We start from the raw sequence: 57,671 nt of genomic DNA, 5'->3' as shown, positions 1-57,671 counted from the left end.
TAAGGTTATTGAGAGCACTGGTTCAGTGATTAAGTGGTTCATGAGCAATTACATGCCTTACGTAACCATATTAAAGCACCTTATAATTAAGGATTCCTATGATGAAATCTCGTCAACTATTAAGGGTGAGTTAGGTGAATCAAACATAGTTATCATTACAGGTGGGACTGGGCCAAGTGGAATAGATTACGTTCACGATGTATTAACTTCACTGAAGCCAAGGTACTACATTAGGGGTATTAAAATGAGGCCGGGTAGACCATCTACAGTGGCGGTATTTGATGATTGCCATGTAGTGTTCGGCGTGAGTGGGCACCCAATAAGCGCGTTAAACGCCTTAACCCTCTTAATAGAACCATTCATAAGGCGTATGCTTGGCATAGTCAGCACAGTACCATTACCTAAAGCCTACGGTAGGCTCGTTGAGAAAACTGAACCAGGTAGGGGGCTTTGGAGACAGGTTAGGGCTGTTATCGAAACCAGTGGTGAAGGGTACTTGGTTAAGCCATTGAAGGTTACAGGTAGTTCATTTACATCAACATTAGCTGAGGCGGATGCATTAGTTAATATACCACCATGGGTAAATGAAGTAAAGGATGGCTTAATAGTAGAATTACTGATGCTTAGAAGTAGGAGTAGAATGAATTCTAATTAATTCACTCATCCTCTAAATACTAAGATTCCTTTTAAGCATTTCCTTAGCAGTATAGTATCTTCTGCAATCTGGGCATAAGTAAAGCCACTCTGGGTCACCTTTAATGCCCATTCTAGCCTTAACCATTTGAATATGCCTCCTGGTATCAAAGGGTTTACCACATATCTTGCACTTAACAACCTCATCCTTAACCTTAATAATCCACTCATCGTTTAATGAAGATACCGTTAACTTAATTGCCTTTTCAGGGCAACTATCCACACATAATCCACATCCCAAGCACTTAATAGCATTAAACTTAAGCACTGTGACACCTTGGGCACTATCTACGTCGAAAGCCTTACCAGGGCATTTAGCAAAGCAGACACCACAGAAGGAGCACTTATCCTCGCTAATGTTAATATCAAATATTTTTAAGCCATAGGCCAATTCACCCGTGGATAATGCCTTAAGCCTCCTAAGCGCACTGGAGTAGTCACTCCTCCTTATTCCTACGTAGGTTAAGTAATCACTATACCCCTTAGGTCTCTTAACCATTAGCCCACTTACCTCAACTTTAATAGCCTTAGTTAAATTACTGAGTAATTCCTTAACCTTAGCTACGCCATTTAATTTACAGGATTCATTAGGGCATGTGAAGGAGACCTCGTCAAATGATGCTAAGGCCATAGTCAGCCACTCAGGACCTACTGATGCAATGCATGGTAGTTTATACGTGTATTCATCATCGCTGTCCTGTGAATTATCGTAAATACACGTGAATCTTAGTCTTCTGAAACCGGCTCTTGATGCTTCATTAATAGCTACAACATACTCATTATCGTCTGCACCAGCCATGGCTAATGAACCTGTGGGGCACGCCGCAACACAGGAACCACACTCAATGCATTTACCCGCATCTATCATTACCACCTTATTATTGATTGATATTGCACCACTTGGGCATGCATCAACACACTGAGTGCAGCCATACCTTGCCATGCAGGAGCCATTAAAGACTACTGGGGCATTAACAAGCCTCGTCTTAGTTAATTTACCTGTTATGAAATCCCTTCTCGTTAAATTACCTTTTTCATCAATAGTAGTTAAGCTAATTCTACGGGCTCTTAGTTGCGCTAATAGGACCCTTAATCTTCGGTTATCACTTTTCTTCACAACATATACGTTAATTGGATGAACATTAGGTAACTTAGGCGATTGTCCATGTTGATTATCACTCAATATTATCGTAGGGCTATTGGTAATAGTGCTTAAGTCCTCATTATCACTAACAACCTTAACCTCATTACTCACGATAAGTCACCTAAACTAGTAATAACCTCCTTATCCCTTTGTATGAAGTACCTAGTGAACCTAAGAATACCCTTAACGTAACTTGTCTTAAGCTTAAGATTAAGCGCCCTAATTACGAATATTGGGATCCATACTGCTAAGTGGTTAATTAGGAAATTGATCTCAGCATCAGTGTATTTCTCATAGTGTTCAAAATCCTCGTAGCTTTTATACGCTAGGTAACTCATGAAAGACAGCTCAATAACAATATGATCACCCCTAAGGTCTCTGAAGCCCTTATTCACGCTCATTCCAAACTCTGCGTAGATTGCGTTAACCATTGATTCAACACCAACATCAAAGTAACCCCTATGTACGTAGCCTTCATATGGTGGAACACCATAGTCTACCCTAGTTAGGTCAGCTTCAATTTGAGTTAATGAGTCATAGTCATTAACCTTTTCAGCATAACGCATAACTTCATTAAGATCCTTAAAATCATATATGTTGGTTAAGCTCATTGAAGCGCTCTTAACAACATTTATCTTGCTTTTAACGAAATTATTAAAGTCATTAAGGTTTCGTGGGTATAAATACAGCGATGAGAGGAAATCATAAAGTATTGATCTTGAAATAGCTAGTGTCCTTTTAAAATTAACTACCTCAACGTTACTCATGTCCCATACCCTTTAGAGTTACCTACACTCTCAACTTTACAATGCCCACCAGATGGCTTAACGCCCTTCAGCTTACTTAATACCGTGGGTAAATCAGCCGCGCCAGTTCTTACGGCATACTCATTGGGCTCGCTCATAATTTGCTGGGCTGCTTCACGCCCTGACTCATTAGTTGGTACACCAGGCATCACGTAAAGACTGGGTGGATTAGTACCGTACTCAGCACCCATTGGTACAGCGCCTTTTCTAACCGCTGTCCTGTATATTATACTATTGGGATCATCCATGTCACCGAATATCCTAGCGCCAGCTGGGCAGTTCCTAACGCATGGTGGAATCCTCTCATAGAGTGGAAGGGAGTCATCGTAAATTCTATCAATGGCTAAGACACACTTCTTACTAACTCCCTCCACTGGATCAAAGATTATGTTTCCGTAGGGGCATGCGTTCTCACAGTACCTGCACCCTATGCATACATCATAGTTAATAACAACAACGCCATCCTCCTTCCTCTTATATATAGCACCAGTTGGGCATACCGTGGTGCAGGCTGGATTCCTGCAGTGGAAGCAGCTTATTGGTACGCTGAAGGTCTTAGTGTTGGGGAATTCCCCAACCTCAACCTGCAGTACCCTCATGAAGAAGACTGACCATGGAGCCTTGCCTGGGTCAGGTCCCCATGGGTCAAGGTCAGTCATTGGGCCATAACATCCACTTGAGTGCCATTCCTTACAGGCATGCATACAGGCAGCGCAGCCAAAGCATTTACTTAAGTCAGTGAGTATTGCTAGCTGGACCATTTAAATCACCTCCCACCCCTCTTACCCCCATTACGGGGGTCTTGTCCATTATTTGAATTTGAAGGTGGAGTTACGGCACTTGAGAAGGAGTAACCCATTGAGTGCCTTATTGATTCCTGGAACTGCAACCAAGATGAGTTAACCTCATACCAGCTTATCCCCATGTCGATGGGTTGAGTATAAGCATTGTAGTTGAATACCTTAATTTTCCACGCCTCACTACCCACTATCAGCTTTGGCGGTGTCTTAACTATTGGATCTGCGTTACCCCACGCTGAGTACGGTTTATCATTAGCTATCCTAACCACCTTAACCCTTAAATCACCCCAAGCAGTCTTACCGCTGAATATATCAAACTGCAGTGTTGGATATTGGCCGCTCTTCACAGCATTTATCAAGCCCTCCACTGTGTAGTTGGAGTTAGCTACACCACCTTGACTCTGGGCCCTTGTGTAGACGTATATGTCGTTAAACATGAAGCCTTTCTGAACCTCCACTGCATTGGGTGGGAGAGCCATCATACCTGCCCTAGCGTTTCTAGACTTCCAGTAACCAACCACGCCTGGGGCTATGGCCTCCGTTAACTTAACCTGCCCCCTAGCTATTTCACCACCTCTACTGGTTAACTCAACCCAGTCACCATCCTTAATACCATACTGAGCAGCGGTCTTTGGATTTAACCAGATTTGGGAGTATGGTATCATCTGCCTAAGCCATGGGTGGTGATTCTCCCAAGTGTGGTAGAACCATGGTGTTGTCTTCCTATTAATGGTGGCTAATGGGTACTCGTTTGGTGGTGAGCCATCTGACGCTATCCAGTCCAGTGGTTCATACCAGACAGCAATTGGATGGTAGAATTGCTTAATTATCTGGGCTACGTGGCTACCCCACCAATCACTTGGTGGTGACGCATTCTTCTCAGCTAACTGTAGGTACGTTGAATCACCAGTCTTCTGATACATGTAGTAGAAGTACGCGTTCTTACCCTTCCATAATCCGTAAGCCGCCAATATGAACTTCATTATTATTTCAGAATATATGGGTATTATTGTTGGCTTAGCATAAGGCATCATACTGACACTCACAGCCCACTCCAAGTAACCCTTATTCACATGCCTATAGTACCTAATCTCCAGCGGCAACTCATAGTAAGCGAAGGCATGGCCAACAGTCTGCGTACCTGGTGAAACACCTGGTGGGTAAATGCCATTATTTACTGGTACCTTTTGCGGTGCTGGGTATGTTTCCTGGTTACTATAGGCTGCCGCATTTATGAAGCCTGGGTACACGTACATCTTAATCTGATCGGGATTAGGATCACCCTTGCAGCACGATGTCCCATCCTTACCCCTAGCCATGTATAATGCACCAATACCTGGTGCGTACTGCCACTTCCAGAGCCAATCATACATTAAGTTGGGGTACATGGGTTCACCAGTATCAGTAACAAAACCCGGTAACCCTAGTTTCGTACCCAGCATTATCTCGCCATCACTCCATGGCCTAACCTCACTAAATAATGGCGGCAATATAGGCCACTCAATGTTATCAGCGGGCCCATGAACGGACGATACTGGCCTATCCAGTAAACTATGTTCACCATATCTTTCAAAGAATGTTGTATCAGGTATTACTAAGTCCACACAGGGTATTGAACCACCATAGAATGTATCAACCTGAGCAACGAATGGTATCCTATACCTACCATCAGTATCCCTCATCCTAAGTAAGCCAAGATCCTTATCAATATCGTAGGCGTTGTCCCAGTAGGGGTTAGTTATGTGCCAAAGCAGGAACTCAATCCTATAGGGCCACTCAAGGCCAGCATCAATATTAACAGCAGTATAATTCCTATGCACAGATAATGGGAATTCCCAACTGAAGCCCCTGTCAATTAATAATGGATGCCCATTCTCATCAATGACTAGGTTATCAGGCGTATAGACAATTGGTTTCGTGGTTATCTGCAATGCCTTAGAATACGGAACCTTTTCAACACTTAATATCTGAACTGTGCCATCATTGAGTATCCTCTCTTGAATCATGGCGCCACCAATAACACCTATTAGTTTTTCACCATTCGGCCCAGTGTAGAGTGATGGGTTAGAGTTATAGTCCTCCTGCGTAATGTTCATTCTTGGATGAGCTGGAGCCACATAGGCCGGCCAATAATCACCATCTGGCACTGGCCATGGTGCAGGTGGCTTATAGGTGAAGCCTCCAGGTGTGTCTATTGCACCAATTAGTGCAAATAATAGTGCGAATGCCCTGGCTGTTACAAAGCCGTTACTGTGGGCTGATATACCCCTCATTATGTATGCTGAGAATGGCGTACCTATGTAGTAGTCATGTTGCCTACCTAGGTAGTCAGTCCACTTAGCCTTAATTACAACTCTACCATTATTAAGCAGGTTAACAATCTTCTGGGCTAATTCCCTAATCTTATAGGCTGGTGGTGTCTTCCAAGTGGCTTCCACATTCTCTGGACTCCACTTATCCTGAAGCGCTATTTCCTTTAGTATACTAAAGGCTGTCCTAACATTGAGTGTAATGGTTTGGTTAGAATCCGAGGCTACCGGTATTGTTATTGAACCGCTCCACTCAAGTACTGGTTCAACACCATTCTGCCAAGGTACATCAGTGAATGGGTATAGGTTACCATCACTGCCCATTACTATTGGTACCCAGTCACCATTCTTGTTCTTCATCCTAGCGAATAAGCCAACATTAGATGCTTGCGGTGGTATTATTGAACCATCTGAGTTAGTGATGACAAGCCAAGGTGCATTAGTGTACCACTTCAAGTAGTCCTCATCTATTGAGTGTACTCCCTGTTCCCTCATCTTAAATAATTCATGTATAATTGACCAAACAACCATACCATCAGTGCCCGGTATTACTGGTATCCACTCATTAGCCACCTCACCGAAGTTGCCGATTCTCTCAGGTGACATGTATATTACTTCACCACCATTATTAATCACCTTAATGACCTCACGTCTAGTTATCGTTGGGAAGTGGTCCTGTGTCATGCCAGCTATTATAAGTAGCTTAGTGTATTCACTGTCCCAACCACCATACTCCCACCATGTTCCACCCATGGCGTAGGAACCACCTGAGGCAACCGCAACTGCGCAGAATCCTCCGTGAGCTGCCTGATTTGGTGTACCAAACATTGCAGCGAACCAGGTGTTCTCCGTTGGATTATATTGATCCCTCCCCGTGAAGTACACGAATTTGTATGGGCAGCATTCCCTAATCTGCTTAAGGCCTAGGAAGCCGTACGTCCATCCCCTCTCCTTTAGGAACGATGCATTATCGCCATTAACAAGAATATCAAGAAGGTCATCATAGGTTATCTCAATGAAGTAGCCTTCACATCTCTCACTGGATGGAACTCTAAGTAATGGTGACCTTAATCTAGCTGGACTAAGGTAATGGAGCATTGTGGTTGCACCAATATCGCATGTAGCCCCCTGGTTTCTGGTGAATATTGAACCAGCAATGTACCTAGGTAGCTTTGTTTGGCCGCTTATAATAACCTCAACGTTGCATCTACCTAAGCAACCATAGCATGTTGTGAAGGCTACTACATCACTAGGTATACCACTTCCCGAAGTATTACTTTGTTCAAAAACCTGGCTAAATAGGAACATTTCCTTCCTAGCTGCTAGGTAAACCCCAGTAACAGCTGCTGTGGCTCCAACAAGCTTTAGGAAGTCCCTTCTACTCAGGGTTACTGCCGCCATTATCCCTCACCCCCACCATGGTCCCCATTGTGGTTCTGCATTGATTAATGGGGTGAATGGAGCGTAATAGTAGGCTACTGCTATTACAATGTACCTAAGCATGTAACCCCCTACTATCACTGCAATGAATATTACTGGGACAGCCCACTTGGCGAAGTTACCCATTGGGTCAACTCTAAGTAAGGCTATCTCAAGTAGAAGTGGTATTGCTATACCTAGGGTTACCACGAAACCCCAGAAGTATGGTGCATAAGTTTGTAGAAGGAGTTCAGTAAGCGGTATCCTGGCTTCATAATGATTAGTGTAGGCCACAGTTAGGAATAATGTCCATGCGAAGCCCTCGAAAATCACTGCAAGTAAGTCTACCCAGCTTAATTCATGAAGCAGATGCCTAACATCAAATGAACCACCATCAGTCTTAATATTAGGCATGTAGAAGAACCTGGCCACTAGAAGTGAGAAGGCTGCTCCATATCCTAGACCCGATGATAACCATAGTATTGGTAGTGCACCGTTCCACCAATATGATTTACCTCCAGCTGCCGCAAATAGGAAGGCAGTGTATATTGTGGCTGCTATGCCAGTTATCATTACTAGGTAATCCAACACTATCCTGGTTATCCTCAGATTCCTTCCAAGTATTGAGGAGGCTAAGGATGGTAGGTAAAGCATGATTAAGTATATTATACCCCATATGACCATTCCTCCAAGGAACATGACACCCCAATCCATCCATGATTGAGCTAACCTACCATGAGTATAACCATAGAATATTATGTTACCGGCTCTTGTTGGCTGGCCAAGGTCTATTATGAAGAAGGCTAAGGCAGCAAGTATGAATATCCAACCAGCAGTTATGTTTATCTTAGTCATTCTACCACCCTTATCCCTAATATCGTAGAAGGCAGCCAACAACATGCTCATACTACCTAGTGCTGTTAGGAATACTGCAGCAGCGATACGCCAACCCCATATCATGTGGAATCCCGGAGGCATGTAGGGACCCCAACCGCTTAAACTCACGTAGCTTATTGCCTGCATAAGGTTTCGCTTAAATGATAGCTAAGAACTCATTAAACCTTGCTTTCTAACCTGTGAAGAATAGGTACATCATTTATTTTTAGGTTCAGGGGATTTCCTTTCAAGACTTAGAAATATTTAAATGGCTACTAAGCATCATTCCTATTAAGTTACTGGCCACAGGGCATTCGCCTAAAGTGTACCCATGCATTCTGCACTTCAATGCAAGCACCCTATACCTAATACCACGGTTCTGCTGCCCCCATATTGCTATTGCTGCCTCGCAACCATCGTTTAACGTAATTGTGGGGAAGAACTCCAGGAGAGCCTTAGCGATCACCCTCTCTGATGCCTTAACTAACTGCATATCATTAATGAAGTCACCTATTGCATCAATCATTGGCTTCTTCTTAAGTTTGTCAGGCAATATTATTACTACTGTACGTGAGAATGAATCTGTACAAACATTAACAAGGCTTATGCGTCTTCTTTCAGCTCCTTTGATTAGTAATTTAACGTAGTTTAAAACCTCCTCATCATTAAACTCCTCAAGATACCAAGCTTGCTTAAGCTTTCTTAAACTTGCCATGGCTAATTCATCATCAACAAGACCACTCTTAGATAAATATAGGGAAAGAATAATGAAGTATGCCTTAGTGGTTGCAATGTAATTACCCCTATTAACCCTTATTAAGAGACCATAATTAAGAAGCTCCAGTGCCCTCCTATATAATGTTGCTATGCTCTGATTCTCCATTAATGATATCTTATACAGCGATACATCAGAATTCAAATGATTACCTCTAGGCCCCAATATTAAATACCTGAGTATAAGTATATGTACTGGGTCAAGCATCATACCAACAATATGATTAACCACACTGGTCACTTATATGCAGTAAGCGGTATATTTTTAACCTATTAAGTCAAAAATATGACATTAATATTATTTTTCATATCAATACTTATTAATTATATCTTTTCTCTTCGCATTACCTTTCTCTATATTATTGTTATTATTATGCTTATTATGTATAATGTTGCCATTACTATTCCTATCATGTACCCAATACCAGCCTATTAATGATTATGAGAGGGGGCTTTTTGAGGAGGGGGCTAGGAGGAAGGCTGTTAGGGATGAGGAGATTAGGAGGTTGAGGGGGTCGATGATTGTTAAGTGATTATCTTAACGCCGCTTGGCTTAGGCATTCTCCTAACAAGCTCCGGGATGCTTAGGGCCTCGCCTCCATTAGCCTTAATCTTACTAATGGCTGTTTTAGAGAAGGCCCAAGCAGCCACCGTTACCCTTTTACTTAATTCACCATCCCCAAGAACCTTACCTGGAACAACAGCCACATCACCATCATTAAGAAGCCTATTCAACTCACCAACATTAACAACAACCCTACCCCTCCTAGGCCTACTAAGCAAAACAGCCACAGTAGCCCAGAGCCCCACATTATACCGCCTATGCGCCACCTCAAGAAACCTAACAGTCATCCTAAGATACCTATTACTAGACCCAAACACCACAAGAAAAATCCAATAAACCATACTCTTAAAAACCTAACCCCAAGAAGCAAAAGAAAACATGACACCATACCCCATAATGTTTCATACATAACACCAATACAATTCAATGAAATCAGGTTATTGATTTGACATGCTTAAAAATATAAGTCTAGCTATTGGACATCAATATTGAATGCCTAAGATTGAACTGAGAAAGTTATCTAAAGTATTTAGGAGTAATAAGGGTCAAGTAATCGCCTTAGATAACGTTAACTTAGTAATAAACCATGGTGAATTCTTCTCATTATTTGGCCCAAGTGGTAGTGGTAAAACAACCCTTCTAAGGATTATAGCCGGTTTAGAGAAGCCTACAAGTGGAGAAGTTTGGATAGATAATGAGCTCGTGACTTCTTCCGAGAAGGGTGTGATTGTTCCCCCTGCTGAGAGGAGGGTAGGGGTGGTTTTCCAGAATTGGGGTCTTTATCCACATATGACAATCTTCGATAACATAGCTCTCCCCCTAAAGATTAAGCACGTTCCTAAAAACGAAATACGTAATGCCGTTAGGCATATTGCTGAAGTGCTTGAGATCAACGATATACTCAATAGGTACCCTAACCAATTGTCGAGTGGCCAGCAGCAGAGGGTTGCGTTAGCTAGAGCCCTTATAAGTAATCCTTACATATTGCTCATTGATGAACCCTTCACAAACCTTGACATTAAGCTTAGGACAATAGCAAGGATTTTGGTTAAAAACATTCAGAGGCAATTCAATATAACCACTGTATTAGTGAGCCATGATCCAGATGATGTACTTAATCTAGCGGATAGGACAGCCATGTTAATTAAAGGCAGGATTATTCAAGTGGATGAACCAGCTAAGGTATATGATGAACCACAATCAATAGATGTAGCTAATGCAATAGGTAACTTAAACATAATTAAGGCAACAATACTCAATTACTGTAACCACGAGAGTACTACAGTGTACCTAGGCATTAGACCCAGGGACATAATCCTAAGTAGTAGTCACCATGTTGATGAAAACTATGTTAAGATAGGAATAGGGGTTGTTAAGGCTATTGAAATCCAAGACAATGAACCATTAATGGTCATTGATATTAATGGATACTATATTAAAGCTGCGTTTAATCAATTATACCGTGTAGGAGATGGGGTAGTAGTATTAGCTAAGAAGAATAAAGTATTGGTATTTAAATTAAATAATGGGGAATTAGATAAAAGTCATGATAACTGTGGTTTCGCAGTAGTTAACATTTAAGGACCACTAATAGCAGCCATGTGGGCTACATTACCCTTTAGGTCAAGACTCTGCAAGTAATTTAATATGGCTCCTACCCCTGCATTCCTTAGAATACTTATGCTTGCGTTTAAGTCCATGCGATTAATTAGCCAGCATTTTGAGCAATTTGAACGCTTTATTATTTAAGTGCTATGTCACTAACAATGTAACCATACCTTGCCACATCCTTGAAGTGTATGCCTTTAGGAGCTTACCCTTAGTTCCAAAGAATTCCCTGATATACAGCATTTAGAGGCGCTTCTTCCTAACTTCAAGGCTAGTTGCCCTAAGTCATCTCTCTTAAGCCTATGGTGAGCATTAATGTGCCTTAAAGTTTTCAATCTAACTCATTCCTCATCCCAAAGGAACGGAGTTTTTAAGTGCACATGTAAACTACCGTTATTTTTCATGCATTTGAAAATTCTTTCAATAAAATAAGAGCAAAATTAAAAAGTAATTTTCAAATATATGAAAATTTTTTAATCAAATAAGAGCAAATCTAATAAGTGTAGTACCATTTCTAAATACCTATGAAACTAACAGTAATCGTGATCCTTCTTTTGATAATACTTGGATTAAGTATTGGAATTTATAGCATACTCAATCATGCTAAATCACAAGGTCAAGCTAGGTTACCAGTAATATGCGCATCCCTTTACGCAGAATTATTTAATGAATCCGGCACTGAAGCTGGTATTCCAGTTGCAGTTACTGGAATGGGGTCTGTTCAGGCAGCTAGGCAAGTACTACTGAATCCAAGTTACTACGCTATATACGCTTCCATTGATCCATACATCCTAACCTCAATACTGTATCCAGCTCATGATGCCAGTTGGTACATTGCGATTGCAGGAGATGAAATGGTTATAGCCTATTCACCTAAACTTCCCAGGCCACTGTTGTATGAAGTCAGAAACCTAACCATTGAGGAGGAGAAGGCGCTTAACGAGAGCAATTACTCATTGGCCATAAACATAACTATGAAGTTCATTAAACTAATGTTCTCTAATAAGGTAATAAACCTAGCTGAGAGCCAAGGCGCTTACTTAATTGGAACATCGAACCCCAATACTGACCCAGAGGGGTATAGAGCATTAATGGTTTTCCAACTTATAGGGATGTACTCAGGCAATGGTAAGTACTACTATATTGATTTACTCAATGAGCTTAATAAGAGTAATAAAGTATATGAGGTGTTAGCAGGAAGTCAGTTAATAGGTTTGCTGCAGCTTGGTGATGTTTGGTTTGATATTGCAATATATAAATCCTCAGCCGAGACTGCTAATCTACCTTACTTCCCATTACCTCCTTTGGTTAATCTGGGGGATCCAAGGTACAGTAACGTGTATTCAAATGCATCAGTAACAATTACCGTTAATGGTAAACCTTACTTAATTAAGGGAGCGCCCATACAATTAGCGTTAACGATCCCATCCAAGTATCCGCATAAGGATGAGGCGGCGAAGCTTATACTTTTTCTAATCTCTCATAGAGGCCGTGAACTAATGAAGATGCTTAGTATAACACCATTAAAGCCGGCTATACTTTATGGTAATTTAACGCAGGTTCCTAAGGAATTGAGGCTATTGCTTAATTCAAGTGAGGTGGTTTACGGTGGATAAGGATAATGCACCATTTCATGCCGTAATAGCGACCATGCTTATCGTGCTACTGACCCCAGTATTCGCATTGCTCTATGTGGGCCTCATGGATCCAATCAACATAGTGTCATTATTTACTAGACCTCAGTTTACTCAAAGCCTAACATTAACGTTTACAGGCGCTATGATTGCCGCTGCATTAGGCCTACTTATTGGTGCACCTACAGCCTACGCATTAGCTAGAGGCATGATCCCAAGTTGGGCTAGTAGGATTGTTTCCGCACTATTATCATCACCAATGACAATACCGCATACCGTTATTGGCCTGGCAATACTCCTAATGGTTTCCCCACTTTCACCAATACCGTTAATTAAACGCTTACCGGTTATTAACTCAATTCTAGGACTAGTGATGGCTTACTTCATGGTGTCCTCACCAATAATAACAGGTTCACTGGTGCAGGTTTTTGAACGAATAGACCCAGTGTACGAGGATGTGGGTCTTATTGCAGGCATAAGTAAGTTTGGTGTCTTCATTAGGCTAATAGTACCAATGACGCTAAGCGAACTAATTGAATCATACCTACTTGCTTGGGCTAGGGCAATTAGTGAATTTGGTTCAGTAGTATTGGTAGCGTATTATGTTATTGCACCACCTCTGTTTAACTACGTTTATCCAGCATCAGTTCTAGTTTGGTACTACTATGAGACTTATGGACTAGAACCTGCACTGGGTTATGCAGCAGCAACATTATTAATGTCAATAATTGCGTTAACCATAATAGAGATATTAAGACATGTGTTGGGTAAACATAAATGGGTAAGCTAATGACTTAAAGATGCAACTCTTAATTCACTAATTAAGTTAAGGAAGACTCAATTAGCATTATTTACTCAGTGAGGAAGTTAAGAGGTAATTGTTAAACTGCTTCTAAGGTATATTAGTAAACTATTGAAATTGAAATGGAGAGGGGGCCTAGTTAAGTTAATTGAAGTTATCAAGCACATGAAAGTAAGGTTTATTAACTAGATAACATTATTTAGTGTTGATAGGTATGATTGGGAGCATTTGGGACTGGGTCATAGTAATAGCGGTGGTGCTTATACTCTTCGGTGGATACAATAAGGTACCTGAGTTATTTAGGGCTTTGGGTAGGGCTGTGGGGGAGTTTAAGAAGGGCCAGGTTGAAGTTGAGAGGGAGCTTAGGCAACTAACAACAGAACCCCAGTCACCACCCCAGGTTAACCAGAATACCCAAGCCGTGGTTCAACAGAATGCTCAAACTAATAATGGGCAGTCCAGCAAGGATAAGGAGGTTGAGGAGTTAAGAAAGCAAATAGAACAATTAAAGAAGGAGATTGAGTCAATGCGTAGTAAGGGTTCTCAATGAGTTAATGCTCGTTAATTATCCTTAAAACCGCATTAACCAATTGATCCATGCTACTAATACAGCCGTTAATGTTACATCCGCAGAAGCCACAGTATACTAGCATGGGTGGTTTAACGCCATTAGCCAGCTCACTTAATTCATCAATACTCCTAAGCGTGATTATTTTAATAACATCACTCCTATCCTTAATCTTATTCTTAAAGCCCTCTAGTATCACATACCTTGGTTTAACCACATTTAACGTTAGTTGAATAACCTCATTAAGCTCAATGGGTGAGTTAACTAGTATGTGAGTCTTGTCTGGGGCTAGACCAACAACGGCATAGGCGCCTTCCCTTGAGAAAATCCACGTATCCTTATTCCTTGAGTCGAATTCCTGCCCATAATCATGAATATCCTTAATAATGACCACCTTATCCCCCAGTGAATGTAAGAGTTCCCTAATTATGGTTGTTTTACCAGACTTCCTGAAACCAATAACCGCAATAATTGAAACCATTAACATCACCTAGTGAGGGTTCCTGAGAAGTTAATTAATTATAGCTTTTTAACCTAAGCAAGGTTCAGTATAGTGATCATTGCACATACCCAACGTTCACTTAGATTGTGGTTTAATTAAGCCTAGGGTCTTCCCGCCACTGAGGTTACGCTTAATGAACCTTGAGTTCAAGGCCTTTAAATATATTTAATGTACTGAAATATAAACTATATTTATAGCAATAGTTTTAAAAACCGTAAATTGCCTATGTAATGATGGTTAATTGTTCAGTAAGACTCATGTTAGGTAATCATGCGGTTGCGCATGCAGCTTTAGAAGCAGGCATTGCAGTTGCAGCTGGCTACCCTGGCACACCTAGTAGTGAGATAATTGAGTACATAATTGATCACGCTAAGGAGACTGGAACTTATGTTGAATGGTCAAGCAACGAGAAGGTAGCGTATGAGGTGGCTTATGGGGCAGCGTTAGCTGGTGCTAAGGCATTGGTCAGCATGAAGCATGTTGGCTTAAACGTGGCAATGGATCCGCTCATGTCTAGCGCCTACACGGGTGTTAGGAATAGCCTACTAGTTATTACGGCTGATGATCCTGGAATGTGGTCAAGTCAAAATGAACAGGATAACAGATGGGTGGGTTTGCATGCTTATATTCCGGTAGTTGAACCATATAGCCCACAGAATGCGGCTGACCTTGTTAAGTTATCAATGAATATGAGCCAACGCTTTAACCACCCCATCTTAATGAGGCTTGTTACTAGGGTTTCCCACGTTAGGGAGCCTGTTAAGGTATGCGAGTTTGGTAAGCCAAGTTACGTTCAGGGTTACTTAAAGGATCCACTACACCATGCTTTAGTTCCATCAAACGTTAGGCAACTTAAAGAGGAGTTGATTAAACGTTGGGAAAATATTCAGTATGCTGTTGAGAACCTGCCCCATGAGTACGTTAATGATGGTAAGGTCCTAGTTGTTACAAGTGGCGTTGCATATAAGTACGTTAAGGAGGCTTTAAGGGATCTTGAAGTTCACGTCAGTACACTTAACGTAGTCACCCCAGTGCCCTTACCTAGGAAGCTTATAGCTAATGCAGTAGCTAATTCTGATAAGGTTGTGGTTGTTGAGGAGGGTGATCCAGTGGTTGAGTTTCAGATTAAGGATGTGCTCTATGATGAGGGCATTAGGGTTCCAGTTTACGGTAAGTCTGAGGGCTTCTTCACTAGGGTTGGTGAATTAACGTTATTGAATGTTGAGGAAGGCTTAGCTAAGGCACTTGGAGTTGAGTTAAAGAGAATAAGTAATGATCCTCAACACATTGAAGCACCACCAAGGCCACCGGTCTTCTGCCCAGGTTGCCCTCATGCAGCCTCATTCTATGAGTTAAAGATAACTACCGCTAAGGCTAGGGTTAAGCCAATATTCAGCGGCGACATAGGCTGCTATTCACTTGGCATAAACCCACCATTTAATGAGCAAGACTTGCTAACCAACATGGGTAGTTCAATAGGCTTAGGCATGGGTATACTCAGAGGCACTGGTGGAAATCAATTCATTATAGCCATTATAGGTGACTCCACGTTCTTCCACACTGGCCTACCAGCCTTAGTTAACGCTGTCTATAATAAGGCGCCAATGCTCGTCATCGTAATGGATAACAGGTTTACGGCAATGACCGGTGGTCAACCAAGCCCAACGCAAGCTATTGACATTGGCAGTGTGGCTAAGGCAATTGGGGTTAAGTACGTGTACACTGTTGACCCATTCAAGGTTAAGGATGCTGAGGCCACGTTGAGTGAGGCATTGGGGAAGGTTAAGGATGGGGAATTAGCAGTAGTGGTTATGAAGAGGGCGTGCGCCCTAGAAGCCTCAAGGGGGCGCGGTTCACTCATTGTTAAGTTCACAGTGGATTACGACGCATGTAAGGCGTGTGGAATATGCTATAATTTGATAGCGTGCCCAGCCATAATTAGGCTTAGTAATGGTAAGGCATCAATAGACCCAGCCTCATGCTTAGGCTGCTCAGTATGCGCTCAAGTTTGCCCATATAATGCAATAAAGCCCCTTGGCAACGCTGAAGAATGGGTAAGTAAGTGGGGTGAACTCTAATGAGGCTTAACGTGTACTTAACCGGTGTGGGTGGTCAAGGCTTAATTACATTCGCATCAGTTCTTGGTCAGGCAGCAGTGGACTCTGGGCTTAGGGCATTGGTGGCTGAAACCCATGGTCTAAGCCAAAGAGGTGGAGCTGTTGATGTGCATGTTAGGATAGGTGACGTTGACTCACCACTAATACCTAAGGGTGGGGCTGATATTGTTGTTGCCTTTGAGTTAATTGAGGCGCTTAGGTCATTACCCTTCACTAATAGGACCACTGTGTTAATAGCTAACAAGAGGTTAATACCGCCCCCAATACTTAAGGTTAAGTTACCTAAGCCTGAGTTAATAGAGGCTGAGGTTAAGGGAAGGGTTGCTAGGGCTTATTTTATAAACGCATACGACTATGCAGTGAAGATTGGAAACCCGGTTTTTGAAAACATGGTTATGTTGGGTGCGTTGCATGCGTTAAGCAGGGTAAGTGAGGTAATTAGTGTTGAGTCCATTGAGGGAGCTATTGTTAAGGTTATTGGTAAGGCTGTTTCAGAGAACCTTAAAGCCTTTAGGCTTGGACGCAGTATAGCTTCTTCAGTTTCATAAAAACTAACCCCTGTTAACGCCTTTTGTCGAGTGAAAACAACACAAACCATTATAAATGGGTTAGCGCCTATACAATTATGGAGTCTGCGGGCAGTAAAGGCATTGAGAACATTAGGAGCCTGTACCTTAAGCTTAACGGCATGTTTTACAAGTATAGTAATGAGGTTACTGGCATATTAATGTCAACCCTAGCTAGGGAGAATTACCTACTTATAGGGCCCCCCGGCACTGCTAAGACGACCCTAGTCTACGTATTGTCTAAGCTACTTAACGCCAGGTGGTTTTACAGGCAGTTAACTAAGTTCACTGACCTTGAGGAGATACTTGGACCCATTGATGTGGCTAAGCTACTGGAGGGTAAGGTTGAGAGGATTTACGTTAATTCAATAGTTGAGAGCGACTTCGCACTACTTGATGAGATATTCAACGCGTCAAGCGCAATACTGAACACTCTTCTTTCACTCTTAAACGAGAGGGTGGTTTACGATGGTGACAAGGTGATTCCCGTTAAGACTTGGACTGTTTTCGGTAGTAGCAATAGGATTCCTGAGGAGGAGGAGCTTCAGGCCCTTTACGATAGATTCCCATTGAGGATATTCACTGAGTACGCTGCACCTGAGGACACTGAGGCATTGCTCACTAAGGGTTGGTATCTTCGTAGGGAGACTGAGAACTTAAGCCCTGTGGCAACCATGGAGTTGATTCGCGACACGTACAATGAACTAATTAGGCACCTTTACGTTAACATTAGTGACGTTGCTAAGGTTACTTCACCAATAATAGCTGACTTCGTTGAGCACGTTCCCATAAGCAATAGGACTAGGATAAAGGTTCCATTATATGCCTTAGCCTACTTAATGATTCAAGGCTTCCCACTCAGTCAAGTTAATGCAACAATGCTTAAGGTCGCAGTCATGAAGGTTTCCCGCTACTTAGTTCATGATAAGGAGCAGTTGAGTGAGTATGATGCCTTCTTAACCGCTCACTTGCCCGATGAATTACTTAAGGTCAGTGACCTGGTTAGTGAGGCTAAGGCACTCCTCAACAATAACATGATTAATGAGGCGGCTCAGAAGATTAAGGAGGCTGAGGAAACTTTGAATAGGCTTAAGGCTAGGTGGGATAAGTCCCTCCTGAGCCTATACATGAGTGAAATAGAGGAGACGGAGTACTTGATTCAGAGGTTAAGGGGTGCTATATATGGGTCAGAGCAGTGAGGAGGATTACGGTATACTGCTTAACGTTGATTACGATGAGGAGTTAACCCGGTATAGGCTTAGGGAGGTTTTCCTGCTGGCTAAACGCCACATGATACCGAACCTGGATAAATTAAGGAACTACATACTGGCTGACTCATTCTACATACACTACAGGCAGCCAATACTTAGGAGTGGTAGTGATAGTAATAATTATAGGGCATTATGGAGAATGATCGTTAGCAACTATATTAATAGTGAACAATACGCTGAGGTCTCTAGGTTAACTAAATTAAATGGTAGGTTATCCAGGATAATGGCGGTTAAGTTACTTAGAATATACGTTAACATGCTTAATAGGATTGAACGCAATGAGAGACTTGCGAATGCCTTGAGGGATGCATCTAATAAGTCATCACAATCATCTAAGGAGAGCAGGAACATGCTTGATAGGGAGATTAGATCATTGATTTCATTCTACATGGGTAACATGAAGAAGGTTAATGACACTATTAATAAGGCTCGTTCAATTCTAGGACCCGCAATAGGTCATGAGGTTGCTGAACTCATACTGGACACCGACATAGACCCATATAGGGCTAGGTTAGTTAACATGCTTAACTCACTGCTTAAGCTCGTAACCGAGTCAAGCCGCATGTATGATGAGGGTATACTTAATGAAATGCTTGATAAGGGTGTCATGACCGGTATTAAGAGGATGGATAAGGTTAATGAGGTTAAGGACCTAACCCCAACCAATAGGGCCCTGGCTAAGTTCGCTAAGCCAATATACGCCTATAAGTTGGCTACTGGAAGCTTAACGGTTAAGGAAAGGAAAATGATGAGGAAGCCTAAGATATATTTAGTTATAGATAAGAGTGGAAGCATGTTCTACACAGTTATGAATAACATATTCGAGTACAGTAGTGTAAGTAAGATAACTTGGGCGGCCGCATTAGCCATAGTAATGGTTATGAAGGGGCATGAGGTTGTGGCAAGGTTCTTCGACCAGCAGATATACCAATTAATGACGAATAAGAAGGATATAATAAAGACTCTCCTATCCCTAGTCCCACTCGGTGGGACTAACATAACATCAGCCATTAGGGTAGCATACGATGATGTACGTAGAAACCCAGCATTAAGGAATTATAAACTAGTGCTAATAACGGATGGGGAGGATGATGAACTTGACTTAGCGTTGATTAAACAGGGCTTATCAAGCTTCAGTGACTATAGGATAATACTCATAGGGAATGAACACTCAGCCCTAGAGATGCTTGGACCCAGGGTAACCAAGATATATAACCTTAACGCAAGATCACTAATAAGTGTACTGAGGAAGATATGAACTCTTCTCAATATCTGATTCTCGCATGTGAATTAACCCGCAATACAATCATTAAACAATCATTTAAACCATTCTTAAGGTTAATTACGTAACGGATGCTAAAGCTCACAATACTGATAATTCCCTCAGCAACTCGGCAATCCTCTCTACGCCTTCACGAAGCCTATCTGTTGATTCCCTCGTGAAGTTGATCCTAATGTGTAATGCGCCTCCATCACCAAATGCTGAACCTGGCACAACACCAACATGCTTCTCCCTCAGTAATCGCAGGGAGAAGTCTAGGTCATTCATGTTGATTTTGCTTAAATACCTTGATAAGTCAGGGAACATGAATAAGCCAGCCTTAGGCTTGAGTACCTTAGCATCAGGTAACATGGACCTAATACTATTGTAAACTACATCTCTCCTCTCCTTGAATAATGGTATAGTCTCCTTAATGAAATCCTCCTTATACTTACGAAGATACAGGAGTCCAATGAACTGTGCTGGGGTTGGCGGATTAATATTAATGTACTGCTTAACCCTATTGAAGACGTTGAGTATGCTTTCATCAGCAACCGCAAATCCAAGTCTCCAACCTGGTAAAGCCGGATCCTTCGAGAACGTGTTTAATGCAACAACATTACTCATGTTGTATCTTAAAGCATATACATGCTCACCCTCGTAGTAAAGGTGCCTGTATGCCTCATCATAGATTAATAATGAATCATTATCAACAGCTAAGTCAACAGCCGTCTTAACCACCTCACTCTTAAGGGTTGAACCAGTTGGGTTATCGGGATTAACCAACACTATTAACTTAGTACCCTTATCAACAGCCCTCTTTAATTCCTCAGGGTCAGGGTTGAAATCATTACTTATATTAACCTTAACTTCCGTAACCTTAGCGTTGAAGTACTGCATGATGGGCTTATACAGTAGGTAAGTTGGGTTAAGTAAAACAACCTTATCACCCGGGTTTAGGAATGCCATGGCTAACGTTATTATGGCCTCTGAGGATCCTGTGGTCACTGAAATATTGGATGATGATACTTTAACGCCTGAATACCTGTAGTAGTCATCAGCAATAGCCTCCCTCAACTCCAGGATTCCAGGGGTTGAGGAGTAGGCGCTTAACTCAAAGGGCTTCTCCCTGAGTAGATCCGTGAATTCGCTTATTAATTCACTTGAAGGTGGTACTCCAGGTTGTCCAATATGCATTTTGATCACATCCACCCCATTACCCTCAAGTTCATCAACCAGTGTATTAACCTCCCTAATCATTGACCCCTTCAAGTATTCTGACCCCTTAGCCGGCTTAGGCACTTGATTCACCTTGGTTTAGGCTTAGGTATAATCTATTTAAGCTATGCCTAGTCAATTAACTGGTGCTGGTTAGAAGCGAATGGGACAAGCTAAGCGAAGTCATGGTTCATAGGCCGGGTGTGGAAATGTTCTACGGATTACTTTACCCTAGAGCCTTCCTCTACGAGGGGGTGTTCAGCATGGATGAGGCACTCTATGAGCATCAAAACATGGAGCACGTAATGATGAGCGAAGGAGTCACTGTACATAGGCTTAAAAGCATTGTGATTCAAAGAATGAGGCACAGTAGTGAGTTCAGGGAGACGGTAGTGTCCATTGTTAAGTCATCAATAATGTATAAGGGGGATTTAAGTGATGATGCGTACACAGACTTCCTAAGGAACCTAGCCTCATATGACCCTGAAGCATTATTCAATATACTCATACTAAGACCATTGATAATTATTAAGAGAACTAAGACTAATACTATAGCTAGGATTATTAATAGAAACCCAATGGCTAACCTATACTACACTAGGGATCAGCAATTAGTGGTTAAGACGGGTGTAGTAATTGGGAGGATGCGAATGCCTCAAAGGAGACTTGAGCCAACCATCACTGAGCTATTCTTCAAGGCCTTAAATACACCAATAGTATACAAGCTGATTAAGCCTGGCTTCCTGGAGGGGGGAGACTTCATGCCCATGGGTGACTTCGCAATCGTTGGGTACGGTTGGAGGAGCAGCTTCAATGGTGTTAAGCAGATAATGGGTCTCCTGGATTTCGATGAGTTGGTAGTGGCTAAGTTACCTAAGCACCCGTGGGGTGACGATATGCTTGTCATGCACCTAGACACATACTTTAACGTTGCTGGTGATGGTTTAGTAATAGGGAACGAGGAATTAATGAAGAATACTCATGTTATTGTCTACGCGAGGGCTCAGGATGGGTTAGAGAAGTTGGGTGAATCCACTCTACTTGATTACATTAAGCAGAGGGGCTTCAACATAATTAACTTATCAGTAATTGAGCAGGCAGCCTTCGCTTCTAATTTCCTGACGCTTAAGGATAGGAGAATACTAGTGCCTAATATTGAGATGAATATTAAGAAAATGATTAAAAGACTACGGAGTAGTGATGACCCAGTTAGGCAAGCTACACTACAGTACGTGGAGTCTGGTTATGAGAAGATGAAGAGTGAGGGGCATATTTTCCCATATAGGCCGGATGTGCTTAATGAGGGTGTGGATTTCATAACAATAGACGTCAGTGAACTAGTGGGTGGTTATGGTGGTGTACACTGCGCCACAGCCACTATACGGAGATCTTAACGATAACTTAACCTAAGTGAAGCTAAGCTTAATAATTATACCCCATTACCCCACTAATGTTAGTATGGTTCGACGCATTAACGGCTAAACAAGCAAGAATAGCCTCTGTGTTGGCGCTAGAAGGCGAGGGGAGGGGTTATAGGTTCATAGTGACTTGTAGGAAGTACGACTACGTCATTAATGTGCTAAAGATGTATGGTGTAAATGGGTATTGCGAAGGCGAGCATGGTGAGGATGTTAGGAGTAAGCTGGTTAATGGACTTAGCAGGAGCCTTAAACTAATTAATGTGGTAGATGACTTCAATGTTCATATATCATTAACATCACCGGACGCGTTCAGGGTTGCCTTCGGTTTAGGTAAGCCATCAATAGCGTTAACAGACACTGCCCATGCCTTCCACGTTAATAAACTAACCTTACCCCTAGCTGATAGGGTTATTGCACCAATCGCCATACCTAAGAGGAAGCTAATGGCCTATATTCCACATGGTGAGGAAGGTAAGGTTAAGTTCTTTAATGGCGTCTTCGAAGTCATGTGGGTCTATAGGTTTAAGCCGAATTGGAGTGAGGTTGAGCAATTGGGTTTGAGAAATGGTGACAAGTATGTTGTCTTCAGGTTTGAGGAGAGTAAGGCAGCCTATTACAAATACAGTGAACAATCTAGGATTGCCGTTAAGGCTATTAGATTCCTCCTAAAGCAGGGTTTCAAGGTAATCGTGTTCCCTAGGTATGATGACCAGAGGGAATTAGTGGCAAGTAGGTTTAACCGTGAATTAAGTAATGGCAATGTAATAATACCAAGTAAGCCAGTTGATGGTCTTCAATTAGCGTACTTCTCAAGCCTAGTCATAACTGGTGGATCAACCTTCGCTGTGGAGGCTGCATTACTGGGGGTCCCATCAATATCGTACTTTCCCTCAACCTACTATACTGATAAGTATGTTATTAAGGCTGGTGCACCCTTAATTAGGGTTAAGCCAAGTAGGCTAATATCCAGTATACGTAAAGCAATGGAGATAGGTAAGGTGGGTTTAATAAAGGACCTTGAGGACCCCACTGGGTTAATACTCAATGAAGCCGATGTACTGGCTAATGAACATAGGGGGTAATACTTACTCTTAATTGCTTAACTATTATATATAATTCGTATTCACTATAGTGTATATGCATTATTATCTTCATTATTAAGCTTTAGTGCAATTTTACTGAGGCTCAATGGAGAAAGGTTTATTAATATGAAAGGTTGAAGGCAGCCTAAGAACCATTTATGGATTGCATCTTCAAGGCGATTTCCGACTTAGATAAAGACCTCAGGTTCAGGAATAGTGAAGTATGCTTAACCAATGATAACAGAATAATAGTGAGCAGTGATGGTAAAGAGGAATCCTATCAACTAAGTGACATACAGAGGGTGTACGTTGAGGATGGAATCGGTATAGGTAAGCTTATCCTTGTTACTAAAAAAGGCGAGGAAATTGAAGCCGCATACTTCACTAAGAAGCCCATTGAGGAGTTTAGGAAGTTTGCAATAATTGTTAATGGACGCATAAACGGTAATGGGCATTATGAAGGTATTACATTAGCTGGACAAAGTAGAAAATCTAACGTTAGGAGCACATTACTCTGGCTGCTTAACTTCATGAGACCTTACTGGCATAAGATGCTTATAGGGGTTATATTATCTATAGCCATAGCGATGCTTAACCTAGTTCCACCCTACCTGCTTAAGATACTGATTGATAACGTCTTCTTAACTAAGACTCACTCAATGAGGCTCTTCTATAATTTAACTTTAACATTAATAGGATCGTATGTAGCCGTTACGGCTTTATCAATAGCTCAGAACTACATACTTAACACTGTTGGGCAGAGGGTTGTGAATGATATTAGGTCTAAGGTGTTTGCACATGTCATGAAGCTTTCAGCATCCTTCATAGATAGAATGTCAACTGGTAGGATACTCTCAAGGCTAACTAATGATGCCGGTAACACTCAATGGTTAATGGTTTGGGGCTTACCAACGCTCATAGTTAATGTGCTAACCCTAATAGGTATAGGCGTAATACTGTTCACAATGGATGTTAAACTAGCGCTATTCGTACTATTACCAACCCCAGTAATAGCCTACATGATATATAGGTATCGTAAGAAGTCACATAGGGTTTACCATAGGAATTGGAGGAGGAGCGCTGATGTGACCAGCGCCCTATCAGACGCTATACCCAACTACATGGTTATAAAGTCCTTCGCCAAGGAGGATTATGAGTCAGGTAGGTTAAATGAACTCCTTAATAGGCTTTATGAGTCACAGGTTAAGGTAACTAAAATGAACGTCAGTTATTGGCCATTCCTCGGTTTACTAACATCACTGTCAACAGTCATGATGTGGTGGTTCGGTGGTGAACAGGTTATTGCTGGTACTATCCAGTTAGGTACCTTAACGGCATTCGTGTCCTACATGGCTCAGTTCTATGGACCGATAAACAACTTGAGTAACATAATACCATTCATACAGCAAGCAGTGACATCAGGGGATAGGCTTAGGGAGATAATGGAGGCTGAGCCCGACGTTAAGGAGCCTGAGAAACCTAAGAAGCCTGACCTAAAGGGTGACATATTGTTCAGTAATGTTTGGTTTAGTTACGATAAGTATACGCCTGTCTTAAAGAACATAAACCTGAGGATAAGGGTTGGTGAGAAGGTTGCCGTGGTTGGTAAGAGTGGTTCAGGGAAGAGTACGCTATCTAAGCTACTCCTTAGGATGTATGATGTGGATTCAGGGGAAATAAGGATAAACGGTGTTAATATTAAGGAAATTGACCTGCAGTACCTTAGGGATAGGATTGCCTACGTTCCACAGGAGGTGGCCTTGTTCGATAGTACAGTAGCCTACAATGTAGCCTATGGTAGTGGAAGAAGTGTTGAACCTTGGGAGATAATAGCTGCCTGTAAGGCTGCTAGGATTCATGATGAAATAATGCAGTTACCACTAGCCTACGACACTAACTTAGGTGAAAGGGGTTCATCATTATCCGGCGGCCAGAGGCAGAGGATTTCGATTGCTAGGGCAATTATTAAGCAGCCGGATATCGTTATCCTTGATGAGGCAACATCGAACCTTGATGTTATTAATGAGGCTGAGGTTTATAGAGCCATCATGAATTTAGCTAAGGGTAGGACAGCAATCTTCGTAACCCACAGTTTCGTTGAGGTTATGAGCGCTGATAGGGTAATAGTAATGTCTAATGGGGAAATTATTGAGGAGGGTAAGCCTAATGAATTATTAGCTAAGAGGGGGTACTTCTACAATATGTTTAAGGATCAGCTTGAATTATTCACAGGTGAGTTAAAGCTTCTTAAGAATGATGATAATAATGGAAATGCCTTAACGCTCAGGGATTACGTTAAGGATATTATGCTTGAACCAAGTAGCGTTAAGGTTAAGCCAGGAAGTAGAAGGAGTCTAGTCACACTGGTCGTTAATGGGGAAGTTTATAAGGATCTTAAACCTAGGTTACCGTTCCCAATATCTCAACCTGAATACGTCGCGTTCTATGATAAGGATGGTAGGGAGCGGTTCATTTTAAGTAACTATAAGGTTCTTGATGCTGAGTCAGTTAAGCTACTTGAGACTGCAATAGCTCTAAACAACTTCAAGCCTATTACGGTCAGTGTTAAGGCAATTAATGTTAAGGGTGATGAGCTGGAGTGGCACTTAGTGACTAACTATGGTGAAGTAGTAGTTAACACTAGGGGTAGGAGGAACGTAATGCTCATGGACAGTAAGCTAACGTTAGTTGACATTCATGATAATGTATATGAAATTGACTTAAAGAGACTTGATAAGGATAGCATTAAGCTAATAGCCGACACTGTGTGATTTCAATAACGTATTTTAAGGATTAATCACATCCTACTGTTATGCGTTATAAATAGTATTGGATTAAGTGGGCTTTATTATGAACCTAGCATCTACAGCGTATGAACCCTTCCCATTCTCAAGCATTATTACTGGGTTCAAGTCAGCCTCAGATATCTGCGGATTCTCAATCATTAGTCTAGAGAATTTGACAATCACATCTACGAGTGAGTAAATATCCCTCCTCGGCATACCCCTGTAGCCTATCATTAATTGGTAAGCCTTAGTTTCCTTAATCATGCTTAACGCATCATCCTCAGTAATTGGTGCAATCCTCATTGAAGTATCCTTATACAGCTCAGTTAAGATTCCTCCAATACCGAATAGAATCACTGTACCGAATATCCTATCCCTTAATCCCCCTACAATTACCTCAAGGCCTCCCTGAACCATGTGTTGAATTAGGAAACCGGAAACCCTGGCGTATGGAGCTAGGCGTTTAATGCTGCTGTTCATTTCTTCGCATGCCCTCTTAACCTCATCATCACTATTAACGTTAAGTATTACGCCACCAACATCAGTCTTATGCATTATATCAGGGGAAATCACCTTTATTGCAACTGGGTAGCCGACCTCATTAGCCGCCTTAATGGCTTCCTCATAGTTTGATGCAACCCTATACCCTGGTGTTGGTATCCCATAGGCTTCAAGTAGTTCATATGCCTCATAGTCAAGTAACTTAAACCTACCCTCGGAGAGGGCCTTAGCAACAATATCATGAACCATACTACTCCACCTCCTCCCTAAGCATCTTCTTAATCATACTGTACTCCACTAGGGCCCATAGGGCCCTGGCACCCCTATCCGGTGTTGCGTATACTGGTATTCCATTATTTTCTAGTGCTTCATTGAACTTCTCCATCATTGCGCTACCTCCAAAGGAAACCACCACCATGGGTTTCCCGTATCTTTTAGCATCAATAATATAGTTAACTAGGTTTGGGGTTAAGCCAGGTATCTGCATTAACGCAACTATGAGGGCCATGTCAACGTAACTAGTGGGTAGGATTGAATCAAGAACTATCTTATAGTATTCATCAGTTGCGCTTCCGGTTACATCAACAGGATTCCTAACTATGGCTAAGGGTGGTAGGAACTTCCTAAGCATTGATTGAATAGTTTCAGGTAGTTCAGGGACCTCAAGACCTAGGGTTGATAATGTGTCCACTGCCTGAATCCCCATTCCCCCACTATCCGTAAGTACAAGTACCCTCCTGCCTCTTGGTAAGGGTTGTGTGGCTAAGGCTTTCGCTAAGTCGAACATTTCCCTAACACTATTAGCCTCTATTAAGCCCGCCTGCCTAAAGGCACCCCTGTAGATTTCGTAGTCACCAGCTAATGCTGCCGTATGGCTCGCCACGGCACCTGCTGATGCCTTAGTCCTGCCTGCCTTGTAGACTATTACAGGTTTCATTTGGGTTACTTTCCTTGCAGTTTCAAGGAACCTTAATCCCTCACCAGGGTACTTTAACCCCTCCATGTATATTGTGATTACCTTAACGTTCCTATTATTGGCTAGGTACTCTAGGAGCTCAGACTCATTAACATCAAGCTTATTACCGTAGTTCACGGCTAAACCTATGCCTAGTCTTCTCCTTGATGCCCAGTCAAGTATTGCCGCCGCAACAGCTCCTGATTGACTTATTAGGGCTATTGGACCATTAGGTGGCCTACCCATCCTATCCTCAGGTAGAAAGAATGTGTCAAAGCCGTTATCCGCATTGTAAACGCCTATGCAGTTTGGGCCAAGTACCCTAACGGGGGTATTCTTCACAATCGCCCTAACCTCATCCTCAAGCTTCCTCCCTTCCTCACCAACCTCACTGAAGCCTCCACTAATTATAATCAATGCCTTAACACCCTTCTTAACTGCATCAGCCGTAACCTGGGGAACCACTGGGGCTGGTACTGCCACTACGGCTAAGTCAACCTCATCATTCACCTCAGTTATACTTTTATAGCACTTCACTCCATTTATTGAATCATACCTTGGGTTAACTAAAATGACCTTACCCTTAAACTTACTAAGTAGGTTACTCATTATGACGTAGCCGACGTGACCTGGCTTAGGTGTTGCTCCAATTACGGCTACTGACGATGGGTAAAACAAAACATCAATGCCCTTCCCCCCAGTACCAGTTGCCTCACTGGCTTCTTCAATAACCATATAGTACTAAATAGTTACTAGTGGTTTAAATATATTCCCACTTCACCTAGCCTATAGGCTTTTCATCTGCGAAGGGTTTATTTAAGGAGCAATCACTGTAGCGGTAATGAACCAGCACGGTGAAGTGTTAGGTAATGTTAATTACATTGAGTTCTACAGAGATGAGTTAACGGACTACTATGTTTATAGCGCCCTTGCTAGGGTTGAAAGGAATCAGGATAGGAAGAGGGCTTTAGAGGAGATAGCCTCAACAGAGCTTAGGCATGCGAAGTATTGGGAATTAAAGGCAAAGGAGGCGGGTCAAAGTGTTGGTGAATTTAAGGCCCCATTACTTAAGATCATGTTTTACCTAGTCCTAAGAATACTCTTCGGTCTTGCGGTTGTTATTAGGCTTAGGGAGAGGGAGGAGGATGAGGCTATTATAAGGTACGTTAACGCTAGGGATTTCGTAAAGGATTCCACGCTTGATGAAATAATTAGGGATGAGGTAGTACATGAGGATTACTTCATAGAGGAAGCAACTAAAATGAGTGAACGCTTCAGTAACATTAGGGATTTCATATATGGTATGAGCGATGGCTTGGTTGAGGTAATGGCGGCCTTAGCAGGATTAGTACCGGTTGTAACTAACCCGCTGTTAATAGCCATGGCTGGTTTAATAGTGGGGGTCGCCGGCACAATCTCAATGAGCATAGGAGCCTACATGTCGGTTAAGGCCCAATCAGAATTAATGAACTATAGGGTGAGTAAGGTGAGGACAGCTCTTAGGATACTGCCCATTAGTACCGTTAGCGATAAGGTGCTTGGTATCTTAAAAAGTAGCGGTGTACCTGAGGAGAAGGCTAGGAGTATTGCTAAGGAATTAAGTGAGTATAAGGATGCTGTATCGGATATGGTTATAACGAGGGAATTAGGCTACGTGGAATCAACCGAGGACGCTACTAAATCAGCAATAAGCACAGGAGTCTCCTACATGATTGGCGCTGCCTTAGTTATATTGCCATTCCCAACCATTGGGTTAATAAGTAAATACGCAGCATTGTTAGCGTCAATAATATTAATGATTATAGCAACGTCAATAGCCGGCTTATTTACTGCTGTTTCAAGTAACGCTAAGATTCGTAATGCAATCACCAGAAATGTAGGGTTAAGCCTGCTAGCATTAATGATAACATACCTAGTGGGTTCATTAGCCCATGCACTTGGGGCTACTGTGACATAGCTCATTGACAATGCCTTAGAGTTCCACATCAGGCCAATACCTCTTAACAACATCCATATCTAAGTCAACGCCTAATCCAGGTTCATCAGTAAGCCTAATGTAGCCTTTCTCAATTACCCTCCTCTTAGGTTTAACGACCTCACCCCAGAAGGGTACATCATGACCATGGAATTCAAGGACACCAAACGTATTCGCCACTGAGGCTACGTGGGCATGGGCCATTGTGCCTATTGGTGACGATATATTATGAGGCGAGTACTCTATATCATACATTGAGGCTAATTCAGCGATCCTAACGCCCTCACTTACACCGCCGGCCTTAACAATATCGGGTGCCCAAACCCTAACTCCAGTATTGAGGAGGTCCTTGAACTGGTATACGGTGTACAGGTTCTCACCAGTCTCAATAGGTATGGTGCAGTTCTGCGTAATTAACCTTAATTCATCAAGGTTACTAATCGTTATTTGAGCTGGGGTTGGATCCTCTATCCACCTTGGCCTATACTGCTCAATAGCCTTACATATCCTCACCGCAGTGTTAACACTATACCTCCAATGCAGGTCAAACATTATATCCACACCATCACCCACAGCCTCCCTAACAGCCCTAACTATTGAAGCTAAGTAGTCAATATCCTTAAGACTCAGTTCACCACTCATGATTAACCTTGGGTCAGTATAGGGTGTTGGAACATCTAAGTCAAACTTAATGGCAGTATAACCCTCAGCCACCATCCTCCTAGCCCTATCAGCATAGGACTCTGGGCTATAGTCACTATTCCACTTCTCAATCGATAATCTACCGTGTATTGGATTATTCTCAGTAACTAATCTACCTGACTCAACCTCAGTACTAGTGAGCCATGGTAATTTTTCCGGAAGCAGTAGTGAATTCATTGCCTCAAGCCCCTTACCACCATGCGCATCAACGTACACCCTAACCTCATCCCTATACCCACCTAATATTCTCCAGACAGGTACATTAAGGTACTTACCCACTAGATCGTAAAGGGCTATGTTTATCGCTGAAGCTAAGTGGTATGTACTTGTACCAGCGTATAATGTAGCCCACCTAATCTTTTGCTCAATCCTCCTAATCTTAAGCGCATCCTCACCAAGCAGCAGCCTCCTGAAATGCTGACTCATACCCCTTAACCCAGGTGCTGGACCAGCCTCACCAGTACCGTATAAGTCACCTGCATAAACCCTGACAAATGTCCACTCGAAGTTAGCTTGAACAGTTGCAACTTTTAAGTCGGTTATTCTTAATTCACGCATAGTCAACAGTTACATATGTTGACTTAATAAGTATTAATTAATGATCATTAATGCATAAGCCGTACGTACTGTTAAAACTACTGTTCCTAAGTAACCATTGTTTTAAGGAAAGCCGGCTTAATGCTTATGCTATAGAGTATAAGGCAACATCCCCCTCCTTAATAACTTTAAGCATCCCCCTCCTCCTATAGTACCTTAGGACCGCATCAGCGGTTATTAGGGCTTGTGGATAAAGGCTCCTCTTAACCCCATATTCATGTATTAGATTCGTCGCGAACTCGCATATTGTCATTGGCCTTTCCTCAAGTAGGGACTTAGCAATGTTAAGTATCCTATTAACAGACTCCACTGACGCATCAATAAACCCCCTAATTTCATCCCCCTCCAATACTCTCTTGGCGAAGGGTAAGTAATTGTGCCCTGGAACAAGCATGTTAACCTTAATGCTTCTTAATGAACTTAAGGTCTGTAGATAATCATCTATAGACGTTAGCTGAGGTATTGAATCCGTGGTTTCTGAACCCCTTATACCAGAACCCTGTACTGCATCCGAGGTGAACATTACACCATCAGCAATACACACCACTGTACCTGAAGTGTGGCCGAAGGCCTCAATGCACTTAACACCATCAATACTTAACATACCTCTGAAGGACTCGTGAACCATCGGTGAACCAACCTTACTCCTAAAGTCCCTTATGAAGGACTCACTGAACTCTGGCGTGAAGCATCTTCTATACTTTAGTGGGAAGAATGAGTCAACGTTTATTACGTTATTGTACAGGAAGCCTCTGGCAACCTCATGGGCGATTACCCTAACACCCCTGCTTGCTAAGTACCCGCTTCCACCGGCATGATCCTCATGTGGATGAGCAATTATCGCTACCTTAGGTAACCCTATTACCTTAACCACATCCTCTATTATGCCTGATGTTGATGTGTCAAGCAGTACCCCACTATCCTTAACGTAAACCATGTTTAACTCAACATCACCATAATACGTACCTACTAGGCTAACCCTACTTGTTAAATCTCTAACAGTAACCTCAACCATACTCTGACCTCAAGCCCTATAATTTAAAGTATTTCACCATATAAAATGCTTAACTTTAACTTGAAGGAGCATGGTGGATAAGCAGTGAATTATTCTTAATGACCGTTACTGTAGGGCTAATGTTGAGTTAAGTTACGTCTCTTAAGTATTTTAACTACGGCTGAGAAGTCGTCATCGCTTAATCCACTTGTCTCAGCCATCCTATATAATTGAAGTGATAATGCTGCCATTGGTATTGGTACTCCCAATCTGCTTGCCTCCTTATTAACCAAGTCAAGGTCTTTCCTCATGTGTTTTGTAGCGAACTGAGGACTAAAGTCATTATTAATCATCTTAGGTACCTTAAGCTCTGAGGTTGGTGACCTAGCGCTTGAGAGCTTAGTCAACACATCCATTATTACGCCACTGCTTAATCCCATAGCTTCACCCAGGTTAACAACCTCAGCTAAAGCTGCCACATAGGAGCCAAGCAACGCATTATTGATTAACTTAGCGTAAAGCCCATACCCATTAGGCCCAATGTGAATTATGTAACGGGCGAAGTGCCTAACCACCTCGTAAGCCCTCTCATACGCTTCCTTCTCACCACCAATTAGTACTACGGCCTCGCGTTTCTCAATAAGTACTGAGGTACCTATTATTGGTGCATCAACCATTAATCCACCCTTCTCCTTAACCTTACTGGCCAATTCAATTGATGTTGATGGAGATATCGTTGACATTTCAATTATCAAGGAGCCTTGCTTAATCCCATTAATGACCCCTCCCTCACCCAGCATAATGGATTTGACTGCATCATCATCCGACACTATTGATACTACTACATCAACATTACTGGCTAATTCAGCAGGATTATTGAACACATGAACCTTAAACTCTTCTGCAAACCTCAGGGCCTTACTCATAGTTCTATTAAACACTCCTACAAGTAATCCATCATCCCTAAGGTTCTTAGCAATCCTCCAACCCATCGTGCCCAAGCCTATTAAGCCTACCCTAACCATAGGTTGTGCTTACCTTAATTAAAATTAAACTTATCGCTCATGCTAATTAAGATTCAATAAACAACTCTTGTTAAATTCACCTTTAAATTGAACTTAAACCGAAGACAACGTTAACCTTAAAATAATAATGGAGGACCCAGTTAAAAACAAGTATTGCCCTCATGGAGACTTAGATTACTAAGACCGTAGATGTAGTACTCATAGCGCTTGAATTGATTTTAAGCCTTATACTTCTTTTCATCTTATCTTACGTAACGAGGAGCATATACATTAGGAGAGCGGGACTGGGTTAATTGCTTGGACAACCAGCGTAATGGCATATCTATAGTATTAGGTTTAAGGCTTTAAATAATGATTCTAATTCATTTACTTGAATGAGGAGCTGTATTTAATTTAAGGATGAAGTTAAGATTAAGCTAAACTATATTTACCACCCTAGTGTTAATTAAGTATGGAATTGGATCCGTCTGTTGCACGCCTAGCGTACATGTTGTCTATAATATTTCTAGTGCTGGCTCTTTTCGCATTACCCTTTGATATTCACGTTGAGGCTGCATTAATAATTGACCTAGTGGTAATAGTGATGCTCATTGCATTCCTAACGTTCATTATAGTTAACGTTAGGAGGAACGCATGAACACGCTTGCCTTAATGTAACAGCGTCATTATGCCCTAAGTTCGTTTAATGGGTAAACAGGCTAATATCCGGTTACTGCATTAATAAAAATATGTCATCAGCCATCGATAACATTACTAGTAAGGCTTCTGAGAGGAGTGGGACTGGGGCGTTAATAGCTGCGATTAGGATGCTTAATAGGGGTGCTATACGCCATGCCTTATCAGCATTAATGAAGGAGATTGAGTTTAACGGTGAGAGGAAGCCGCTACTTGAATGGGTTATGGCTGCCTACGCAGGTAATGAACCTTGCCCAACTGTAGCGCATTTGGCTTCACCGTTCTTTAAGGCCATGGTTAAGTTAACCATGAGTTACTTCCATGCTAATGAGGATGACGTTAAGCAGATACTTAGTGACCCAGCTGTTAGGAGGGGTATTGTTACTACACTTAGGGGTATTGCATTATTTGGTGTAACCACTCCCCAGAAGCTTCCTGCGCCATTCTTCATAGTTTGGAACTTCACTAACCTATGCAACCTTAAGTGCGTTCACTGTTATCAGAATGCCGGTAAGCCACTACCAAATGAGTTAACCTTAGAGGAGAAGCTTAGGGTAGTTAAGGAACTTGATGAAGCTGGCGTACCAGCAATAGCCCTATCTGGTGGTGAACCAACAATACACCCAGACTTCTGGGTTGTATTAAACGAGATGAATAGAAGGGGCTTTTACTCAGCGGTGGCTACTAATGGACTCATGTTCGCTAACATGGAGTTCGCTGAGAAGGCTAAGAAGGCTGGGTTAAGGTACGTGGAGATTAGTATCGATGCTGCTGACCCAGCTGTTCACGATAAGTTTAGGGGGGTTGAGGGGGCTTGGGATAAGGCCGTTAGGGGGCTCATTAATGCCGTTAAGTTAGGCTTCAGTGCCGCATTAGCCTTTACAGTGACCAAAACTAACATTGACCAGGTTGATAAGATACTTGACCTAGCCCAGGAAATAGGCGTGAGGAGGGTCGTCTTCTTCAACTTTGTCCCAGTGGGTAGGGGCCGTGAGAACCTGGATATTGACTTATCACCCGAGGAGAGGGAGAGTTTCATGAGACATATTTACATGGAGATGAAGAGGAGGAACATGGAGATAGTTACTACGGCACCTTACTATGGTAGGGTTGTTAATCAGCTAAGCAATAATAGTGATACAGCCCCAACGCACTTTGTAGTTGCCAGTGACCCAATAACAAGGGAGTTAACCGAATTCATTGGTGGCTGTGGAGCTGGTAGAATCTACGCTGCAATTGAACCTGAGGGAACCCTCACACCATGTGTCTTCCTACCCTACCCAGTGGGTAACCTTAGGACTAGGTCATTTTGGGATATTTGGATGGACCCATTCATGGAGAACTTCAGAGACAGGAGCAGGCTTAAAGGCTTCTGCGGCCGGTGCCCATATAAGATGATTTGCGGTGGCTGCAGGGCTAGGGCGTATGGGTACTTCGGTGATGTTTTAGCTCCAGATCCAGGATGCATATATAATTCCAGGGAGTGGAAAAGGCTTAAGGATGAGGTTGAACAGTGGGCTAAGATTAAGGTTACAGTATCCAAGTTAGGGTTCAAGTAAGGTGACTTAATTAATGAGGGTTCTATTAGCAGTTCCACCAGGTATTGATAAAATGGAGATATATAAGGTCCTTGGGCTTAAGGCGCCACCACTTGGACTGGCTTGGATTGCAGCGGTTCTTGAAAGGGCTGGACATGAGGTTAAGATAATTGACTCACCAACCGAGGGTATTGACCTAGGAACCTTCATTAACGAGGTTAAGGCATGGAGCCCTGATATAGTGGGCTTAACGGCATTAACACCAACAATATATAAGGCTTATGATACTGTTAAGGCAATTAAGGAGTATGATAAGGACTTGCCCATAATGATGGGTGGACCACATGCATCATTCATGTATGAGGAGGCGTTAAACAATGGGGTTGATGTAGTGGTTAGAGGCGAGGGGGAGTACACTACACTGGACCTCATCAACACCATTGAGAAGATGGGAATGAATAAGGATGCTCTCAAGGAGGTTAATGGCATAGTTTTCAGTAGTGGTGGTGAGGTTATTAGGACAAGGGATAGGCCACCCATAAGGAACCTTGATGAGTTACCATTTCCAGCACGTCACCTACTGCCAATGGATAAGTACACAATATTCGGTAAACCAATTAGGATAATTCACGTCATGGCTAGCCGTGGTTGCCCATACGGTTGCTCCTTCTGCTCAACATCATACTACTGGGGTAGGTTAATTAGGTATAGGTCTGCGAAGAATGTCGTGGATGAAATTGAAGAGGCTGTTAATAAGTACAACACTAATACTGTAGTCTTCACTGATGATGAGTTCACCCTAGGTAAGAGATTTGTTTACGACTTTTTAAGGGAGTTAAGGGAAAGGAAACTCGACATAAACTTCTCCTGTGGTTCAAGGGTTGATACTATTGATAGGAGGATGATGAGCGACTTACTAAACCACGGTTGCACAGCCCTTTACTTTGGTGTCGAATCAGCTAGTCAAGACACCATAAATAGGATTGGTAAAAGGATAACCATTGAGCAGGCCATTAAGGTCTTTGAATGGGTTCATGAGCTTAAGGTTAATGCAGTAGCATCATTCGTTATAGGTTTCCCATGGGAAACAATAGATGACATGAAGAGAACCGCTAAGTTCGCCGCTAAGCTTAACCCATCTTATGCACAGTTCACGGTAGCAACACCATACCCTGGCACTCCACTTTATTATCAAGCCGTTAACGAGAACCTTATTGAGGATTGGAACTGGGAGCATTACACGACATTGAGGGCAGTCATGAGGGGTTATAGGTTCACTAGGCAGCAGGCTGATAAAATGCTTCAATACGCCTACAGGGTCTTCTACCTCAGGGCAGGATTCCTTGCAAAAGAACTGTTAAGCGGCAAGTTAAGCATGGTGATTACGGCTATTAAGAATTCAATTGTACCCTGGTTCATTGACAGGTTAATGAAGCGGAATGAGTAAGAGTTGCTTAATAGTGAGGGAATCTTATCTTTGATTAAATGTATTAAGCTATGTGCTTCTTAACACGTGTAGAATTCTCCTTGCCGGTAATAATGCGTTCTCAAACTGTTCTTTACTAATCCTTAGCCCAAGTAAACTAAGCATACTTAATAGTACATTAACCTCACTTGAGAGCTCACCCTTCTCCATGTAATTATGAATTAAGTCTAGGATTGATACGGCAGTCTCTATACCGAAAACCCTAGCAATCCATATTAGGGCATCAGGAACATTAAGGAGAATTACGTTCCTTCCGGAAAGCCGTATTAATAGGTACATGTAGAGTAGGGTCACGTTATTTATTGTGATGCAGTTATCTAATTTACTGCAGTCACGGTTATTCATCATGTAGCTATTGTACACATGAATACTACCCTTATTTTTAGAAATCCTTAAGTAAACTTTGATATCGCCTAGTTCAAGTAGCTTAATGTTCCTTCCCAACTTATTCCTCACCCTAATTAATCTTCTAAATAATTTATATACAGAATCCCTACTGCAATTCCTCATGGTTAATACTGATGTTGAAATTATGGGTAATCCCATGCAGTCTAGGCCTAGTGATAAGCATAGGTTTACCCTATGGTAGAGTATGCGTAAGACCAGGTGAGTAGTGTCAAAGTACGATATTGGACACACGTTATCCGGAATTGATTTATAATCCACAGCAATTAGGGTAAGTAACCTATTTATTAAACATTCTACTTGAACGGAACGCTGCAGAGGCAATATCACCTACAATTAACTGTGGCGCATTAGTAATGATATTAGTAAACCCATTATAATCGCCAACGCGTATATTGTAAAAATGTACCATGGGATTCCAAAGAGTCCTGCAACAACGTAGACTGCAATAGGTCCTACGTGAGCCTCGTTAAGCCATTCATTACCAAGGTACTTGATGTAAATAATCCATGGCCCAGCCTTATCGGTAGCTATCCTTAACACTGTTCCATTACTAACTAAGGTACTCATACTACTTATCTTTCCGCTTGAATTAACAAGGATTGATGCATTCGCGTCTGTTGGTAATCTATTATTAGCTTTAATTAATACAAGTATTACTATTGAGCTGCCGGAGGCTATTGTACCATTATTAAGCACCCTAATTAATACTCTTGGATTCGCCTTAATGACCTTTACCAGTTCATTAAAGCCACATGATAGGTAATTGATATTACCAGGCCAGTACACTGTAATATTGTATACCCCAGGATAAGGTGGTACGTATGATTCTTGAAATTTACCATTAGTTACGTAAGCCATGATTAATGATTTATTCACGTAAATTGGCACTTGACTAATTGGTGCGGTTACATTACCACTTATTATTAGCTTATCCCCAACAATTAATGATCCATTAATGTTCACATTGATTAAACAGGGCGCCCTCAGTACCATTAGGGATGACTCAACTGCTGATGGTAGGTAATTCTGGGAACCCGGGTAATAGAGGGTTAAGTTGAAGTAACCTGCTCTATTTGGTTTCACGTAGGTGTAGCCCGTACCGTTAATTACATTAATGTAGCCGATGAATGTCTTATTTAAGTATAGGTAAACTGAAGCCGTTATGCCTGGGCTTAGGTTAACCGTCACCTTTAATGAATCTCCATAAACTATGGTTGAGTTAACTAGGTAGCTTATATTGACCTTAGCTGGTTTAACAATAATCTTAGCCTGGCTTGTTATTGAGAAGGATTGGGATGGGGAGTAGGTTACGTAAACTATGTAGATCCCAGTCTCATTAGGCTTAAATGACAATAACGCGTAGCCACTTGAATTTGTGCTCACTGAACCCAATGCAACATTGATCCCATTTAAAGTAACCTGGTATTGAAGGGTTTGATTAACTATACTGTAGCCATCGGCGGTTAAGTTAATTAACATGCTGGCTAATTCCCCATACGTTACATAAAGTAACCCAGGCGTAATACTCATGGATGGTTTAAGTATATTAAGTAGGATTATAGTACTGAAGTAGTACGAGTAACCCCCATAATCAGTCATCGTTAAGGATACGTTTAGAGGCATTGGACCCGGCTGAAGAGCAAGCAACCCCACCGTGAATTCACCATTACCCTTTAGGGCAATTGGACTACCAGTAATGCTTACTGGAAGCTGAGGTGATAATGGTGAAACGTAAACATACTCCTCAGTAATTGGGGCCGGCACATTAACATTAATGATTACCCTAGAATCAACACCAAGCGGCACTGTTGAATTAGGTGAGGTAATTAACGCTACTGGCTGATACGCAGTTATGTTGAATTTAATTAACCCAACCACACAACTACCGTAAGTGAATAATGCTTGAGCACTATAAGATCCACTATTAACTATGAAGAAACTACTGCCGGTGACTTGGCCATTAATCATAATCCCCATAGTTAAGTTGCTTAAATATGAACCATAGAAGCTTACGCTATGCCCAGTTATAACAGGAATACTTGAACCATTAAACACCCTTAAGGAAACTGAGCCATAGGTAAGGTTAATGGAGTACCATGGCTTCACTGAATAAACCTGAAATGAGTACGTGGAGTAGGATTGCCCATTAAACGTTAGCTGCGCTGAAACTGTACCATTTATGAACATTAATGGTTCCTGGAACACGTATTCCCCATTAATAGTAACATCATAGGATGAGGAAAGAGCACCCACACTGCTGACTAGCCTTAATTTAACGGGCTCAGCTGAGTAAAGTAAAATGTTTAATACTGGTGATGAGTAAGGTATGATTACCTTAGAGTTATTAACTGGTGATGTGATTAAGCCACATTGCGTCACATAAGCACTAATTATTGTTGGCTTATACATTATTAGACTGTAAGACTTACTGGTGGTGAAATTGATGATGCTTAAGGTAACGTTAATTGAGTAATTACCGTATGGTAATGAGTAGACTGATACATTAACCAGCTTATAGGAGCCAGCAGTGAGGTTAAGCGTTGTTGAGTATGAGTATACGTTACTAATTCTAACACTTAATACTGCACTTTCATTAATGGGCGCGGTGGAGTTGATTATTGATGCATTAACTACTAGTGTGAATGAGTTTAGGGGGGTTGATACTACATTGTTAACTGGATATTTAACCCAGTTCTCATAATTTAAGCTAACTAAATTAACGCTAAGAGTGATGTTAAGTATGGGTTTAGTGAAGTTACTTGCATGGGTTGAATTAGTTAAACTACTGGTAGCTGGGTTAAGCTGCGGGTTAGCTATAGTGATCAACGACATTACCACTGCGAACATTAATACTGCTAACAACCCCCTCATACTTGACTAGTAGGGTTAAGGGATTCCTTATTAAGCATTATTCAAATCTATGAACTGGCCGCTTGCCCTTCTTTATTTACTTGAGTTACCTTAGCCTTAACTATGCGTGATGTTGGGGCGAAGCCTACGTAGTCCTCAAGGCTCCTTGGGACAAGGTAACCAGGTGACCTAACCCTAACACCATTTATTGATATGTGACCATGAACTATTAACTGCCTAGCCTCATGAATAGACCTAGCCATACCCTTCCTATACACTATGGTTTGAAGCCTGCGTTCAAGTATTGCCGTTACATCAAGGGCTAGCACTGAATCAAGTGGCATACTAACATCGTTTATTAACCCCATTCTAAATAACCTATCCTTAAGCCTCTTCTCAGCCTCCTCCCTAACTTCCATCGGAGCTGAAAGTATCTCCCTAGCCCTATGCTTAATACTCCTTAATAGTGCCCTAGCTAACCAAAGCTCCTTCTTATTCCTCAAACCATACTCACCAATTAGCCTAAGCTCACTCATCAATAAGTCGCTATTCCACAGCCTCTTCGGTTTCCCCTCAACATACTTCTTCTTAGGCCTCTTAGGATCGCCCATTACGCTCAACGTGAGTATATGGTATATAAATATTTCCCAGCATAATTAACATTAGTATTAATGAAAAGCTTGAACCTTATCCTTTAAGGCGTATTCACTAACCTTAAGTGAGGTCTCAGTACCACTTGCTTTATTCACCATCCGCTGGTTAATCTTTGAAGTTTCAATAGTCCATAAGGACAATGGAAATATCGGTTTCAATCCTATGCGCAAGATATTTCGCATCCATTGGGTGAAAGTTAATTAACTCTAGTAGACTTGGAAGTTAGGTGCATTAACCATGAATAATGAGGTGGCTGTATGCATGGGGCAGATTAAGGTTGTCTTCAATGATGTTGAAGGTAATTTAAGTAGGGCTGTTGAAGCTATTAGACGTTCCGCATCCATGGGTTGTAGTATTGTTGTTTTACCTGAAACACTGGATATTGGTTGGCTCAACCCTGATGCGGTTGAATTAGCTAAACCAATACCTGGCCAATATAGTGATATCCTGGTAGACGCCGCTAAGTCACATGGAGTATACGTTGTTGCTGGTTTAACTGAACGCGACAATGGTAAGGTGTATGATTCGGCGATTTTAGCCTCCCCAAGAGGTGAACTAATGTGGAAGTATAGGAAGATTAACTTAACCCCTGAGGAGCAGGAAATATATGAGGTTGGTGATAAGGTTGGCGTAGTGGATACTGAGTATGGTAGAATTGGAGTAGATATTTGCATAGATAATGCACCCAGTAACCTAGTTTTAGCCCACTCAATGGCAAGGATGGGGGCAATCATGATACTTTCACCATCAGGCTGGGCGGTACCACCCACGTATGATTTAAGTAAGGAAAGCTACTTAGATGGATCATATGGGAAGCATTGGATTGTCTCATACACAACAATGGCTAGGTTATACGACATGGCAATTATCGGTGTAAGTAGTGTTGGCGAGATGAGTAAGGGTCCATGGAAAGGCTGGAGACTAATAGGCTCATCATTAGCAGTAGGACCTGGGGGAATTATATTGGTTAAAGGCAAGGAGGGTCCTAATGCGGAGGATTTAATAAGAGTTAACGTGAATGTACCCTTAAGGCAAATTAAGGGTACTAGGTATGCTGAATTCCTATGGAGTAGGGGATACTTCATGCCATAATTAAATTCACTATGCTCATTCTCAAACATCCCACATTGCACATTATTCCATATGCTTGCTTAGTGGTCATTAAATTGCCTAATGCGGTTTCAATGCATTAATTAAGATTAATTAGTCCTGTACATTCTCAAAGTAGTGTCATAAGTGAATGCAGCAAATGTTAATCCACCATAAATTACGAATACTTCATTATGAGTATTTTCATCAGCTTGCTCATAATCTATATAGGGACTACTAACCTGTGCCTTAACAATTCTATTCCTTATGTTTCCTTTAGGTAGACCTAATGTGAGATTATTCCTTGGTATGTTCATTTTACTCACCTCGAGTTACTCCCCTCTCATAGGCTTTATAAACCTTTCTCCATCGCTGTTAACTTAATTCATAGTCAATATATGAAATTCCATAACCAATATAGACTGATGATTTTCATTAATGAGACTTAAACCAAGCCTAGTTTAATCATGCATCCTCCTCAATAATCCTTAACCCAAGTAGTCTTGCTAATATCTTTAAGTCCCCTCTCCAATCACCGTAGAATACAACCCTATGCCATCCAGCCCTCCAAACCCAATTCTTAGCTAGGGCTTCAACATTAGCCTTAGCCACTAGCTTTGTGGCGCACGCCCTTAAATGATACTCATTATCAATCGCCCTAGCAGTATGTATGGCTAGTGTCCTCTCCTCTGGGCTTAAACCAACAACTGTTACTGTTTCATTGACGGGTAACCTAACATGTATTGAAAGCTTCTTACCACCTCCATGGGCTGGTGTTATTATGTATGGGCTTAACTCCATTGAGTCAAAACCCTTAGCATTTATGGGCGCGTAACAGTGGAAGTAAACTATCTCACCCTTACTCATGTCTGGCGCTGGGTCATTTATAAAGCCTGGAACATTTGCGTAAAACTTCATTAGCAGCATTAATGTTCCTGAAATTAAGTCCCCCTCACATATTGATACTATCTTGTCCCTGAGTGTAAGCTCCATGAAGGGCAAGCATGGCCAAGTATCCAGGAAGCCACTGTTATAGAGAACTATGTCATCCATGGTTACTGCATCAGCCTTATAATCGCTGGCAAGCCTCCTGAGCGCTAGGTAAAGCTTAGCTGGCTTAATTAAATCATCAATAGTGTGATCAACAACCTTTTCAGCATTCTTAAGCCACCTCTCAGCAATGGGCTTAGCCTCCTCATCAGTAACCTTACTGTAGTACTTCTCATTAAAATGCCTTATATCAACTAATTCTATCTTAACACCGAATATTGACTGAAGGTAAGCGCGTAAGCCATAAAGGTCTATGCTTAACGGGTACTCTAGGTGCATTAAATTCAATTCATCAGGTCCAACTACTGCAACAATTTTAGAATCCCTCAATCTGCCTATGGTCTCAAGCATCCTTACGTACTTATCAAGTAAACTTAAGCTGGATAAGTCCCTCACAACAATACCAAACACTGGTAGATTCAACTTAAGAGCCCTAGAGTATTCCATTAGGAATTCACCAGCGCCACCGTAAGTGTCAGATATCAGTATTGTTGGGATACCCCTCGATAAAATTGGCCTAACAATGCTTGGTATACTCCATGAATTAAAAACCAATACGCCAGTAGTGTCGCCTGGTAACCTAGACACTGTACTTGATGCTTCATTAATACTTGAGACCGTGAAGAAGTCAAATTCAATGTGAGGGAACTTTTTCTGTAGGTACTGTTTGACATTATCGACGAAATCCTTAGAGGTACCTATTAAGAACACAGAAAGCCTCATATTACATAAGGTAAGTTTCCTTAAAATATAAGTTTTACTGCAATAAATGTAAATACTATTTAATACTAATATAAAGTTTAATTAATTCACTGATCATTTAGTAAGAGGTCGTTAAGTTTAGGATTTAATGAATTTATGCGATGCCATTTACCTACCATTACTCCTTACTAAATAACTAACATTAACTGGGGAAACCCTTATAAACACTGTCCCTCTTCAAGAACTTCAGCGGCGTAGGGAAGCCTGGTATCCTGCGGGGCTCATAACCCCGAGGTCGGTGGTTCGAATCCACCCGCCGCTACTTCCCTAACGTTAAACATATGGCTCAGCTCCGTTGCATATGGTGTTCATTAATTGTTACTGTAGCATAAGCTACATCTTGGTAAATAACCTTAGATTCATTACTATGCTGGCCCCTGGGAGACTAGACCTAGGTTATTTCATTGGAGCTTACTTGGGTGAATGCTTAATAAGGGAGCCACACTCTACTCATGGCGATTAGGCGTAATGAGTAGTGTAATGGATCAAGTTAGTAGAATGGGTACGTACTTCATAGAGTTTGAAACCCCATTCAGTTGGCATTTGAGGGCTGTTAACAGGGTTCTTTACTCAGGTGAGTCAAAGTACCAGAGGATAGCTGTTGTTGAGTTTAAGGATTTAGGTAAGGCTCTTGTGCTTGACGGTAAGGTTCAGAGTTCATTATTTGATGAGTATGTTTATCATGAGTCCCTGGTTCACCCAGCAATGGTACTTAATGGAAGCCCAGAGAGAGTACTCATAATTGGTGGAGGGGAAGGCGCCACTGCCAGGGAGGTGCTTAAGTGGGATACTGTTAAGGAGGTGGTGATGGTTGATATTGATGAGGAGGTTGTTAAGGTCTCCAAGGAGTATTTACCTGAGATGCATGGTGGATCATTCTACGATAGTAGGTTTAAGCTAATTATAGGTGATGGGAGGAAGTTCCTTGAGGAATCCAGTGAAAAGTTTGACGTAATAATAATTGATGCAACAGACCCATTGGAGGGGGGTCCATCTTATCTTCTTTACACCATCGAGTTCTATAAACTCGCTAAAAGTAGACTCACAGCTAACGGGGTCCTAGCCACCCAGGCAACTAACATGGCTTATGCCTTAAGGGTTCTATCAGTGATATACAGGACTATTGGGACCGTTTTCAGTAAAGTGAGACCGTATCAGTCATACATGCATTCCTATGATGCCCCCTGGGGATTCATAGTAGCTAGCGATACTACTGATGCGCTTCAATTAACGCAGGCTGACGTTGATAATGCCTTAATGAAGCATGTTAAAGGGAATACTAGGTATTACGATGGGTTAACCCATGTTCACATGTTTACTTTACCTAAGCACATAAGAATAGCCCTTGAGGATAAGGAGGTTAAGCCGGCAACGGACTTGAACCCAACCTTCATGCCTATGTAATTTAAATTAACTTCACTGGTTGAAGATACTCGATTAATTAATTTAAAACATTAATGCTGAACTGAATTAAGGGCCAGCATTAACACAAATGCAGGTGGATACGAGATACACGTGAATTAACCGCTAGTAGCCGCTGTAATGAATTGGCATACGCCAATCAAGCCCAATAGTCCTTAACCCAACCCTAGGCACCACGGGGGTTCTACGCTTATGCTCAGTTGTGATTACTCTCCTCCATACCTGCTCGATAAGGCTAAGCGGCTTCCCTGTAGCCTCCTGCGCCTTCTGGGGGCTCATTCTTAAGTCTACTAAGGCGTGGAGAATCACATCAATATCTGCGTAGCTAACACCTAATTCACCCTCAGCGGTCTGGCCTTCCCATAGGCGTGGGCTTGAGGGCTTTGTGACTATTGATTCAGGTAAGCCTAAGTGCCTCCCAAGCATCCTTACTTGGCTCTTGTAAATATCCCCTATTGGCAATATATCTACACCACCATCACCATACTTAGTAAAGTAACCTATTAGTAGCTCACTCTTATCTCCAGTGCCTGCAACTATCATACCATTAATGTTAGCGTAGTAGTACAGTATAGTCATCCTGATTCTAGCTAATATATTGCCATTGGCGACTACTTCGTTTTCACTAAATGCAGGTATTGAGCTTGAGAATGACGCCCTGATGGAGTCAATGTTCACTATATAATACCTTATGCCCAATATTTGGGCTAATTGAACAGCGTCCTTAACATCCTCAGGTGGCGTTGTCTTAAATGGCATTATTAAGGCAAGAACCCTATCTTTGCCTAAGGCCTTAGTTAATAATGAGGCTGTAACACTTGAATCAACACCGCCACTAAGCCCTATAACAGCGCCCTTAGCCCCAGAACTGTTTACGTAAGTTCTTATGAAGTCAACTATCCTCCTTTCAATGTAATCATAGTTAACGTTAAGTAACTTATCTAGGGTGATCCAGGGCTGCATATTAGGCTACGCTACTTAACCTAATTAACGCTTTCGTCTTAAGTTAATGACATTAATGATGTGTTACGCTTAAACCTAAGTATTATTAGGTGTATTTAACAGCTGCCGCTTTTAACTAATCATTAATCTTATTGCATATTACTGAGCAGTTAATATGAATCAATACGAGTGTTTAGGGGTGTTCTAGAGTGAAGATTTTTTAACTAGTGGGTAGTTTAGTGTACTCGTGTCAATGTACCGTAGGGTTATTAGAATTGGGGAGAAGAGCATAGGGGTAACGTTACCTAAACAGTGGCTTGATTCGCTAAATATTGGGCTTGGAGACTTAATAGAGGTTAAGGCTGTGGAAGACATGTTAATAATAAAGCCTGTTGTTTCTGAACATGGTTCAAGCAACACAGCCGTATTATCATCCGGTGAGGGTTCTGATGAAGCCATGAGGATAATAATAGCTGGCTACATTGAAGGCTTCGATGATATAATGGTTAAGGGCCCCAGGGAAAGCATTAGGCGGGCTTACCAGACTATTGAATCAAAGTTACCTGGCTCACTCATACTTGAAGGTGAGGAAGGCATTATGGTTAAGGTAGCTACTTCAGAAACAAACATAGATCTTAAGATGGTTATAAACAGCACCTCAACAATACTTAACGCTATGTTTGATAAAATATCAACATACCTTGAATCCGGCGACTCATCACTACTTGATGAGGCTGTTGGAATGGATGACCAGGTTGATAAGCTTTACTTCTTAGCCTTAAGGACAATTAAGAAGTTGTCCTTCAGGGATCCTAAGGAGTCAATAGATGATACGATAATAGTTAAGAATATGGAGCATGTTGCCGATGCCCTAGATAGAACAGCCAGTACGCTTAAGAGAATGCAGAAGATTGAGCCTGATTGCGTAAAGGAGCTTAACAATAGGATTAAGGATGTTTGGTCATATACGCTTAGGGCAATAAACTCATACCAATCAGGGTCTAAGGAGCAGGCATTAAAGGTAATAATGAGTAGGGAGGAATTATTAAGCAGAATGTTTAACCTAGTGAGGAAACCATGCAGTGAGGAGATGGCTGGAATAATGCATGAACTGCAGTTAATAATAGCCTTATCAGTGGACATTGCTGAGGCAACATTCTCTAATTACGTTAGGTCAGTTACTAAGAGGCAATCTAGTAAGGAGATTAATGAAAGCAATGATGAGCAATCTATTTAGACCTAGTATTGAATAGCCTTGAAGGAATCTAGGTTAATTTACGTGAGACCAAATATAGTGTTAAGTTAAGTTAAATTAAGGCAAATATATTAAAGTATGCTTGATGCTTCCCAAAGCATCTTTGATGCAATAGACCTATCCCCAAGATAATACCTCTCATGGGCTGCATCAGAAAGAGCCACTGAGGCTAATGCCCTAAGAGGCATATTAACATAGGTGCGTGTAATTTCCTTAACCCTAAGCCGTAGGTCACTTGCCCTCATTATTAATGCTGGCCCAATGATTACCATTGAGTCACCTAACTCCTTAACCAGGCTATTAATCCTGGAGATGCCCCTTTCAGTAATAGTAATCATTGTAATCCCCTTATCTCCACTATACCTATCAACTAAGCCATCACTAATCAATGCTCTTAAAGAGTCCCAAACATCACTAGAGTACCATGGTGGGTACTCGTAACTTACCCCTAGGTGGTTTCTGAGGAGGTACATAATTATGAATAATCTTAGGGCCTCCATTTTTGCTTCACTCAATATGAGTAGGATTACGTCACCAAGGTTTATCCTTCTAAAACCTGGGAGACCACTAAGTTTACTGACTTTACTCATTTCAGTAAAGGAGCTAGTACCCATTTATTAAAGTATCCACGGAAAGGTTTATTATTATATTTCCTTTAACTCAACATTATGGAGTACCTGGTGGTCAGGTGCCCTAAGTGCAGTATGCCTTCAGCAGTGAGACTTGGTTCAGTAAGCCACATGTGTCCCTACTGTGGCAGTAGGTTTAGGATAAGTGAAGGCACCATAATTGCTAAGGCTAGGAATGGTAGAGAGGCCAGTGAACTCATAAGAAGGATACTGACCCAGTATCATTAGTATTACTTGGATTAACCAAGGCTAGTGAATTCATCAGCCCTCGTTATTAACCTACCGTACTCATAATCATTAAACCATCCGCATCCCTGAACCCTCACCCTTATTATGCCTGAATCTAAATTAATAATGGCCATGGTTCCGTCCTCACCATTAGAACCCATGAGTGAACCCGGATTAACCACTATTGATTCACCTAAATCCTGAATGCTAGGCTTGTGAGTGTGCCCAGTTAACACTAATCTAGCGTTAAAGTAATGGGCAATCCTCCTCAAATGCATCCTAGCCTCCTTCTGATGCCCATGAATAATGAGGACCCTTAAACCCTCAAGGTCAAGTAATTCCTTATCAGGTAATAATACAGTGTCAGTTTCACCAGCAACTGCAATTAAATTGCCTAGCTTCTTTAAATCGCTTAAAACCTGTTCATTAGATAAATCACCCACGTGAATTATGAAATCGAAGCGTTCACTCTTAATCAACCTCACTAGGCAATTCTCAGGTAATGAACCATTGACTACGTGCGTGTCACCAATTACAATAAGCTTAATCATGGTTTAATAGTCCCCTAGACGTATTAAAAACTACCTCCACTGTTTTAGGAATCTTTATATTTAAAGCCACCGAATATTAAGTATGGGTAGTAATTGCCAATGTGAGGAATTGAAGGAGCTACTGGAAACTATGAGGAGAATTGAGGATAAACTGGATAGGGCTGGTTTATCAGTGTTGGCTGATGTTGACTTATCGTCAACATTATCATCACTAATGAAGCTGCTAACCGAGCCTAAGGTAATTGATTTAATAGACAAGTTAACCAAGATACTCAACATGCTGAGCCTAATAAACCCATCACTACTCATAACGTTAACATACTCGCTAAATTGCCTCAACGCAAGCATGAATAACGCTGATTTACTTAATCCACCTGAAGTAACCATTGATGACTTAGTTAAAGAATTATCTAAACCTGAATACAGTAGGGCACTAGGCATTATGCTAATAATGCTTAAGAACACAGCTAAATGCATTGAAGGAGGTACTCATGCTGAAGGGAGTAGTACTTGACTTAGATGGTACACTTGCGGATACAGCTATAATACACGGTGAAGCGTGGAAAATGGCATTAAGGGACCTAGGTGTAGTGGCTAGTATTAATATTAATCAACTACTGGGTAAGAGAGCCCCTGAAATAGCCTTAGAACTAGCTGGAGGTAATTTAGAGCTTGCGCAGAGACTCTTGGAGAGGAAGAATAGCTACTTCAAGAGACTCGTAGGTCTTGCAAAACCCAAGCCCTGCGCTATTGAATTATTGAAGACTCTAAGAGGGATTGGAGTTAAACTGAGTGTCGTAACTTCATCAAATAGAGTTTCCGCATACACAGTTCTTGAAACGGTAAACATGATTAATCTACTTGACTACATCATAACTGGTGACGATGTTAGTAAGGGTAAGCCGGACCCGGAACCCATTAATAAGGCGCTTAGCCTAATGAATAGTGAGCCAGAGAGCACCATGGGGGTAGGGGATACTATACACGATTACGAGGCTTATTTAAAGGCTGGCTTAAGGATCATTGTGATAATATTGAATCCGCTAATGATTAGGCACTTAACTCAGTTTGAGAAAGCTATAATTATAGATAACCTATGTGTACTACTTAATGCGCTTAAGGTAATTTGGAGTTAAAAACACCTTTCAGCCCTTATGAAGCATCCTATCATTATGGGTTTAGGAGAAGAGGGGTATCTTACTTCTTTTAGGTGGTCTTGGTATAAAGACCCATAATACGCCTGATACGAAGGCTAATGCCGACACAACTAGCATAGCATGTTCAAGGCCGAGGGATTGACCATATGTTGCGGAGTAGTATTGGGCAAGGAGCCCAGTTAGTAATGAACCAGCCACGTTTCCTCCCGTCACCGCTACATTCCAGACTATGCTTGTTGCCCAGCCAACTAGTTCTCTTGGGAATAAGTCACCTACAACTGCCATTATTAGTGGAAAGTTGCTTAGGAGGAACATGAATGAGAAGAACGCCATTATTAGGTTACCTGTGTATATGAATAGTATAAAGAAGATTGCGAAGGCGAATGTTGACAGTGAAGCCATTAATCTCCTACCAATCCTATCGCTTAACCAACCTAGGAGTGGTTGACCAATTATCGCCGATGACAACACTATTGCAAGGGTTACCCCATAATTAACGCCTAGACTTATGTGAAGGTTCTTATTAAGGTAAATACCTATGAATGTCTGAACCCCTTGCCCAACCATGTTCCTAAGCATTGTGATTACGGTTAAGAGTACTATGAGGCCTATTGAAACTCCAAGACTCCTTGCATAGGCCATGGATCCCCTATCCCTGGTGGGTGGGTCAACATCGAAGTAATTGACACTATATAAGAGAACTGCTACACCAAGTAGAATTGCTACTAGTGAGAATATCCATAGGTTAAAGCCTACTATGGCTCCAACACTGAAGACTGCTATTGACGCTAATAGTGGGTACAATGATCTACCTAGGCTACCGAACGCACCGTTAATCCCTAATGCTAGTCCAGCGTTACCACCATACTCATGCGACAACACTGCACTACCCACTGGGTGGTAGTAAGCTGCAGCTACGCCAGATAATATAATGCCGGTGTAAGTTAAGTATAGTGTATGAGTTAGGAACCCCAATGCCACTATGCCTATCGCTAATCCCCATAGTACCATACCAATTGACATAGCCCTCATATGTCCCCCACTCCACTTAATTGTTAAGGGAACTAGTGGGCTAGCTAAGGCGGAGACAAGGGCGTAAAGTGAGGCTAGTAGACCTATTATCGCGTAGTTAATACCCATTTCACTAAGTATCGGGAGTACTATACCTGGTATTAGCCACATGTTTCCATCGTTTATAAAGTGACCTAACGCAGTTAAGCCAAGTATTGTACCACCTCTACTTATTGATCTACTAGTGCTCATGAATTTATTCGGGCGTCCCGAATACTTTAAAAAACTTACTCAGTAAGTATAAGGCATTGATCAAGCTATGGTCACTATAGGCTGGCTACAGTTAGGTACACTATACTTGAGGGTATGTATAATATTGCTAAGTATGTTATAGCAGTGTGCTCGAATGGAACGCCAGTATCTAGTGCCGTTAATGTGGCTAGTATGGTTAATGACATTATTGGCGCTAAATAACTTATAATGTAGAATGGTACTAGGACCTGCTCCGTTACATGGGTAGTGAAGTAGTAGAGTAGACTCATTAGGCTTACTGACACTGATATTGGGACTAGGGAAACCATTACGTTGGCTAATTCCCTAAGGTGGGTAATCATGGGTTTTAACCTATATGAAACAATGTAATCCACCATTATGTATATTGCTAAGGAAATTACACTAACATACCATGGTAATGCTGAGCCAGCGTAAGGAAATAGGAGAACTAACTTAACGTTAGCAATCCATGACATTAATACACCTAGTAGAACCAGTGGTGTTGATATTGCTAGTAGTATTAATGGGTTAATGTAGTATAGGTAAACCCAGGCTGATCTCAGGGAGATTACGTTAAGCATCTTATAGAATGTTGATAAGCCACGCAGCATGTCATTAAACTCACTTGGAATATTCCTAAGTAATTCAGAACCCTTATCCGTTATGAAGTACTTTCCATTCCTCTTAACAACAATACCCCTAGCCCTCATCTGCTCAAGATCATAAACTATTATAGATAATGGCATGTGGGGAACAAGCCTAGTAATCTCCTGAACACTCTTAGGCCCATCCTCAAGTAAGGCAAGCAGTGAAATCCTCCTAGGCGTTGACACTAAGCTAGCTAAATCCTCAGCCACACATAACTGGGCTTGAGCTAACTTTAAACAATTACCGTTTAAGTAAGTTTTATTAAGTACATTACAGTCAACAGAAGTGTTAGAAATGGAGGACCTAGATAACGTTAAAAGAACAATACTAGCATACATTCAGAGGAAGCGTGCAGTTAAGTTAAGTGAATTAAGGCAGTGGGCCCTAGAGAACAATGTAGGTTTACTCACCCTTTACTTATCCTTAAGTAAGCTTATTCAGGAAAGACAAAAGGACTTAGTACTAGGTCCTCCTGAACCCTTGATTAATAGTAACGTAGAGCTACTGGGTAAGGTGCTTAACCTTAAGTTACCCAGTGAGATTATTCTGCAGGATAAGTCTAGAAGGAAGGAGAATGTTAAGGTTAGCCAACGTAAACGCATTAGGGGACAGAAGACCCTCCTGGATATTCTAAATAATGAGGAAGCCGCTGAAAGAGGGCAGGAGTTAAGGCAAGCAGCAATCAATGAGACTAAGGAACCTATTAATGAACAGACCCAGGGCGCTGAAGCAACTGTTGAGGGTCAGGAGAAGCAAGGCGAGTCTGCATCCGTTAAGCAGCTTGAACAAACCACGCCTACTAATGTTGCTGTTAATCAGCCTATGATTCAGGAGCAAGCCCAAAGTACTGGTAATGAGACTATTGATCCATCTCAATTAACCCTATCACAATTATCTCAGTTAGTTGCGTCGGAACTAAAGATAAGTGTTGAAGAAGCCACTAGGTTAGTTTCATCAATTGGACAGTACTTAAACAGGTACTGGAGCGTTGGGTTAATTAGGCTAATTGAGGATACTGCAAGAGGCATTAATCCTGATCTAGTTCAGAGGGCACTTAAAGTCCTCGAAAGATTAGGCTTCCTGGAATTAGCTAATCCAGGTATTGTTAATAGAAGGAAGAACATTAAGTTCCCTGTTTCAGACGCGAAGATAAGTGACCTAGTTTAACAATTTCCAGAACCATTCACTATTAGGTGTTAATCCTTCACTGGAGTATTAAGTCATTGAATCCTTTGGGGGAATCTTAATTCTCTAAAATTTAATAAGAAGCATAGTGCACGTTGTGAAACGGCTTTAGACAAAATGATGTAATGCTTTTAATCACTCCCTGTGGTGATAAATTAACTATGGTTAGGTTATTCATAGCCGTAGACTTATCAAGTGAGGTGAGGAGTAAGGTAATTGCATTTAGGGATGCAGTATCCAATAGTGGTGCTGACGTTAAGCCTGTTGAGGATGAGAATCTTCACATAACTTTACGCTTCCTAGGTGAAGTTAGGGATGATTTGCTTACTGAACTTAAACATAACTTAAGTAACTTAAGCTTCAACAGCTTCAGAATGCATGTGAAGGGTACTGGGGCCTTCCCTTCAATATCATCTCCAAGGGTTATTTGGGTTGGTGTTGAGGAAGGTGAGGATCAGCTTAGGGCTCTTCATGATGCTGTTGAGGAATTAGTGGGTAAGTATGGGGTTAGTGATGAGAGGGAATTCACGCCCCACATAACTGTGGCTAGGGTTAGAGGTAGGGCTAGTGTGTTAGGTAAGTTGATTAACCAATGGAGGGACTTCGACTTTGGATGGCAGACTGTGGATTCAGTTACGCTTAAGAAGAGTACCTTAACCCCAAGGGGGCCTATATACGAGGATCTGTTAACCATTAGGCTTAAGTGAGGATTAAGGGGAGGTAATCATTAGAGTTAGGTTTTTAAGCATTACCATCATCTCTAGTTTGAGTAGTATGCCGCAGGTAAGAAGGAGGGAGAAGGCTGATGAGGTGGAGGAGCCTATTGATAATGAGGAGGATACTGAGGTGGTTGCTAAACCACCAGTGGTTACTGTACCTCAGTCTCAATCGCAATCATACGATGTTGAGGAAATTGAGGGTGTAGGTAGGGTTACAGCCCAGAAGCTTAGGGAGTCAGGCTACAATACAGCCCTAGACGTAGCCTACGCTGGGGTTAAGGAGCTTGCAGATGTTCTTGGTAGTGAGGATAGGGCTAGGCAAATCATAGCTGCTGCCCAGAGGCTTGTTGGCTTAAACAACTTCGTGACTGCCCTTGAGGTATATGAGCGGAAGAGGAATGTTCAATACATTTCAACTGGTGTTAAGGCTCTTGATGAATTACTTGGTGGAGGGATTGAGACTAGGGCTATAACTGAGCTTGCGGGTGAATTCGGGTCAGGTAAGACTAACTTCTGCCATCAGTTATCAGTAATGGTTCAGCTCCCTGAGGATAAGGGTGGTTTAAATGGTAGGGCTCTATTTATTGACACTGAGAATACGTTTAGGCCTGAACGCATTGTTCAAATAGCCAAATACAGGGGACTTGATCCTAAGGAAGCCTTAAAGAACATTTTCTACGCGAGGGCATACAATAGTGATCACCAAATGCTTATAGTTGATGAGGCTAAGAAGATAATTTCCAAGGAGAACATTAGGTTAATAATAGTTGACTCATTAGTTGCACACTTTAGGTCAGAGTACCCAGGTAGGGAGAACCTTGCTGAGAGGCAGCAGAAGCTTAACCACCATATTGCTCAATTACTTAAATTAGCCGACATATACAATGTTGCAGTGGTAGTCACTAACCAAGTAATAGCACAGCCCGACATGTTCTTTGGGAATCCATTGAAGCCAGCTGGAGGCAATGTTATAGCTCATGGAGCCACGTACAGGATTTGGCTTAGGAAGGGTAAGGAGAACATTAGGGTAGCCAGGATTCTTGATTCACCAATGCACCCTGAAAGTGAGGCAACATTCAAAATAACCGAGGAAGGGCTTATTGATGGTGAACAACAGTAGCGAATTAGCGTTGCATCCGTAGCATTATTAATTCGTTAATTGTAGTAAACAGTTTAGGCAGTGGATTCTACTGTTATGTTAATAGTCAGATAATTTTATAAACCAGTTATTGACTATTGTTATGAATGAGCTTCCCACCAACATACATGAGGGTAGTGGAGACGCTGCTGGAACTATATAACATGCATAAAAGGCCGATAAAAAGTAAGGAGATTGCAGATAGGTTAGGGATGAATGAGGGTACTATAAGGAACATTATGGTTGCCTTAAAGGCAATGAACCTTGTGGACAGTAAGACGGGGCCATATGGTGGATTCATACCATCACAGAAGGCGGTTGAATTCGTTAAATCACCAATGGTGATTAACCCAGTTAATGATATTGCTCAAATATACGTTAATGGCAAGCCACTTAACGTCTACGCCACAGGCATTGAGTTAGTTAACGTATTTAATCCATACATGAGTAAGGCTATAATAAAGATCCTTGGAAACGTTAAGACGATTCACCCAGGTGATAATGTTAGGATTGGGCCAACTATAAATGCTAGGATAATCGTCGAGGGTATTGTATTGGAGGATAATCCATTATCTAAGGAATTAGTAATAGTGATTAAGAAACTTCTCGCAATACCGAAGATTAAGGTGCTTGACGTTATGACGAAGGAATTAGCCGTTGTTAAGCATGATGAACCCTTGACAAGCGTTGCTAAGGTAATAGCAGATAGGAAGATTAGGGCATTACCCGTTGTGAACAATAATGGTGAATTAATGGGTTTAATAACAAGCTCAGATATTGCTAAGGCCTTTAGTGATGGAGCCTTCACGGCATTAGTCAAGGATTACATGAGGCATGAAGTTCCCATAATAAGTTGGGACAGAGATATTTACGATGCCATGAGGTTAATGATGAGTTACAACATTGGTAGATTAATAGTGATTAATCAGGAGCAGAAGCCCGTGGGCATAGTGACTAGGACAGACATATTAAGGTACTTAGCACCCTTAAGTTAATGAAATGTGAAATATGCCTAATCAATGAGGCGTCAAGGGTCTGCAGGATATGCGGTAGGCATGTTTGCCTTGATGATTACGATGAAGATAAGGGTGTTTGCTCAATATGCAGTAGTACACTATGCTACATATGTGGTGAGAGGCTTGCCGTATCCTTATGCGCAAGGTGTGGTAAACCAATCTGTAGGGTACATAGTATTAGGGTTGGGTTAGTTAGGTATTGCTTAAATTGCGCTAAGGAACTAGGTATGCTTAAGCAACCTAGTCACTAATCCACGTGCATTCCTAAGTAAATCCTCAGCAGCTAATTTACCAGCCTCCTCCGGGTCTACCGCATTAAGTCTAATTGAGTTAATGAACTTCTCAAAGCCATCAGGATCCACTATCCCATAAGTGAAGTTAATGCGCTCGCCATCAAGTAACGCTAAACCCCCTAAAGGTACGTGGCAGCCTGCCCCTATTCTACTTAGAAAGGCGCGCTCAGCTGCAGCTTCCTTGAAGGTTTCCTCATCATTACTGCGTCTCAGCACTTTAATTAAATCCTCCCTGTCCCTTCTAGCAACAACACCGATTATACCTTGCCCAGGGGCTGGTGGCATTAACTCAGGGCTTATTTCACTCACATTAACACTAATGCTAAGCCTCTCCAGACCTGCAATAGCCATAATTAATGCATCGTATTCATTATCCTTAAGCTTCCTAATCCTTGTATCAACGTTACCCCTAATTGGCTTCACGTTGATGTCGCGCCTCAGTGAAAGTAAGAATCCCCTCCTCCTGAGACTTGATGTACCTACTGTGGAGTTAGAGGGCAACGTATCCACGTTATACTGCCTGAGGGATACTAAGGCATCCCTTGGATCATCCCTTGGAGGCGTCATCGCAAGCACTAGATCATTACTTATCTGCGCCGGCATGTCCTTTAAGCTATGTACAGCCACGTCAGCCTCCCCCCTGAGAACCGCATGGTTAACCTCCCTCTCGAAGATCCCCTTAACCCCAATTTCGTAAAGCGGCTTACTTAAATTAACATCACCAGTAGTCTTAACTATAATGAGCTTAAACTCAACATCCTTATTAAACTCAAGTATTCGATCCATCACTATTCTAGCTTGCTTAATGGATAATGCTGAACCCCTTGTGGCAATCCTAATAATCATCAGTAACGTTGCTCATGGCTTACTGATAAACCTTTGCCCCATAAACCTAAATGACACGGATTGCGTTAGTTACCTTAGGTGCCTTAACGCTAGTCTCCTCAGCCTCCTCATACGCTATTCTACCCAGCATCTCCCACTCATTAAGGGCAACGTTAGTCCAGTCGAATCTCCTAATGAACATTAAGCCATCATTAGCTAACTGCTCCCTATACTCCTCATCGTTAAGTAACTTAGCTGCAACAAGAGCCATGGAGTTAATATCCCTAAATGGTACCCTTAATACTGCCCTAGTCCTGTAGTTAAACCTAATTGCAGGTATGTCATAAGTAATCACCGGCACACCATGGGCTAAAGCCTCAATAATAACTAAGCCTATTGAATCTAACCTAGTCGGATATATGAATACCCTTGCCCTAGCTAAGTAACTCAACAGTTCCCGTCTCGTTAAGTTAACCCTAACTTCAGTGAATTCACTTAACCCCAGTTTCCTTAACCTTGCCTTAACTACCCTTGGTGTATCATCATCAGCAGCACCCATTATCACTGCCTTAGGCTTAAGCCCCATCCTCCTATGCATAATGTTTAGGACTCTAATAAAGTCAAAAACACCCTTCTCCCGCTTTAACCTACCGAAGAACACTAGGTCAATGTCCTTATCACCGCACCTCCAACATGACTCATCAATACCCACACCTGGATCAAGTACCTTAACCTTGGCGCTTAAACCCATTAGCTTCATTTCATAGGGTATTGACTTAGATACTGAAAGCACAGTCTCCCCAGATAACACTGCCTTAGCTATTAGGTATTCGAATAACTTATCCCCAATGTAACCCATGCCGTTTAGCCTCAGGTTCAGAGACATTAACCTTATT

Annotated in this window: 54 protein-coding genes and 1 tRNA gene (2 of these 55 running past the window's edge); 29 read left to right on the top strand and 26 right to left on the bottom strand. The window is 41.8% G+C overall.

What is annotated here, in order from left to right; all coding sequences use genetic code 11:
* Window positions 1-655: the 3' portion of a molybdopterin molybdotransferase MoeA gene (locus tag Q0C29_RS07125; protein ID WP_291999966.1), read on the top strand. Its footprint begins 611 nt before the window's first position; the window shows 655 of its 1,266 coding nt (coding positions 612-1,266); the start codon falls outside the window, past its left edge; its stop codon occupies window positions 653-655.
* A 12-nt stretch (window positions 656-667) separates the two neighbouring features.
* On the opposite strand, the gene Q0C29_RS07120 is transcribed toward Q0C29_RS07125, so the two are convergent.
* The 6 genes from Q0C29_RS07120 to Q0C29_RS07095 form a co-directional block, all read right to left on the bottom strand.
* On the bottom strand, window positions 668-1,948 hold the full coding sequence (locus Q0C29_RS07120; protein ID WP_291999965.1) for a 4Fe-4S binding protein: 1,281 nt from the start codon (window positions 1,946-1,948) through the stop codon (window positions 668-670).
* On the bottom strand, window positions 1,945-2,604 hold the full coding sequence (locus tag Q0C29_RS07115; protein WP_291999964.1) for a molecular chaperone: 660 nt from the start codon (window positions 2,602-2,604) through the stop codon (window positions 1,945-1,947). Before Q0C29_RS07115 ends, Q0C29_RS07120 begins: the two co-directional genes overlap by 4 nt.
* Entirely contained in the window at window positions 2,601-3,404 is an 804-nt protein-coding gene (locus Q0C29_RS07110; protein WP_291999963.1) for a 4Fe-4S dicluster domain-containing protein, read from the bottom strand. The genes Q0C29_RS07115 and Q0C29_RS07110 overlap by 4 nt, the downstream gene beginning before the upstream one ends.
* Before the next feature lie 5 nt (window positions 3,405-3,409).
* Window positions 3,410-7,153: a molybdopterin dinucleotide binding domain-containing protein gene (locus Q0C29_RS07105; protein ID WP_291999962.1), complete on the bottom strand. Its 3,744-nt coding sequence runs from the start codon at window positions 7,151-7,153 to the stop codon at window positions 3,410-3,412.
* A 6-nt stretch (window positions 7,154-7,159) separates the two neighbouring features.
* Window positions 7,160-8,194 carry an NrfD/PsrC family molybdoenzyme membrane anchor subunit gene (nrfD, locus tag Q0C29_RS07100; RefSeq protein ID WP_291999961.1) on the bottom strand — a complete coding sequence of 345 codons (1,035 nt, stop codon included), beginning with the start codon at window positions 8,192-8,194 and terminating at the stop codon, window positions 7,160-7,162.
* A gap of 100 nt (window positions 8,195-8,294) precedes the next feature.
* Complete coding sequence (locus Q0C29_RS07095; protein ID WP_291999960.1) at window positions 8,295-9,062, bottom strand: hypothetical protein; 768 nt, start codon at window positions 9,060-9,062, stop codon at window positions 8,295-8,297.
* 148 nt (window positions 9,063-9,210) lie between these two features.
* Between Q0C29_RS07095 and Q0C29_RS07090 the strand changes: the two genes are divergently transcribed.
* On the top strand, window positions 9,211-9,354 hold the full coding sequence (locus Q0C29_RS07090) for a hypothetical protein (protein ID WP_291999959.1): 144 nt from the start codon (window positions 9,211-9,213) through the stop codon (window positions 9,352-9,354).
* Here Q0C29_RS07090 and Q0C29_RS07085 read toward each other — a convergent pair.
* Window positions 9,347-9,706 (bottom strand): 50S ribosomal protein L18e, encoded by a 360-nt coding sequence (locus Q0C29_RS07085; protein ID WP_291999958.1) that lies wholly within the window; start codon window positions 9,704-9,706, stop codon window positions 9,347-9,349. The two genes, Q0C29_RS07090 and Q0C29_RS07085, sit on opposite strands and share 8 nt — an antisense overlap.
* 172 nt (window positions 9,707-9,878) lie before the next feature.
* Between Q0C29_RS07085 and Q0C29_RS07080 the strand changes: the two genes are divergently transcribed.
* The 4 genes from Q0C29_RS07080 to Q0C29_RS07065 all read left to right on the top strand — a co-directional run bounded on the left by Q0C29_RS07080 (window position 9,879) and on the right by Q0C29_RS07065 (window position 13,980).
* Entirely contained in the window at window positions 9,879-10,967 is a 1,089-nt protein-coding gene (locus Q0C29_RS07080; RefSeq protein WP_291999957.1) for an ABC transporter ATP-binding protein, read from the top strand.
* Between the two features lie 551 nt (window positions 10,968-11,518).
* A complete protein-coding gene (locus Q0C29_RS07075; RefSeq protein WP_291999956.1) occupies window positions 11,519-12,610 on the top strand; it encodes a substrate-binding domain-containing protein in 1,092 nt (363 codons plus the stop codon).
* Window positions 12,603-13,418, top strand: a complete 816-nt coding sequence (locus tag Q0C29_RS07070; RefSeq protein ID WP_291999955.1) for an ABC transporter permease — start codon at window positions 12,603-12,605, stop codon at window positions 13,416-13,418. The genes Q0C29_RS07075 and Q0C29_RS07070 overlap by 8 nt, the downstream gene beginning before the upstream one ends.
* A 214-nt stretch (window positions 13,419-13,632) precedes the next feature.
* Window positions 13,633-13,980, top strand: coding sequence for a twin-arginine translocase TatA/TatE family subunit (locus tag Q0C29_RS07065; RefSeq protein ID WP_291999954.1), 348 nt, complete (start codon window positions 13,633-13,635; stop codon window positions 13,978-13,980).
* A gap of 1 nt (window position 13,981) precedes the next feature.
* On the opposite strand, the gene Q0C29_RS07060 is transcribed toward Q0C29_RS07065, so the two are convergent.
* Entirely contained in the window at window positions 13,982-14,479 is a 498-nt protein-coding gene (locus Q0C29_RS07060; protein ID WP_291999953.1) for a molybdopterin-guanine dinucleotide biosynthesis protein MobB, read from the bottom strand.
* Window positions 14,480-14,733: 254 nt separating this feature from the next.
* Here Q0C29_RS07060 and iorA point away from each other — a divergent pair, with 254 nt between their 5' ends.
* The 4 genes from iorA to Q0C29_RS07040 all read left to right on the top strand — a co-directional run bounded on the left by iorA (window position 14,734) and on the right by Q0C29_RS07040 (window position 19,712).
* Complete coding sequence (gene iorA, locus Q0C29_RS07055) at window positions 14,734-16,578, top strand: indolepyruvate ferredoxin oxidoreductase subunit alpha (protein WP_291999952.1); 1,845 nt, start codon at window positions 14,734-14,736, stop codon at window positions 16,576-16,578.
* On the top strand, window positions 16,578-17,165 hold the full coding sequence (locus Q0C29_RS07050; protein ID WP_291999951.1) for an indolepyruvate oxidoreductase subunit beta: 588 nt from the start codon (window positions 16,578-16,580) through the stop codon (window positions 17,163-17,165). Before iorA ends, Q0C29_RS07050 begins: the two co-directional genes overlap by 1 nt.
* A gap of 77 nt (window positions 17,166-17,242) precedes the next feature.
* The gene (locus tag Q0C29_RS07045) at window positions 17,243-18,382 is read left to right on the top strand and encodes an AAA family ATPase (protein ID WP_291999950.1); all 1,140 of its coding nucleotides are present in this window, start codon (window positions 17,243-17,245) and stop codon (window positions 18,380-18,382) included.
* Window positions 18,366-19,712: a VWA containing CoxE family protein gene (locus tag Q0C29_RS07040; RefSeq protein ID WP_291999949.1), complete on the top strand. Its 1,347-nt coding sequence runs from the start codon at window positions 18,366-18,368 to the stop codon at window positions 19,710-19,712. The genes Q0C29_RS07045 and Q0C29_RS07040 overlap by 17 nt, the downstream gene beginning before the upstream one ends.
* 105 nt (window positions 19,713-19,817) lie before the next feature.
* Here the strand turns inward: Q0C29_RS07040 and Q0C29_RS07035 are convergent, their stop codons facing one another.
* Window positions 19,818-21,017 carry a pyridoxal phosphate-dependent aminotransferase gene (locus Q0C29_RS07035; protein ID WP_291999948.1) on the bottom strand — a complete coding sequence of 400 codons (1,200 nt, stop codon included), beginning with the start codon at window positions 21,015-21,017 and terminating at the stop codon, window positions 19,818-19,820.
* A gap of 62 nt (window positions 21,018-21,079) precedes the next feature.
* On the opposite strand from Q0C29_RS07035, the gene Q0C29_RS07030 reads away from it, so the two are divergent.
* The 3 genes from Q0C29_RS07030 (at window position 21,080) to Q0C29_RS07020 (ending at window position 26,207) form a co-directional block, all read left to right on the top strand.
* Window positions 21,080-22,327, top strand: a complete 1,248-nt coding sequence (locus tag Q0C29_RS07030; protein ID WP_291999947.1) for an arginine deiminase family protein — start codon at window positions 21,080-21,082, stop codon at window positions 22,325-22,327.
* Between the two features lie 56 nt (window positions 22,328-22,383).
* Complete coding sequence (locus Q0C29_RS07025; protein ID WP_291999946.1) at window positions 22,384-23,436, top strand: DUF354 domain-containing protein; 1,053 nt, start codon at window positions 22,384-22,386, stop codon at window positions 23,434-23,436.
* Window positions 23,437-23,594: 158 nt separating this feature from the next.
* Entirely contained in the window at window positions 23,595-26,207 is a 2,613-nt protein-coding gene (locus tag Q0C29_RS07020; protein ID WP_291999945.1) for a DUF1854 domain-containing protein, read from the top strand.
* A gap of 63 nt (window positions 26,208-26,270) precedes the next feature.
* On the opposite strand, the gene Q0C29_RS07015 is transcribed toward Q0C29_RS07020, so the two are convergent.
* Together Q0C29_RS07015 and Q0C29_RS07010 are read right to left on the bottom strand one after the other, a co-directional pair.
* Window positions 26,271-26,972: an acetate--CoA ligase family protein gene (locus Q0C29_RS07015; RefSeq protein WP_291999944.1), complete on the bottom strand. Its 702-nt coding sequence runs from the start codon at window positions 26,970-26,972 to the stop codon at window positions 26,271-26,273.
* 1 nt (window position 26,973) lies between these two features.
* Complete coding sequence (locus Q0C29_RS07010) at window positions 26,974-28,413, bottom strand: CoA-binding protein (protein WP_291999943.1); 1,440 nt, start codon at window positions 28,411-28,413, stop codon at window positions 26,974-26,976.
* A 106-nt stretch (window positions 28,414-28,519) separates the two neighbouring features.
* On the opposite strand from Q0C29_RS07010, the gene Q0C29_RS07005 reads away from it, so the two are divergent.
* Window positions 28,520-29,635 (top strand): VIT1/CCC1 transporter family protein, encoded by a 1,116-nt coding sequence (locus Q0C29_RS07005; RefSeq protein ID WP_291999942.1) that lies wholly within the window; start codon window positions 28,520-28,522, stop codon window positions 29,633-29,635.
* Window positions 29,636-29,650: 15 nt separating this feature from the next.
* Here the strand turns inward: Q0C29_RS07005 and Q0C29_RS07000 are convergent, their stop codons facing one another.
* The 3 genes from Q0C29_RS07000 to Q0C29_RS06990 form a co-directional block, all read right to left on the bottom strand.
* The gene (locus Q0C29_RS07000; protein WP_291999941.1) at window positions 29,651-30,913 is read right to left on the bottom strand and encodes a mandelate racemase/muconate lactonizing enzyme family protein; all 1,263 of its coding nucleotides are present in this window, start codon (window positions 30,911-30,913) and stop codon (window positions 29,651-29,653) included.
* Between the two features lie 124 nt (window positions 30,914-31,037).
* Window positions 31,038-31,967 (bottom strand): MBL fold metallo-hydrolase, encoded by a 930-nt coding sequence (locus tag Q0C29_RS06995; RefSeq protein ID WP_291999940.1) that lies wholly within the window; start codon window positions 31,965-31,967, stop codon window positions 31,038-31,040.
* Between the two features lie 116 nt (window positions 31,968-32,083).
* The gene (locus Q0C29_RS06990) at window positions 32,084-32,971 is read right to left on the bottom strand and encodes an NAD(P)-dependent oxidoreductase (RefSeq protein WP_291999939.1); all 888 of its coding nucleotides are present in this window, start codon (window positions 32,969-32,971) and stop codon (window positions 32,084-32,086) included.
* A 451-nt stretch (window positions 32,972-33,422) separates the two neighbouring features.
* Here Q0C29_RS06990 and Q0C29_RS06985 point away from each other — a divergent pair, with 451 nt between their 5' ends.
* The 3 genes from Q0C29_RS06985 to Q0C29_RS06975 all read left to right on the top strand — a co-directional run bounded on the left by Q0C29_RS06985 (window position 33,423) and on the right by Q0C29_RS06975 (window position 36,631).
* A complete protein-coding gene (locus Q0C29_RS06985; RefSeq protein WP_291999938.1) occupies window positions 33,423-33,608 on the top strand; it encodes a hypothetical protein in 186 nt (61 codons plus the stop codon).
* 91 nt (window positions 33,609-33,699) lie between these two features.
* Window positions 33,700-35,205, top strand: a complete 1,506-nt coding sequence (locus Q0C29_RS06980) for a radical SAM protein (protein WP_291999937.1) — start codon at window positions 33,700-33,702, stop codon at window positions 35,203-35,205.
* 13 nt (window positions 35,206-35,218) lie between these two features.
* On the top strand, window positions 35,219-36,631 hold the full coding sequence (locus Q0C29_RS06975) for a radical SAM protein (protein ID WP_291999936.1): 1,413 nt from the start codon (window positions 35,219-35,221) through the stop codon (window positions 36,629-36,631).
* 48 nt (window positions 36,632-36,679) lie between these two features.
* Here Q0C29_RS06975 and Q0C29_RS06970 read toward each other — a convergent pair whose 3' ends face one another.
* The 3 genes from Q0C29_RS06970 to Q0C29_RS06960 all read right to left on the bottom strand — a co-directional run bounded on the left by Q0C29_RS06970 (window position 36,680) and on the right by Q0C29_RS06960 (window position 40,539).
* Window positions 36,680-37,336, bottom strand: coding sequence for a hypothetical protein (locus tag Q0C29_RS06970; RefSeq protein WP_291999935.1), 657 nt, complete (start codon window positions 37,334-37,336; stop codon window positions 36,680-36,682).
* Window positions 37,337-37,411: 75 nt separating this feature from the next.
* Complete coding sequence (locus tag Q0C29_RS06965; protein ID WP_291999934.1) at window positions 37,412-39,949, bottom strand: hypothetical protein; 2,538 nt, start codon at window positions 39,947-39,949, stop codon at window positions 37,412-37,414.
* Between the two features lie 47 nt (window positions 39,950-39,996).
* Complete coding sequence (locus Q0C29_RS06960) at window positions 39,997-40,539, bottom strand: 30S ribosomal protein S4 (protein ID WP_291999933.1); 543 nt, start codon at window positions 40,537-40,539, stop codon at window positions 39,997-39,999.
* A 280-nt stretch (window positions 40,540-40,819) separates the two neighbouring features.
* On the opposite strand from Q0C29_RS06960, the gene Q0C29_RS06955 reads away from it, so the two are divergent.
* Window positions 40,820-41,674, top strand: coding sequence for a carbon-nitrogen hydrolase family protein (locus Q0C29_RS06955; RefSeq protein WP_291999932.1), 855 nt, complete (start codon window positions 40,820-40,822; stop codon window positions 41,672-41,674).
* 107 nt (window positions 41,675-41,781) lie between these two features.
* Here the strand turns inward: Q0C29_RS06955 and Q0C29_RS06950 are convergent, their stop codons facing one another.
* Window positions 41,782-41,988 (bottom strand): hypothetical protein, encoded by a 207-nt coding sequence (locus tag Q0C29_RS06950; protein WP_291999931.1) that lies wholly within the window; start codon window positions 41,986-41,988, stop codon window positions 41,782-41,784.
* Between the two features lie 148 nt (window positions 41,989-42,136).
* Window positions 42,137-43,444 (bottom strand): fucose isomerase, encoded by a 1,308-nt coding sequence (locus Q0C29_RS06945; RefSeq protein WP_291999930.1) that lies wholly within the window; start codon window positions 43,442-43,444, stop codon window positions 42,137-42,139.
* A gap of 227 nt (window positions 43,445-43,671) precedes the next feature.
* Between Q0C29_RS06945 and Q0C29_RS06940 the strand changes: the two genes are divergently transcribed.
* Window positions 43,672-43,745: transfer RNA gene (locus tag Q0C29_RS06940), tRNA-Met, on the top strand.
* A gap of 161 nt (window positions 43,746-43,906) precedes the next feature.
* Window positions 43,907-44,887 (top strand): polyamine aminopropyltransferase, encoded by a 981-nt coding sequence (speE, locus tag Q0C29_RS06935; protein WP_291999929.1) that lies wholly within the window; start codon window positions 43,907-43,909, stop codon window positions 44,885-44,887.
* Window positions 44,888-45,010: 123 nt separating this feature from the next.
* Here the strand turns inward: speE and Q0C29_RS06930 are convergent, their stop codons facing one another.
* Window positions 45,011-45,868: an NAD+ synthase gene (locus tag Q0C29_RS06930; RefSeq protein WP_291999928.1), complete on the bottom strand. Its 858-nt coding sequence runs from the start codon at window positions 45,866-45,868 to the stop codon at window positions 45,011-45,013.
* 232 nt (window positions 45,869-46,100) lie between these two features.
* On the opposite strand from Q0C29_RS06930, the gene Q0C29_RS06925 reads away from it, so the two are divergent.
* Complete coding sequence (locus Q0C29_RS06925) at window positions 46,101-47,084, top strand: phosphate uptake regulator PhoU (RefSeq protein ID WP_291999991.1); 984 nt, start codon at window positions 46,101-46,103, stop codon at window positions 47,082-47,084.
* Window positions 47,085-47,173: 89 nt separating this feature from the next.
* Here the strand turns inward: Q0C29_RS06925 and Q0C29_RS06920 are convergent, their stop codons facing one another.
* Window positions 47,174-47,692, bottom strand: coding sequence for a hypothetical protein (locus tag Q0C29_RS06920; RefSeq protein WP_291999927.1), 519 nt, complete (start codon window positions 47,690-47,692; stop codon window positions 47,174-47,176).
* Between the two features lie 78 nt (window positions 47,693-47,770).
* Between Q0C29_RS06920 and Q0C29_RS06915 the strand changes: the two genes are divergently transcribed.
* Window positions 47,771-47,959: a DUF1922 domain-containing protein gene (locus Q0C29_RS06915; RefSeq protein WP_291999926.1), complete on the top strand. Its 189-nt coding sequence runs from the start codon at window positions 47,771-47,773 to the stop codon at window positions 47,957-47,959.
* Window positions 47,960-47,970: 11 nt separating this feature from the next.
* Here the strand turns inward: Q0C29_RS06915 and Q0C29_RS06910 are convergent, their stop codons facing one another.
* Window positions 47,971-48,510 (bottom strand): metallophosphoesterase family protein, encoded by a 540-nt coding sequence (locus Q0C29_RS06910; RefSeq protein ID WP_291999925.1) that lies wholly within the window; start codon window positions 48,508-48,510, stop codon window positions 47,971-47,973.
* Between the two features lie 82 nt (window positions 48,511-48,592).
* On the opposite strand from Q0C29_RS06910, the gene Q0C29_RS06905 reads away from it, so the two are divergent.
* Together Q0C29_RS06905 and Q0C29_RS06900 are read left to right on the top strand one after the other, a co-directional pair.
* Window positions 48,593-49,024, top strand: coding sequence for a hypothetical protein (locus Q0C29_RS06905; RefSeq protein ID WP_291999924.1), 432 nt, complete (start codon window positions 48,593-48,595; stop codon window positions 49,022-49,024).
* Window positions 49,002-49,646, top strand: a complete 645-nt coding sequence (locus tag Q0C29_RS06900) for an HAD family phosphatase (RefSeq protein ID WP_291999923.1) — start codon at window positions 49,002-49,004, stop codon at window positions 49,644-49,646. Before Q0C29_RS06905 ends, Q0C29_RS06900 begins: the two co-directional genes overlap by 23 nt.
* A 42-nt stretch (window positions 49,647-49,688) precedes the next feature.
* On the opposite strand, the gene Q0C29_RS06895 is transcribed toward Q0C29_RS06900, so the two are convergent.
* Window positions 49,689-50,930, bottom strand: a complete 1,242-nt coding sequence (locus Q0C29_RS06895; protein WP_291999922.1) for an MFS transporter — start codon at window positions 50,928-50,930, stop codon at window positions 49,689-49,691.
* A 74-nt stretch (window positions 50,931-51,004) separates the two neighbouring features.
* Window positions 51,005-51,808 (bottom strand): hypothetical protein, encoded by an 804-nt coding sequence (locus Q0C29_RS06890; protein ID WP_291999921.1) that lies wholly within the window; start codon window positions 51,806-51,808, stop codon window positions 51,005-51,007.
* Between the two features lie 76 nt (window positions 51,809-51,884).
* Between Q0C29_RS06890 and Q0C29_RS06885 the strand changes: the two genes are divergently transcribed.
* From Q0C29_RS06885 to Q0C29_RS06865, 5 genes are all read left to right on the top strand, one after another.
* Window positions 51,885-52,766, top strand: a complete 882-nt coding sequence (locus Q0C29_RS06885; protein WP_291999920.1) for a hypothetical protein — start codon at window positions 51,885-51,887, stop codon at window positions 52,764-52,766.
* A 179-nt stretch (window positions 52,767-52,945) separates the two neighbouring features.
* Window positions 52,946-53,491 (top strand): RNA 2',3'-cyclic phosphodiesterase, encoded by a 546-nt coding sequence (gene thpR / locus Q0C29_RS06880; protein WP_291999919.1) that lies wholly within the window; start codon window positions 52,946-52,948, stop codon window positions 53,489-53,491.
* Between the two features lie 67 nt (window positions 53,492-53,558).
* Window positions 53,559-54,623 carry a DNA repair and recombination protein RadA gene (gene radA, locus Q0C29_RS06875; RefSeq protein WP_291999918.1) on the top strand — a complete coding sequence of 355 codons (1,065 nt, stop codon included), beginning with the start codon at window positions 53,559-53,561 and terminating at the stop codon, window positions 54,621-54,623.
* Window positions 54,624-54,748: 125 nt separating this feature from the next.
* Window positions 54,749-55,636 carry a CBS domain-containing protein gene (locus Q0C29_RS06870; RefSeq protein ID WP_291999917.1) on the top strand — a complete coding sequence of 296 codons (888 nt, stop codon included), beginning with the start codon at window positions 54,749-54,751 and terminating at the stop codon, window positions 55,634-55,636.
* A complete protein-coding gene (locus tag Q0C29_RS06865; protein WP_291999916.1) occupies window positions 55,636-55,908 on the top strand; it encodes a hypothetical protein in 273 nt (90 codons plus the stop codon). Before Q0C29_RS06870 ends, Q0C29_RS06865 begins: the two co-directional genes overlap by 1 nt.
* Here the strand turns inward: Q0C29_RS06865 and hemC are convergent.
* Window positions 55,879-56,796 (bottom strand): hydroxymethylbilane synthase, encoded by a 918-nt coding sequence (gene hemC, locus Q0C29_RS06860; protein WP_291999915.1) that lies wholly within the window; start codon window positions 56,794-56,796, stop codon window positions 55,879-55,881. The genes Q0C29_RS06865 and hemC overlap by 30 nt on opposite strands.
* Window positions 56,797-56,842: 46 nt before the next feature.
* Window positions 56,843-57,671 carry the 3' portion of a glycosyltransferase gene (locus Q0C29_RS06855; protein ID WP_291999914.1) on the bottom strand. 413 nt of this gene lie beyond the right edge of the window, so 829 of the gene's 1,242 nt are visible here — the last part of the coding sequence; the start codon falls outside the window, past its right edge — the gene reads right to left on this strand; it ends in the stop codon at window positions 56,843-56,845.

Origin of the sequence: Caldivirga sp. (assembly GCF_023256255.1) — an archaeon.
Classification (GTDB): Archaea; Thermoproteota; Thermoprotei; order Thermoproteales; family Thermocladiaceae; genus Caldivirga.
The sequence above is the reverse complement of the archived record's forward strand: the minus strand, read 5'-3'. Positions and strand labels throughout refer to the sequence as shown.

Excerpts from the sequence above, each read along its gene's own strand:
- Q0C29_RS07015 (WP_291999944.1), bottom strand. The coding sequence starts at position 26,972 with ATGGTTCATGATATTGTTGCTAAGGCCCTCTCCGAGGGTAGGTTTAAG.
- Q0C29_RS07020 (WP_291999945.1), top strand. The coding sequence starts at position 23,595 with ATGGATTGCATCTTCAAGGCGATTTCCGACTTAGATAAAGACCTCAGG.
- Q0C29_RS07115 (WP_291999964.1), bottom strand. The coding sequence starts at position 2,604 with ATGAGTAACGTTGAGGTAGTTAATTTTAAAAGGACACTAGCTATTTCA.
- Q0C29_RS06975 (WP_291999936.1), top strand. The coding sequence starts at position 35,219 with ATGAGGGTTCTATTAGCAGTTCCACCAGGTATTGATAAAATGGAGATA.
- Q0C29_RS07110 (WP_291999963.1), bottom strand. The coding sequence starts at position 3,404 with ATGGTCCAGCTAGCAATACTCACTGACTTAAGTAAATGCTTTGGCTGC.
- Q0C29_RS06980 (WP_291999937.1), top strand. The coding sequence starts at position 33,700 with ATGTCATCAGCCATCGATAACATTACTAGTAAGGCTTCTGAGAGGAGT.
- Q0C29_RS07060 (WP_291999953.1), bottom strand. The coding sequence starts at position 14,479 with ATGGTTTCAATTATTGCGGTTATTGGTTTCAGGAAGTCTGGTAAAACA.
- Q0C29_RS07010 (WP_291999943.1), bottom strand. The coding sequence starts at position 28,413 with ATGGTTATTGAAGAAGCCAGTGAGGCAACTGGTACTGGGGGGAAGGGC.
- Q0C29_RS06900 (WP_291999923.1), top strand. The coding sequence starts at position 49,002 with ATGCTGAAGGGAGTAGTACTTGACTTAGATGGTACACTTGCGGATACA.
- Q0C29_RS06920 (WP_291999927.1), bottom strand. The coding sequence starts at position 47,692 with ATGAGTAAAGTCAGTAAACTTAGTGGTCTCCCAGGTTTTAGAAGGATA.
- Q0C29_RS06955 (WP_291999932.1), top strand. The coding sequence starts at position 40,820 with ATGAATAATGAGGTGGCTGTATGCATGGGGCAGATTAAGGTTGTCTTC.
- Q0C29_RS06895 (WP_291999922.1), bottom strand. The coding sequence starts at position 50,930 with ATGAGCACTAGTAGATCAATAAGTAGAGGTGGTACAATACTTGGCTTA.
- Q0C29_RS07105 (WP_291999962.1), bottom strand. The coding sequence starts at position 7,153 with ATGGCGGCAGTAACCCTGAGTAGAAGGGACTTCCTAAAGCTTGTTGGA.
- nrfD (WP_291999961.1), bottom strand. The coding sequence starts at position 8,194 with ATGCAGGCAATAAGCTACGTGAGTTTAAGCGGTTGGGGTCCCTACATG.
- Q0C29_RS07075 (WP_291999956.1), top strand. The coding sequence starts at position 11,519 with ATGAAACTAACAGTAATCGTGATCCTTCTTTTGATAATACTTGGATTA.
- Q0C29_RS07050 (WP_291999951.1), top strand. The coding sequence starts at position 16,578 with ATGAGGCTTAACGTGTACTTAACCGGTGTGGGTGGTCAAGGCTTAATT.
- Q0C29_RS06915 (WP_291999926.1), top strand. The coding sequence starts at position 47,771 with ATGGAGTACCTGGTGGTCAGGTGCCCTAAGTGCAGTATGCCTTCAGCA.
- Q0C29_RS06905 (WP_291999924.1), top strand. The coding sequence starts at position 48,593 with ATGGGTAGTAATTGCCAATGTGAGGAATTGAAGGAGCTACTGGAAACT.
- Q0C29_RS06995 (WP_291999940.1), bottom strand. The coding sequence starts at position 31,967 with ATGGTTGAGGTTACTGTTAGAGATTTAACAAGTAGGGTTAGCCTAGTA.
- Q0C29_RS07005 (WP_291999942.1), top strand. The coding sequence starts at position 28,520 with ATGAACCAGCACGGTGAAGTGTTAGGTAATGTTAATTACATTGAGTTC.
- Q0C29_RS06985 (WP_291999938.1), top strand. The coding sequence starts at position 33,423 with ATGGAATTGGATCCGTCTGTTGCACGCCTAGCGTACATGTTGTCTATA.
- thpR (WP_291999919.1), top strand. The coding sequence starts at position 52,946 with ATGGTTAGGTTATTCATAGCCGTAGACTTATCAAGTGAGGTGAGGAGT.
- hemC (WP_291999915.1), bottom strand. The coding sequence starts at position 56,796 with ATGATTATTAGGATTGCCACAAGGGGTTCAGCATTATCCATTAAGCAA.
- Q0C29_RS06925 (WP_291999991.1), top strand. The coding sequence starts at position 46,101 with ATGTACCGTAGGGTTATTAGAATTGGGGAGAAGAGCATAGGGGTAACG.
- Q0C29_RS06910 (WP_291999925.1), bottom strand. The coding sequence starts at position 48,510 with ATGATTAAGCTTATTGTAATTGGTGACACGCACGTAGTCAATGGTTCA.
- Q0C29_RS07040 (WP_291999949.1), top strand. The coding sequence starts at position 18,366 with ATGGGTCAGAGCAGTGAGGAGGATTACGGTATACTGCTTAACGTTGAT.
- Q0C29_RS06990 (WP_291999939.1), bottom strand. The coding sequence starts at position 32,971 with ATGGTTAGGGTAGGCTTAATAGGCTTGGGCACGATGGGTTGGAGGATT.
- Q0C29_RS06950 (WP_291999931.1), bottom strand. The coding sequence starts at position 41,988 with ATGAACATACCAAGGAATAATCTCACATTAGGTCTACCTAAAGGAAAC.
- Q0C29_RS07090 (WP_291999959.1), top strand. The coding sequence starts at position 9,211 with ATGTTGCCATTACTATTCCTATCATGTACCCAATACCAGCCTATTAAT.
- Q0C29_RS07080 (WP_291999957.1), top strand. The coding sequence starts at position 9,879 with ATGCCTAAGATTGAACTGAGAAAGTTATCTAAAGTATTTAGGAGTAAT.
- Q0C29_RS07025 (WP_291999946.1), top strand. The coding sequence starts at position 22,384 with ATGTTAGTATGGTTCGACGCATTAACGGCTAAACAAGCAAGAATAGCC.
- Q0C29_RS06960 (WP_291999933.1), bottom strand. The coding sequence starts at position 40,539 with ATGGGCGATCCTAAGAGGCCTAAGAAGAAGTATGTTGAGGGGAAACCG.
- Q0C29_RS06965 (WP_291999934.1), bottom strand. The coding sequence starts at position 39,949 with ATGAGGGGGTTGTTAGCAGTATTAATGTTCGCAGTGGTAATGTCGTTG.
- Q0C29_RS07000 (WP_291999941.1), bottom strand. The coding sequence starts at position 30,913 with ATGCGTGAATTAAGAATAACCGACTTAAAAGTTGCAACTGTTCAAGCT.
- iorA (WP_291999952.1), top strand. The coding sequence starts at position 14,734 with ATGGTTAATTGTTCAGTAAGACTCATGTTAGGTAATCATGCGGTTGCG.
- Q0C29_RS06870 (WP_291999917.1), top strand. The coding sequence starts at position 54,749 with ATGAGCTTCCCACCAACATACATGAGGGTAGTGGAGACGCTGCTGGAA.
- Q0C29_RS06930 (WP_291999928.1), bottom strand. The coding sequence starts at position 45,868 with ATGCAGCCCTGGATCACCCTAGATAAGTTACTTAACGTTAACTATGAT.
- Q0C29_RS06945 (WP_291999930.1), bottom strand. The coding sequence starts at position 43,444 with ATGAGGCTTTCTGTGTTCTTAATAGGTACCTCTAAGGATTTCGTCGAT.
- Q0C29_RS06865 (WP_291999916.1), top strand. The coding sequence starts at position 55,636 with ATGAAATGTGAAATATGCCTAATCAATGAGGCGTCAAGGGTCTGCAGG.
- Q0C29_RS07045 (WP_291999950.1), top strand. The coding sequence starts at position 17,243 with ATGGAGTCTGCGGGCAGTAAAGGCATTGAGAACATTAGGAGCCTGTAC.
- speE (WP_291999929.1), top strand. The coding sequence starts at position 43,907 with ATGCTTAATAAGGGAGCCACACTCTACTCATGGCGATTAGGCGTAATG.
- radA (WP_291999918.1), top strand. The coding sequence starts at position 53,559 with ATGCCGCAGGTAAGAAGGAGGGAGAAGGCTGATGAGGTGGAGGAGCCT.